Origin of the sequence: Dyella sp. (assembly GCF_051954575.1) — a bacterium.
In the GTDB taxonomy this organism is placed as follows: domain Bacteria; phylum Pseudomonadota; class Gammaproteobacteria; order Xanthomonadales; family Rhodanobacteraceae; genus Dyella_B.
The window spans coordinates 1-45,333 of record NZ_JBQCHP010000181.1; the positions used below are offsets into that span (position 1 = coordinate 1).

Here is a 45,333-nt window from a genome sequence, read left to right on the forward strand (position 1 = left end):
AGCCGTCAATGGCACGGTAGAAATCGGCGGTCCCGACAAGGCACCGCTGGCGGACTGGGTACAGCGCTTCCTTGCTGCCACAGGCGACCCGCGCAAGGTTGTTGCCGATCCAAAGGCGGCGTATTTCGGCGCCGTGCTGGAGGCGGACACCTTGCTGCCGGGCGACGGTGCGCGGTTGGGCGCGCAGAACTTCCAGACGTGGTTCGCGCGCCGCGGTGCAGGGGCGTGAGGATCATTTGCCACGATTTTTCCTCCAAGGCGGCTCCATGGCACAAGGACGTGAAAACCGGCTGGGGCTACGATTGGCAAGGAGGATGACGCTGCCTGCATACCCCCTGCTCCACCTCCTCTCAACCAAGCCTGCCACCGATACCGCGGGTAACGCCCATGATGGAAGCACGGTCAAGGCCAGTGCGTTTTCTGAAAGTGCTTCTATCTTTGGCCTCGATCGCTATCTTGGGGCTTGTTGGTCTATGGTTCGCCGGCTCGCTTCTGATTGCTCCAGCCCAAACTATCGTAGGAACACCGCCTTCTGATCTCTCAGCGCAAGCTGTCGTTTTCTCCGATGCAGCCGGTGAGCCGATCCACGGCTGGCTCATCGACGGCGCGAAGGGACAGGGCGTCGTTCTATTACTACACGGCGTTCGTGCGGATCGGCGAGCCATGATCAATCGCGCCAGGTTTCTGCATGCGGCGGGCTACGCAGTTTTGCTGATCGACTTCCAAGGGTCAGGTGAGAGTCCCGGCAACGCTATTACGTTCGGCTACCGCGAAGCGGCCGACGTAAAGGCATCGCTGCAATACCTTCATCAGCGACTTCCAGGTGAGCGCGTCGGAATCATCGGCACCTCCATGGGTGGCGCCGCGACGATTCTTGCCGAACCTGAGGTAGACGCCGATGCAGTCGTACTGGAACAGGTCTATCCCACGATCCGGCAGGCAACCGAAGACAGGCTGGCCATCCATTTGGGACCCATGGGACCGTGGCTCGCCCCCATCCTGCTGGCGACCCTACACGCCCATCTGGACATCTACCCCGATCAGCTGCGGCCGATCGATCACATCGCACATTTGACGATGTCCAAGCTGTTGATCGTGGGCGACCGCGACAGGGATACGACCATTGCCGAGTCTTACGCGATGTTTCATGCGGCAACAGGACCCAAAGAGTTGTGGGTGGTGCATGGCGCCAGGCACGTGGATCTCTATGGCTATGTCGGCGCCGACTATCAGGTGCGCGTGCTTGATTTTTTTGATACTTGGCTGCGTAGGAAGTAACCCAGTCTTTGGCGAGACAAGGGTTGCTGCATGACGTACTACATTCGATGCCGGAACCTAGTCGCCGCGTCCAACGTGGTAAGAAATCTGGCTGGCGAGGCCGACAGGTCTCGCGCGATCTGGTCGGAGGCGGAACGCTGGGCAGGCGTGAATGTCCTGGCAATGCGATCGAGGTCTTTCGAGCCAAGCCTGTCTTGGACGTAAAGCCCCTGGTGATCGACGGCGACGGTCAGCAACGCATGGGCTATGACCGGGTCCATGGGCACGCCTTTCCCCCGCTCATACATCAGGGCAAGACCAATTTGTCCGGCGATGTCACCTTGTGCGGCAGCCTTGCGATACCAATCGACTGCGGCGTTTATATTCGTGGGAACGCCGTAACCATTTTCATAAAGCCAGCCCAGGCTAGCCTGGGCGCGGGGAATATTGTTGAATGCCGCTTTTTCCCACCATTGGCGCGCCGTCAGGTAATCCTTCTTGACGCCGTCGCCCTTGGCGTAAGCCTCGGCCAGGTTGTTTTGCGCCAGCGCGTTTCCTCCGGCCGCCGCTTTTTGCCACCACATCAGGGCAAGTTCGGTGCTTTGCGGGACACCGTTACCTATTTTGTAGAGCTGTCCCAATCGATATTGAGCTTCGGGAAAGCCTTGATCGGCAGCGCGACGGAACCACTCGACCGCGCTTGGCGCGTCTCGCGCAACGCCGGCACCGTTTTCGTAGCGAACGCCCAGGTAGTTTTGCGCGGTGGGATCACCCTGCTCGGCAGCGCGTCGCAGTGCATCGATATCCATAAGGAACGGATCGGTTTGCGGCTGCGTTGAAGGCATCGTTGACGGCAGGTAGTGGACAGGCGGAGGAGCAGTCTGCGTGCCTGGGTCGTAGCTTGGTGTCGTAGAGGGGATATGCCCAGCGACGGCGCCCAAGATGGCGATGATCGGCCAAATGTAGAGAAAGCCAGAGCCTGTCCCGCGAGTAGCGCGCTGCGAGCGCCTGGGCAAGGCCGGCGGGGCTTCCGGGGCCGCCTTGCTTTCGCGATAACTGGCGAGCAGTGTAGGGTTGCCTATGAGCTTTTGTCGCCACCAATCGAACGCTTCTGCACTGTAGCGTTCGCCCAACTCATGCTTGAACGCTTCAAAGCGCTCCAGCAGCCGATTGGCCTTGATGACCTCCCAGGGTTGAACGCTTAACCCAGATTGCCCTTGTGTGGCTGTGTAGGTGCGCATGGCCCAATGCAGGTCCTCGTGGGGAGGAGGCATGCTTGCCTCCAGCACGTGGCGCAAAGACTGATGGCGCACCATGCGCTGGACCAGATCAGGTCGCTGCGTAAGATGCCGGTTGGAGGTCTCCCACCCGAACAGGTCGCATGCGGCATCCAGCATCGATATGTCTACGGGACCTGCGAATATCCGCCCAAGCAGGGCCTGCTCGAACTCGGCCTTGGCATCCAGCGAGGTGAGGCGCGGATCGGTCGCGTACTTGCCAAGCAAGCTTGATATCGAAATCACGTTCGGTTTGCGCGCTTCGGCCAGGAATTCGTCCAGCACGGCCTTGGCCGATGTGCGTGCGCTCTCGACGGGTCGTGCAGGCAATGGGTGCCTAGCAGGCTGAGATATCCGGTCGTCTACTGTGAAAGGCGCTATATGCGTGGGCGACGGTGGAGCGAAAGGGGCAGGTGCCGTAGTGGCAGGCTCGGCATGTCGACCGGGCTGGTCCGTTGGCTGCTGTGTCGCTTGTTCGACCGCAGGTGTTGCCGCTTCCCGTTGCTTGGCCCACTGCAAGGCGAATTCATAGGCGTGCCGAATGCGCTGGAAACGGTCGGCCTCGGTGGCTTGATCACATTGCTTGATCGCCTTGGCGTACGCCTTGCGCACGGTACTGACATCCGCTTGCTTGTCGATGCCGAGCGTTTCAAATACCCACTGCACGCGCTTCTCCTTATAAGCAACGTATCAAGCGTCCAGAAACGGGTTTTGCTCCAGCCGATCCAGCCAGGCTTGAAACTTTTCCCGTGCCGAGGCGATCTCGTGCGGATCCTGCTTGGCAAGAACCGCGTCGAACTGCGAAATGGCACGGGAAATAGCCTCGCGGTAGTCACCCAAGGCTTCTTCGTACATCCGGTTGGCGCGTGCGAGTAGCGCATTGTTTCGCGCATCTTCTCGGGGGTGCAGTTTCAAGCCGGCCAGCGCCGTCAACCGCGTGGCGATTTCTTCCTTGGTCAATACGCCGGAGTGTTCTTCGATAATGATGCTCCCTTTGACAGCCGTACCATGCACGGTCGCTTCCACTTCCAGCAATCCGTTGACATCGTACGTAAAGCGCACATTGGCGCCGGCTTTTCCCGCAGGTTGCCCGGATGGCATGGGAACGGAGAAGGTGCCCAGTGGAATGTTGTCTTTGACCATACGGGCTTCGCCTTGGTACACCTCGATCGAAAGCTGCGTCTGACTGTCGTGGACGGTAACGATGTCCTTGCTGCGGCTTGCCGGCACGATCGTGTTGCGCTCGATGATTGGCAGGAAAAAGCCATCGATGATTCCACCGGTACCGTTCATGGTCTGGGCAGTCTTGATGCCGAGCGTGTATGGGCACACGTCGGTCATGACAATTTCCTCAAGCGCCGCGTCGTCCATCTTTAGCCCGGCCTGCACCGCCACGCCCAGTGCTACCACTTCATCCGGATTGAGTGTGCTGGCAGGAAAGCGCCCGAACATGCGCGTGACGAGTTTGCGCACGATCGGCATGCGGGTGGCGCCGCCAGCCAGCACGATTTCGTAGAGGTCGGATGCTCGGATACGCGCGTCACGCAGCGCTCGCTCGACGGGTAGACGCAGACGCTGCAGAAGCGGATCGCATAAGGCTGCAAGGCGTTCCTCATCAATGTCGTAAGTGAGATCGCGGCGGCCCAATGACAGCGAGATCTCGACAGACGACTCCGTGGATAGCTTGCGCTTGAGGCGTTCAGCTGCATCGCGCAGGCGTTGCAGGTCATTCAATGTGAGGTCATTCGGCCTAATTTTCGCTCTGGCCAGGATATCCTCCGCCAATGCGTCCACGAAATCTTCTCCGCCGAGAAAATTGTCGCCCGCACTGGCACGCACTTCCATAACGCCCTCGAAAATTTCCAGGATAGATACATCGAAGGTGCCGCCGCCAAGATCGAATACGAGAAACTTGCGCTGGCTGCCCGCATCGCGCACACCGTAGGCCAGTGCCGCCGCGGTCGGTTCGTTGACCATTCTTTCCACACGCAAGCCCGCCAACTCGCCTGCAGCGCGCGTGGCCTTGCGTTGGGCATCGCTGAAATAGGCGGGGACGCTGATGATGGCTTCGTGCACCGGCTCACCCAGGAATGCCTCGGCGTCTGCTTTGAGCGAACGCAGCACGAAGGAGGACAACTCCTCCGGTCGAAACTTTTGCTCGCCCAACTCCACTTCACGCGCCGAGCCCATATAGCGCTTGAAATTTGCCGTCGTCAGCCTGGGATGCGTTTGCAGGCGGTCTTTGGCGGCTTGGCCGATCAGCAGTTCGCCCGCGTCTGAAAACCCTACGCATGAGGGCGTCAGCGTGTGTCCCAATGCGTTGGGTATGAGGAGCGGCGCGCCGTCCTTCCAAAGGGCGACGAGACTGTTCGTCGTCCCTAAATCGATGCCGATGATCAAGAAATCCCCCCGTCCGGTCTATCGTCGTTCGTCCCTGCGGTCCTGATGCCAGTGGACCTGGGTGAAAGTCTAGCCGTGTTTCCGGGCATTGGTTAAGTGCCGGGCAGGCAGGCCAGGACCCGTCGCCGCTGCATGCGCTTGACCACCGTACCGCTGATTTCTTCTACAGCTTTGTGACAGGGCGGCCAACGATCCGGCTGGCTTCCAGGGCCGCAGGGTAACCCGCATAATGATCTTTCACGCCATTTCAGGGAACGGGGAATGTTCAAGCGTCTGATGGAACGTCTTTCTGGCAAGGCCGCCCCATCGCCGGTGGCAACGCCGGCTCCGCCTCAGCTCAAGGATCCGCGCGACAATGAACTGATCAAGTTTTATGACGGTTACGGTCGGGAAATACAGATTACGCGCGCCCAATGGCGCGACAAGGTGTTACTGCCGAACCTGAAATCGAATTGGGACGTGCCCGACGCCTTGTACAACCTGATCCTCAGTGGCATGAAGGACGGGGAGGCGGCGGAACTCGTCGACGCGGGGAAGCATCTGTGCGAGATCGATCCGCAGGTCGAACGCAGTCACGTCACCTACGGCATCGTCCTGATGAAGTTGGAACGTTTCGAAGAGGCCGAAGCCGTATTTCGCTTGGCGATTTCCAGCGTCGGTGAGACAGGTGTACTACTCGCCAACTTGGCCAAGATCGAGTCTCAGCGTGGCGAGCATATCAAGGCGGAGGCCATGCTATGGCAGGCGCTGAAGTTGGACCCCAATCTCGACAACGGATTGATGTGGTGGGCCATGACTCATAAGGATCGCGAAGGCGAGGAGGGCTATGTCAATGCACTCCTGCGTGTCACAGCGCTTTCGGATAGTTGGCGCGCCCAACTGTATCTGGCCCGGCATTACCTTCAGAAAGGCGAGCTCGGCATCGCGCGTGCCATTTACGAAGAGGTGCTCGCCGGAAGCAAGTTCGGCAGTGACGCACTGGTCACGATATCGGGTGACCTGGGCAACAGCGGACAGGTGCCGCTGATGATTGAGCTAGTTGCGCCGGTGCTCGATCTTCAGAAACACGATGCACGAGCTGGCTTGAATCTGTTGCAGGCATATCTGCAACTGCGCCATCACGTAGAGGGCGAAGCGCTGCTATCGAAGCTCTACGCGCTCAACATGGCACCCTACAAGCAACATCTCGATCACTGCGCGCAGGAGTTCCAGCGCATCAGGGACGAAACTTATGCACCGGCCCCGGTGGACGAAAAAAAGCTCGAGGTCGTGACGGTTCCCTTTGACGTGCCGATCTGGCGATACGGATTGCGCGATCCGTCATGGCTGTTGCGTAATAAGGATCCGGGTGCCAAGAAAATCGTATTCCTTACCCTTGGTGCGCGCATCCATGGCGAAGGTGTGCAGACACAACGCGAGAACGTCGTGGGACGTCTCAGTCGTACGCTCCCCTTGTATCTTGCCGAATCGGTGCATGTCTGGACGGATCATCAGTGCTTGACCATGATCCCGGTTGTTCGCGGCGGCGGCCCTGTGTTGTATGGCGCGCCTGATGACGACACACAAACGATCAAATCGTTCGAGGGCACGGGTGACTTTATCGTGCTGGGTTCCATCGAGGAGCGAGAAGAGCGTTGGCATGTGATCTTGCGCGTATGGTCGGTGGAAGCGGCCGATTGGATCTCACGCGAAGAGTTCAACGCATCCCTGACGGAACTGGGGCGCGAAGTGCTGTTACTGGAACAGCGCATGCTGTCGGCCCTGGGCGGTGCCCGTTCGACTCCACTTGATGCGGGTTATGAGCGTCCACCGGAAAATCTCCTTGACCCTTACCTCACGGGGTTAGGGCAAAGCTTGATGCTGTCGCTGGTCGCCAACCGGCTTGTACCCAAGGAAACCCTGTGGGGCGAACGGAACCTGATCGAGTGGTGGCTTCGTATGGCGCTAAGCTGGCCGAATGCGCATGTTCCTCCGATGGCCTACCTGGCAGCCATTTCGAATGCCGGGGCATATGGTTCCAAGCTGCTTGAGGAGTTCAGGGGGCGCACCCATGAGTTGATGAAAGACAACGGGAGGATGAACAGCCCTGCGTCCAAGCTTGCCCCTGTCGTCTGGAAGGCGTTCGGGATGACGGAAGAATTGGAAAAGGCTGCGCTTGCGTGTGTCGAAGAGGGGCGGAGTGACGAGTATCGACAGTGGCTGGATCGACTCGTCCATCATCCAGGGCTGCCGGTGCAGGAAAATGGAGCGGAGGTTGGTTAATGCCTCGGAGACTGGATCTGCTATCGGGCAAGTGAACCTGCTGCCGATTCCAGGACAATCCGTAAGCCATGAGTGAGCGTAGATTGGATTCCCATCGCACGGTCATCGCCTCCCTCATCTTACTCATCCTGCTTACGCTGGCCGCCTTCTATGCGCCGCGCTTCACCTATCCCACCGTAGTCCCCAAGGTCGTGCCGCCGGTGCGGCCGATCATGCCTGCCGTGCAGCTCTGGCTGAGCACGGCGGATCGCCGACTGGAGCTGCAACGGCAGCCCGATATCGACATGACCCCGCGCGGTACATCGCCTGCCGACGTGGTGATCGATCTTAAGAAGACGTTCCAGACCATGGTCGGTTTCGGCGCGGCGATGACGGACTCGTCGGCGTGGTTGCTGCAGAACAAGCTGAACTTTTTCCAGCGCAGGGCCCTGTTGCGCGAGCTATATGGTCCGCCGCCCAATCTCGGCTTCAACATGATGCGCCTGACCGTTGGCGCGTCGGATTTCTCGCTGAAGCCCTATACATTCGATGACGTTCCCTTCGGCCAGACCGATCCGCAGCTGCAGCATTTCAATATCACGCCCACGCTGCACGACCTGATACCGACAGTGCGCCAGGTGCTGGCGATCAATCCGGGATTGCGCATCGTCGCATCGTCATGGAGTGCGCCGGCGTGGATGAAGACCAGCGAAAACCTTATTGGTGGGGAATTGCTGCCGCAATACGAAAGCACGTATGCGGACTATCTTGTGAAGTTTCTCGATACCTATGAAAGTAACGGCATCCCCATCTTCGCCTTGACCCTGCAGAACGAACCCGGCTTCGTACCCGTGACATATCCCGGAATGGAAATGCCCGCGGCCACACGGGCGCGCGTGATCGCGCAATATCTCGGCCCAAAGCTGGCAGAGCGCAACCCGAAGACGCAGATTCTGGAATGGGATCACAACTGGAGCCAGGCCGATCAAACGCTGAGCGTGCTGGCGAATCCCGATGCCGCGCGCTATATCGATGGCGTCGCCTGGCATTGCTACGAAGGCAGCCAATATGCGCAAGGCCGCGTCCATCGTGCGTTTCCGAAAAAGGACGCCTACATCACCGAATGTTCCGGCGGCGATTGGGAGTCTGCCATCAACGGCGAGCTGCTCTGGTTCACACGGGAGCTGCTGGTGACCGGCATCAGGCAATGGGCGCGCGGCGTCATCTACTGGAATTTGGTGCTCGACGAGCAGCATGGCCCGCATTTCGGTGGATGCGCGCTCTGCAAGGGCGTGGTCACCATCGACTCGCATACAGGCGAGGTGACCCGCAACGACGAATACTACGCGTTCGCCCACTTCAGCAAATTCGTCTTGCCGGGCGCCGTTCGCGTGGAATCCACCATGACCGACGACAAGGGCCTTGCCAACGTGGCATTCCAGAATGCTTCCGATGGATCGGTCGTGTTGGTGATGGTGAACAGCAACGTGAAGCCGTTTCCAGTCTCGGTCGCGCAGGGCCAGACCCGTTTTGAATACACGATGCCGCCGGAAAGCGTGGCGACCTTTGTGTGGAACGCGGACCAGGCTAATACGTGGGCGCGGCGTGTGCTTCGCTGGTTGGAGCGTGCTCGGTAAAAAGCGCCGGGCGGTCTGCTGCGCCAGGCAATGACTTTCCCGCCTCCCAAATCCAACGCAACGTACGGTGGATGGTCTGGATCGACTTGCGTTTCATGGACACGCACGTGTCGCCTTGCGCGCCGCAATATCACCCCATTTTGCTCTCGTCTATACAGCTTGCCGACTACGCTCGCTCACATAGTCAGCCGAGCGCGTGCCTGATATGCACCAACCGCGTCGGCCCGGACCATTTCGACGCAACCGCGGCTAGCGAACCAGCGGCTGAGGTTAGCCGGCTATGAGAGAGTTCCAGTGGACGAGTGCGCCATACATGCAGCGAGCCCTGTTTCGAGCACCGCCGCGTTCGGCCGGTTGAAGGTCCAGATCAACACTTCTCCCTATTTGAGCGAGATCGATTTCTCGCCCTTCGACAGGCTGCAAGGCAGCCAACTTTCCTTGGACTTGGTGTCGCTTGCCGATCTGCTGCGGACTTCGTTCGTCTATCCGCCCCATTCCATTTATCGGGAGGTGAAGCTGGCGGGAACGGGCTTCGACCCGACGCAGGACCTGCACGACCATCCGTCGTATCACTATCCGTTTCAATCGGCGATGGCATCTTCGCGCCCGCCGCCCAAGACGATCGGCGAAAACGAGCTGCTCAAGCAATACCACCGCCTGCTGAGCCATGCGGTCGCCAACGCCACGGCAAGTATGCGCGCGCCGTGGTTGTTCCAAAGCGGTGGCAAGGATTCCACCGCATTGGCTATCGCGTTGGCCGAGGCCCGCCCCGATACATGTTGCTATACCTATCTGGGCGGCAACGAAGAAAACGAAGTCCCATCGGCGCGCCTCGTCGCCAGCAAGCTTGGCCTGCGGCATGAAGCGTTGGTATGCGATCCAGCGCGCGCTTACGATCGCTACCTGGCCATACTCCCGCGGTTGCCGCTGCTTACGGCCGATTTCGCCGTGCTCTCCTATGCCGACCTGGCAATGGAAGTTCGCGCGCAGGGTGGCGACGGCATCATCGACGGTATCGGCGCGGATGAATATTGCGGCGCGCCCCTGCACGCCAGAGAACGCCTGCTTGGACTGTTGGCGCGCGGCATACCTTTGCCCAGCGCGCTATACACATCAGGCGTGGTGAGTCACAGCTTCAAGCTTTGCTTCGCGCTGTCGACACTGCAGATGCATGCATTCGAGCGCTACTTCCCAGGCTCGCGTTTCAGCGATGCAGAAGTCGACGGCTTGCTGGGCCGCGAGCTTTCGGCCGGCTCACGGCGGCGCCTTGCTCTGTTCCGTCCAGATATCGACGCCGCACAATCCAAAGAGGCCGTGCGGCGTATCGCGCTCACCATCGTGGAATCGGGCCAGCTGGCCAAAGGCATGTACATCGCCAAGGCCATGTCACTTCGGCTGGCCTATCCCTATTGCTACGAGCCGTTGCGCGACTGGGTGTTCCACTGCGTTCCGGACGATCATCTGATCGGGCCCGGCGGCGTGAACAAGGTGCTGATGCGCAATTACATCGCGCAGCACTTCAAGCAACTACCCTACGTGCAGTCCAAGGGCTGCTTTCGCTTCGATCTGTGCGGCCTGGCCAGCCGGCGCTTCGATCAGGTTCGCGACTTTGCCGAGCAGGCTCGCGATGTAATGCCTGGTGCACCAGCATGGCTGGACAAGCATCGAGCGGTGTTGGGCAACAAGTACTTCGCGTCGAAGTTCTATCTGCTTGCTGTCGTGCTTCCGTGGCTGCTTGGTCGGACGCGAGGTGCAAAGTCGCAGGCTGAGTAATGTCCAAACTTGATGCCTGCCGTGATCGACACTCCCTCCCCTGCGCCAGTAGGGGAGGGCTGGGGTGGGGTTGCCTGGGCTTTAGCGCGCAGCCGAATGGCTTGAATATTTGTCGAGTAAAACGTGTATGGCCTGCGGCCTTGTGCGGTTGTGCCGCTCGCTGCGCTCGCACCCCATCCTAACCCTCCCCAGCAAACAGGGGAGGGGATACATGCTCGCAAGCGTCGAGATACGCGCTTAAGTTGGTGCCATTGCGGTTAGCCCGGCACCAGCATTGATCGCATGCTTCCTTGACCAGGGCGCCACCAGCCGTACATTTGCTTGGTAGACTCACCCCAACTGCACGCACGGGGGAGTGCGCATGTATAGCCGTATCTTGGGGTTCATCCTTTGTGGCTTGTTGGTATCCAGCGCGCATGCATCGGATATCTATAAGTGCGCAAGCAAGGACGGGGCTGCCTCGTACAGGGATACCCCCTGCCCTGGGCAGCGAGCCGATCTTCTCCATAAAGACACCGATGCCGAGGCAGCCAAGGCCAAGCAGGAGCGTGTCGCCAACGCCATCGACGGGATGCTTCAAAGTGGCCGTCTGGAAGAAGCCAGATCCTTCGCTGCCGCAAACGGTGTTATTCCCCTCTTCCAGGAGCGTGTTCAAGCCAGTGCCAGGCGTGAGCAAGAAAAGCGCCAGCAGGAAATGACCCACGATGCCGAGGTTCGGCGTGAGGAAGAAGCGGCCGCGCAAGCACGCCATCAACAAGCGATGGACGAATACCACGCGAAATTAGTGAAGGCCGACGCTGAGGAAGAAACGTTTCGCAAGGAACACTGGAGCGAGATAAAGCAGCAACACCTTCCCGAGGTGTTGCAGAGCCAGTCCTCGAAAACCTACAACGCCGCCAGGGGCCAGTGGTGCTCAGTCGGCCAGGACGGTTCCACGGTGTGTCAATGAGCAAAGTGGGCCTTAGCGCAGGAAAAATGGCGTGCGAGGAAAACCTTGCCATATCGCAGGGCATGAGAAAAAAGATGGCTTTGCGAATGCCTGCTTCCGCTACCCAGCGCAGACATCGCGATGGCACCTTATTCTTCGGCCCAAGCCGTATTGAGATATGCTCCTGACCGCACTGCGTGCGGCAGGGAATACCAACAATTGATGCGACGACTGGTTGGGATAGTAAAGAGAGACTGCATGAAACGAATCATCACACGGATGGCGCCCTTTCTCGTGGTCGTCCTGCTAGTGGGATGCGCGACAAATCACGCGTCGGCGGTTGACCCGATGGCCAAAAGGGTTGCATCGCTTGTCGACGCGACCACACAAAAATCGAGTGAGGAGAGAGCATTCGCTCAACTCGAGTCGCTCGGAAAAGACGCGGTTCCATATCTGGTGGGGCATTTGGGCGATATGCGTGAACTTCCGGTCAAGCAACTCAGCCTCGTCAATAAAGCCCCGGATGCTTTTGAGGGAGTCAGGCACTACGGCCCCGAGGTTGTCCATGATGGTTTGTCAGCAGTGCTGAACCAGATCACCGGAAAAAGCTTCGAATTTGTTTACAACGGCTCGAACCCGGCAGAGCGAGAGTCGGACCGCAGGCAATGGCAGAATTGGTGCGTTGAAGCGTACCCAGAGAAGGCTTCGGTTTGCTATGGCGGTTGAACGAAGGCCTGTTGGGACTTTGGTCGTCGATGTGGCGCTTTTGGAAAAGAGTCCACTTTCGACCCGAGAAGGACATCACCGAACATAGTTGAAAGGAATAGAGATGGCGATCTCAATTGCTTGGGGCGGTATTGCATTGGCGCTTCTTACTGGCGCATTTCTATTGTTTTTACAAATACGGACGTACAAGCGCACTGGGCACAAGTCATTGGTGGTGGCGGCGATCGCTCAAGTCTTCGGCCTAGCGTATGGAGCATTGCAGGTAGCGCCGCACGTGCTATCACAAAGCATCTCTACTCGCTGGACACTGTTTTATATCGCCAACGCGTGCTTGTTGGTCGAATGTGCTGTCGGCGCCCTTGGTGCCATCCTGATTTTTCGTGCATTTGAGCAAGCATTGAAGCTGACGGACGACATGCCGCCTACATTTATAAACTCGGCTGACAAAGCAACGGGTCATTGATCAGTGGATGTCCGCTTCCAAAGCGGACGTTACCGATACGTCTGAAATGCGCCAATGACCATTTCGATCGTCACCGCAAGGCCATACGACAGGGCAAAAGCAATCTAATTCAATCACTTAGTCTTCCCGGTCAAATTATGGTTTTCAGGCGCGGCCAGATTATGCTTTCCGCCATATATGCGCTGAGAAGCTTAAATGGTGGGCCCACCAGCTCTCACATTCATTGATTAACTTATTGATTCAAATGTAATACATGCAGGAAAATCGTGCTCAGTATCCCGCTCGGTATCCATAAAAAATGCGTCGATGAAGTCCGGACGCAACAAGCGGACGGAGACCGACTAGAATGCAAGTCAGGACGATGCGAGGGATCAGGGGGCGGCTTGGAGCAGCAAACTCTAAATACCACAGAGGAAGTCTTTGACTTTCTCATCTCTCCTTTTGATTTGGGGCGAAAGCGGCTCTATCGCGGCGTCTCCAGCGTTGGCCACAGACTCATCCCGTCCTTAGGTCGAGTTGCAGCGTTGCAAGCGTTGGGTGAAGAGGAACGCGCTATCCGGGAGCAAGACCTGATGGATGAATTCCGAAAGCATGCTCGCCCATACTTCGAGAGTGGTGTGCCAGATGAATGGGAGTTGCTAGCAATTGCGCAACACCACGGGTTGCCCACCCGGTTGCTTGACTGGAGTCGAAATCCACTTGTTGCCGCTTACTTTGCAGTGGAGTCACAGAGCGAGTTCGATTGTTGTATTTATACGCACACCATCAATCGTTTTACATCTATAGATGCTGTGCTCGATCCCTATAGCATAGATACCACCATGACTGTAGAGATGCCTCATGTAACTAGACGTATCACTGCACAAAGTGGGGTCTTTACAGTAAGTGAAGATCCGTTCTTGGCGTTGGATGATGGTGAGGAAAGTGGGTTGGAAATTGGTAAATATGTGATCCCACACTTTCTTAAGTGGGAGGTGTTACTTCGACTTCATCAGCTCGGTGTGAATCGTGCGACGCTTTTTCCAAGCGCAGAAGGTATTGCTCAATACCTCAAGTGGGAATTAGAAAATTCGGGAGATGCCCATGCGCATTAATTCACATCAACATTACTTCGCTGTGATGAAGGGAAAAATGGGCGAGCTTCAGGCTGCCGGTGACCTAGCAGAGGACGTATTGGGAAGAACCACGTTCGTTTGGGAGCTTCCGCCGCAGCCCTTCAACCATGAAACGCGTGCATTCGGGAAAACCGTTGATAGTCACATTGAGGCTTTTTCCAAGCGGTTGCATGACGCGCTTCCGAATGAACGGAGTTGTTTCGTTGACTGTAGGTTTTTAAAAGATGCTGCGCCTCTGGAAAACGGAGAAACTCCACTGCACGCGGTTCTTAGGATGTGTGCCGACTTAGGAGCTAATCCGAGTATTGGAGATGCTCCTACAGACGCTGAAATCCAAGTAGTGCGGACGCACCTTAACCAGGGCGAAGGGGAGATTCTGCTAAGGCTTTCAGCAAGAACATTCGCAAGAATTGGCTTCACTGAAAAGCTTGATGAGCTCCTGAATAGTATTGGTGCTCGGCCCAATCAATGTCATTTGTTCTTCGACTTCGAGCAGTTATCCGCAGAGGTGGATTCAACTCCCCAAACGTTTGCTGCGTACAGCGCGATTGCCGGTTTGAGAGATATTGATGAGTGGCTCAGTGTGAGCGTTGTTGGGGCCAGTACCCCAAAGGCTTTGCCGCCGGCAGAGCAATGCCCCAAATTGCTTCCTCGCCTTGAATGGAACATTTGGCGTGAAGTCGTGTCGGGCCTTGGACAGAATCGGCGAATACCGAGTTTTGGTGACTATGGTGTGTCGAGCTACCACATTGAAGAACTAGATCCACGCCTTATTACCGTAAGTGCAAATATTCGCTACACGGCAGCAGACGGGATGTGGGCGTTTAAAGGTAAGAGCTTGCGCCGCCATTCATTTGAACAATTTCGCGTCCTCAGTCAACAGATCGTGCAACATGCAGCTTTCTGTGGGCCTGATTTCAGTTGGGGGGATAAGTACATCTTGGAATGTGCAAATGGCCTAGGGAGAACTGGCAACACGACAACATGGAGACGTGTCGGAACGAACCATCATGTTGCGTTCGTTGCGCGGCAGATCGCGGGTCAGGCGTAGCTAAGCGCGCCATTCTGTTCGCGCTTTAAGGACCCTTCGCACCTCAGATTTCAGTTTCTTCAGCGGAAGCTCGGCCGCCAAAGCATCCCAAAGCCAACTTCGAGGTTTCGATGTTGGCACATGCCCTTTCCGATGGGCGCTCAGCACTTCGATAGCTTCGTCCTTCCATAGGAGTTGGGCAATAGCATAAGGATGTTGGGCTGTGTTGGGCTGAGCAGGGCGAAGCTTCTTTAACTTCGTTTTATGGTCAGCTGTTTGACTGACCTCTATGACACCCCATAAATCCGGGATGATTTTAAGACTCGCGTCATTGTGAGATGCGTCGACCACTAAGGTCATCTCATCAAAGACACGATCATAGAGTTCCGCCTGCCGCGGAAGACGGACTAAGGTGTCGTTTTTGCTCTTAAGTTCGTAACCTGAAAGCTTGCCGTTCACTACGGCGATATCGACCCTTGCCTCTCCAAGGCAGACGGCCAGTTCGTCAATAACAATGCTTCGGACATCGCTTAAATACTTGCGAAGGGGGCCGGAGCGTACAGCGTCACGTACGTCAATTTCGCGCATACACACCACCTCGCTCTACGGCAGAGAGCTTAGCTACTAAGAGCATCGCCGAATACCGGTACCGACGCAACAAACCTCTAAGAATATATGAGAAGTCGGGCTTCGGGTATGGCTTGAGGAGGGTACCCGGCAGGGGCGGCCGGGCAGCCCGCCACGTGGGCAGGCGTTTTGCTGAGGAGAGGCAGCTAGCCGACGAGGCGCAATTTCGGCCTGCGACTCTGTGAGAGCAGTTGGTCGTAAGTCTGACTCAAAATCTTCTTGCCGTATTCCTGCATAAAGCGGTCGAAACCGCCCTCACGGCTAGTCAAGTGCAAGATCGCCGCGGTACCCGTGAGGATCGCATACCTTGGAGCCCGTTGGCCTAACTTCTATACACAAACCGTTTGTATCAGCGACGCGATACACGTTTGTGCGAAGCTTTAATGATCGCACCTTGACATCTGTAAACATGTGAGTCAGCCAACTGTGAGTCAGGCAAGAAAGGTTGTCATCATTGACTCACATCATGACTCACTTTTTTTGCTGGATGCTACTGGACGACACAACACAGAGACGGACTTAAAATCCCCTCAAATGAGGCTTTTTTAAATTTATCTGGACTTCTCTGGACATCGCTGGATGTCTAAGTGGTGGGCCCACCAGGATTCGAACCTGGAACCAAGGGATTCGCGTATTCCAAAGGTTTCCCTCTGGCGCGGACTATCTCTTCACCCTCCGCGTTTCACAACGTGCGGGTGGGGTGCGGGACGCTCGAGCCTGTTATGAAGGGCGCTGTAGCCCTCAGGTAGTCTCTGCACCTTCCGGCGGTGTACCGCCGGCTTGGCTCAGGGTTGCCGCCGATCCGCTGGCGCGTCGCTGCGGGTTCCCTGAATTCATCCCGTTCCCGTTCGCGCATTACTGCGCGACGGCACCTTTCGATGAGTCCCCTGCTCTAACCGTTGAGCTATAGGCCCTATCTCGGCGGGCATGATACCAGCATGGCCGGTGGAAGCGCAGGTGCATGTTTGACGCGGGAAAGCGCCTGCGCGGCGCTGTGGCGTGCTTCGATATCTTAACGTTGGCGGGCTTACATTATTTGTCCCATTCTTTCGCGGAGGTGGGTCATGAGCACTGCAACGGTTGCCAAGCGTCTGGTTGCCCTGTGTCGCGAGGGCAAGTACGAGGAGGCGCAGCGTGAGCTCTATGCCAAGGATGCGATCAGCATCGAGCCGCAGGAAATGGCTAACGGTCCTCTGGGTAACGTAAAGGGCCTGAAGGCAATTCTCGAGAAGGGGCATCACTTTCAGGAAAACGTGGAGAAGATCCACACGAGCGAGGTGAGCGAGCCGGTGATTGCCGATGGCTGGTTCAGCGTGGCGATGCATCTGGATGCGACGATGAAGGAGCGCGGGCGGCAGGATATGCGCGAAATTTGCGTGTATCACGTTAGGAACGACAAGATCGTGCAGGAGCAGTTTTTCTACGATTTGCATTGATGCTTCCGGGCGGAGACGTCGGCGATCGGCGGATGTTGTACGAGCTTGGCGCGCGGTTGGAATTTGTCGCGAGGTTGGTTGGCCACACTCTTGCCCTTCCCTGTGTGCAGGGGAGGGGGTAGATGGCGGCGGCCGGGGCGTCGTAGGTTGGGGTGCGAACCCCAGCGATTTGGGCTTGATCGGGATGGTGGTGTTGGGGTTTGCACCCCAACCTACAGGTGGTTTCTGGCTAGGTTGGCCCCCTCACCCCGGCCCTCTCTCCGGAGGGGAGAGGGCGTAAAGAAAAAAAGCCCCGCGAGTGCGGGGCTTTTGTTGTGCAGCGATGGCGTGTGCTGCTTAGTCGATATCGAGGAACGAGCGCAGCTGTTCCGAGCGGCTGGGGTGGCGCAGCTTGCGCAGGGCCTTGGCTTCGATCTGGCGGATGCGTTCGCGGGTGACGTCGAACTGCTTGCCGACTTCTTCCAGGGTGTGGTCGGTGTTCATGTCGATGCCGAAGCGCATGCGCAGCACCTTCGCCTCCCGCGGGGTGAGGCCGGCGAGCACGTCGCGCACGGTTTCCACCAGGCCGGTTTCGGTGGCCGAATCGATCGGCGAGCTGGCGTTGGTGTCTTCGATGAAGTCGCCCAAGTGCGAATCTTCGTCGTCGCCGATGGGGGTTTCCATCGAGATCGGTTCCTTCGCGATCTTCAGCACCTTGCGGATCTTGTCCTCGGGCATGTCCATTTCCTTGGACAGCTCTTCCGGCGTCGGTTCGCGACCGAACTGCTGCAGCATCTGGCGCGAGATGCGGTTGAGCTTGTTGATCGTTTCGATCATGTGCACCGGAATACGGATGGTGCGGGCCTGGTCCGCGATGGAGCGCGTGATGGCCTGGCGAATCCACCACGTGGCATAGGTGGAGAATTTGTAGCCGCGGCGGTATTCGAACTTGTCCACCGCCTTCATCAGGCCGATGTTGCCTTCCTGGATGAGATCCAGGAACTGCAGGCCGCGGTTGGTGTATTTCTTGGCGATGGAGATCACCAAGCGCAGGTTGGCCTCCACCATTTCCTTCTTGGCGCGGCGTGCCTTGGCCTCGCCCACCGACATGCTGCGGTTGATTTCCTTGATGTCGGTCAGCGGCAGGAACAGTTTCTTCTCGATGTCCAGCAGCTTCTGTTGCTCGGCGTCGATCTGTTCGCGGTAGTGCTTGATGTTCGGCGACCACTTCTGGCGCTTGCGGCCGAGCTCTTCGGCCCAGCCGAGGTTGCCCTCGTTGCTGGGGAAGGCCTTGAGGAATTCGGCCTTGGGCATTTTCACGTGCTTGACGAACACGTCCATCAGCACGCGCTCGTGATGGCGGATGTGGCCCACCACTTCGCGCAGGCGGCGCACGAAGCTGTCGATCAGCGCGGAGGGAAGCTTGAGCTTCAGGAACTCCTCGGCCATCTGGTCGCGCAGCTTGGTGACCTTCTTGTCATTGATGTCGGTGGCTTTGACCGAGGCCTTCTGGAACTTGCCGTAGTAGTCGCGCAGCAGTTCCATGCGGCGCTTCACTTCTTCCGGATCGGGGCCGCTCGGGCCGGCTTCTTCGTCTTCACCGTCGCCGGCGGCTTCTTCGTCTTCGTCTTCGTCCACCTCGGCGTCGCTTTCGGCGGCGGCCAGTTCAGCCTCGGCCAGGGCGGCGTCGGCGGCCTGCTCCAGGTCGGCGAAGCCGGCGAGGATTTCGCTGAGGCGGCGCTTGCCGTCCAGGTGCTGGTCGTATTCTTCCAGCAGCATTTCGATGGTCAGCGGGAAGCTGGCCAGCGCGGTCTGCACCTGGGTGAGGCCTTCTTCGATGCGCTTGGCGATGGCGATTTCGCCTTCGCGGGTGAGCAGTTCGACCGTACCCATTTCGCGCATGTACATGCGCACGGGATCGGTGGTGCGGCCTACTTCGGAATCGACGGCCGAGAGCAGCGCAACGGCTTCTTCGGCGGCAGTTTCGTCATCGGTGGCCACGCCAGGGGCGTTGTCGGCGAGCGGATCGGCGTCGGGGGCGGCATCGTGCACGTCGATGCCCACGCCCTTGAGCACTGCCATGATGTCTTCGATCTGCTCCGGATCGACGATGTCGTCGGGAAGGTGATCGTTGATTTCGGCGTAAGTCAGATAGCCCTGCTCCAAGCCTTTGGAGATAAGCGCTTTGATTTCCGACTGTTGCTCGTGGGCTTTGTTGTTCATACCGTCCGCCGCGGGATAGGAACCAATCAGTATAGCGATGTGCTGCTTTTTTGACCAGTTTTCAAGTGAAAAATTCGCTGTCATCGGCACGCAAAAATCGCGCCAAATCGCGGGTTTCGAGGGGAATGACAGCGTTCGTGGGCTTGCTCATCGGCCAGGCCATCTAACGCACCTCGAGCCAGAAGGTGACAGGGCCATCGTTGACCAGATGTACCTGCATATGGGCACCGAAGCGCCCGATTTCCACCCCCGCATGCGCCGCGCGCGCCAGTTCCACCAGCCGTTCGAACCAGATTCGGCCATGCTCGGGCGAGGCCGCGCTGGTGAAGCTCGGGCGCATGCCGGAACGGGTGTCGGCGGCGAGCGTGAACTGGCTGACCAGCAGCAGGCCGCCGCCGGTGTCGGTGAGGGAACGGTTCATCTTGCCGGCGTCGTCGGCGAACACGCGGTAGCCCAGCAGCCGCTCCAGCATGCGCTTGGCCTGCGCTTGGCCGTCTTCGGGCTGCACTGCGACCAGCGCCAGCAGGCCGGGGCCGATGGCGCCTACGGTTTCGTTGTCGACGTCGACGCGGGCAGAGAGCACGCGCTGGATAAGGGCGATCATGGGATGGACGTGCGGTAGAAGAGGTGCGCGTAACTCTGCAGGGCGGTAGGTGTGCGGTAAAGAGGCGAAGTGCGTGTGGCCACAGCGTTTGGCGCAATGCCGGCGGAAGGTGCGAGCCGATGGTGTAAGTCAACGGCAGGCAAGGCGGATGCTTGAGGAGCGCGTGCTCGCTACTGGCCGCGCGCCGCTTTACCCTTACGCGTTCGCCCGTTGCCCGCCCGTCATCCATGCGCCCTGACATTTACCTCGTCTACCTGCTGCTGCGCTTGTTCGGCCTGCTGCCGCTGCGTTGGTTGCAGGGGTTGGGTGCGGTGCTTGGGCGGTTGGCGCTAGGCCGTGGTGGCAAGACGGTGCACTACACGGCGGTCAACCTGGAGATCGCAAGACCGGGATTGGACGAGGCAGGCCGCGCCGCGCTGTTGCGAGATGCGATGGTGGAAAGCGGCAAATCGATCACCGAGGTGGTGAAGATCTGGGGCTCCGGCGCCGAACGCGCACTCGCCCTGGTGAAGGAAGTGCGCGGTGAGGCGCTGTTCGATGCGGCGCTGGCGTCCGAAAAAGGCCTGATCATTGCAGCGCCGCACCTGGGATGTTGGGAGCTGCTCAATTACTGGCTGTGCAGCAGGACGCAGATAGCGATTCTGTATCGCCCGCCGCGCATCGCCGCCGTGGAGGCGATGCTGCGCAAGGTGCGTGGAAAACTCGCGCCGGAGCAGGTGCGTGCGGAAGGTGCCGGCGTGCGCACGCTCTACAAGCGGCTGGCGGCGGGTGGCACCGTGGGAATCTTGCCCGACCAAAAGCCGCGCGAAGGGGAAGGAGAATTTGCGCCTTTGTTCGGGCGTGAGACCAACACCATGGTCTTGCTGCCACGCCTGGCAGCGCGCACCGGGGCAACAGTGCTATTTGCTTTCGCCGAACGGTTGCCGCGCGGCGAGGGCTATCGCATCCATTTCCTGCCCGCGCCGGAAGGCCTGGACGATGCAGATTTGACGCGTGCATGCGCAGCGCTCAATCGTGGGGTGGAGCAGTGCGTGAATCTTGCCTTCGCGCAATACCAGTGGCATTACAGGCGCTATTCGGCGGATAACCGGCCGAGCCCGTATTGAGTAGGTTGGGGTGCAAACCCTGACGTATCCCCACGTTTTTGCTTTTTGATGCCCGAAGAATCAGTAGGTTGTGTTCTTTCTAATCGACAAAAAATATAGCGTCGTCATTCCGGCGAAAGCCGGAATCCAGTTTGAATACGTCGTGCGCAGCACACAAAACCATTTATGGGTGTGCTTCGCACGCCATTTTTGACTGGATTCCGGCTTTCGCCGGAATGACGACTCGCTCTGAAACGAGATCGGTGTAGACCTTGGTTTCCCGCGAAATCACGCTCAAAAACGTGGGGATATATCGGGGTGTGCAAATCCCAACGCCGCCATGCGCGAACACTAGTTGGGGTTCACCCCAACGGTTCGATTCTGCGCAAGAACACGGCCATCTCTTTCTCCGCCTGCTTGTCGCCGCGTCGTTGCGCCACGGCAATGCCCTGCCGCCACGCTTCGGCGGCGCCGGCTTCATCCTGCGCAGCCAGGCACGCCTTGCCGAGCAGTTTCCACGCGGCGGAATAGTCAGGGTCGAACGTTACCGCCTGGCGCAACGCCTCGATCGCTTCGGCGTGATTCCCTGCATTGAGCAAGGTGTTGCCCAGCGAGAACCGCAGCAGCGCACCATCGCGCGGACCACCGCATTGTGCGCGCAGGCTTTCGATCAGCGAGGGGCTCACGACTGCGGTTGGTAGGGAAGGTTGGTAGGTGCGGGGAAAACGCGCGGCGGCTCGGCGGGCTCCGGCGGCGCGTGGCCGGCGCGCAGCGCAGCCACGGTTGGCGCCGACCACACCACCACCCACGACGAGCGGAACGGCTGCGCCAGCAGGGCGTAACGCGAGGCGGAGGGGTCGAGGTTGTCCGGGTGGGTGATGATCAGGCCGTCTGGGTGATCCTTGGCAAACGCCTGCAAGGCCGCACCGTCGTGCAATTCCGCAATCGGCCTGGACAGCCGGCCGGCGAAATGAAACTGGCCTTCGTAGTTGCCCTCGTAGGCGACCGGATGCTGATCGGCCTGCGCGGCGGAAATCAATGCAACGGTGGGGCTGAGGTCGTATTTGTGCCACAGCGTCAGCGTGAACAAGGCATTGAGCGCGAGCGCGCCCAGCAATCCGGCCACCGCCACGCGACGCATTTCGCCGCGGCCACGCACCAGCAGCAGGCCGCCGAGCAACAGGAACGCCATGCTGAAGGTGCGGCTGTACGGCGCCGCGCCTTCGATCCATTCGTTGTGGAAGGCGTGGCTGGGCGCCAGGTATGGCAGCGCGAACAGCAGGCCCGCGAACAGGATGCTGCCCACGCCGAGCAGCCAGCTGCCCAGCCAGTAGTTCTCGGCCAGCGCGGCATGGCGCTCGCGCAACACGGCAATGGCGCCGGCCAGCAGCAGCATCCAGCCGCCGAACTCCGGCAACAGGTAGTACCACTGCTTGCCGCTGATCACCGAAAACAGCAGGAACGACGGCAACAGCCAGCACAGCGCGAAACGCAGCCCGCCTTCCAGCGGCTTGCGCAGCGTGCCGATCGCCACCCATGCGCGCGGCCAGGCGGTGAACGGAAATAACAGCATTGGCAGCCACACCAGGTACCAGCCGAACCAGTGCGGATGGCTCTGCAGCGATTGCGCCTGCTGCGTGCCGTTGACTACGCGCCCGGCGGTCTGGGTGAAGAACAGGCGGTGCCGATAGGCCTCGCCGCCGGCATAGCCCGCGGGAATGGCCCAGGCCAACAACAAGGCAAAACCGAACAGCACGGCCAGTGCGCCGCGTCCGTACCAGCGCGCGCCATGTTCGCGCGCCCAGTCGTTCCACAGTGGGCCGAGCAGCCACGGAAACAGGATATGCAACAGCATCACCGGCCCCTTGGCGAGCAGGCCGGCGCCGATCAGCAAGCCGAACAGGAACCAGCGCGGCTCGGCGCGGCGCAGCGTGGGCGTAAGGCACAGCAGCGCGCCAAGTACGCAGTTGGCCAGCAGCACTTCGTACATGATCTGCAGGCCGAACAGGAACGCATAGGCCAAGGCCAGCAGCATCCACGGCGCTGCCTTCGCCACCCACGGCCGGTTGGGAAACAACCGGCGCGCAAGCACCGACAGCTGCACCAACTGCACGCCGCCGAAGATCACCTCCAGCACGCGCGGCCATACGTCGTTCACGCCGAACACGAACCAGCCGGCATGGATCAGCCAGAACAGCAGCGGCACCTTTTCGCTATACGGCTCGCCGTTGATATGCGGCACCAGCCAAGCGTGCTCGCGCCACATTTCCCAGGCCACGGCCAGCGTGCGCGTGGAAAACAGCGGCATCGGCCCGTGCGAGAAGATCGCCACCAGCGCCGCTGCGGTCCATAGCGGCAACCAGGGCCACAGGCTGCGCAGGACTTCGGAGCGGCGGTAGGTAGTGGCAGTGGGCACGGTCGGCGCTTTGCTTGAAGGTGATGGGATTCTAGCCGGTTCGGCTTCCTTGGCCCTTATACACAATCTCGCGCAGATGTCCCGTAGGTTGGGTTACCCCCGGATCAAGTCCGGGGTAACCCAACCTACGGGGATGATCAGGCCGGACCCCAATAGCCGATGCGCTTGCGCAGCTTCAGCTTGCGCCACCAGTTCTTCGGCTTGGGTTTGCGATTGCGTCCGCCCGCGGCGATGAAGGCGTCGATCGCATCCAGCACGCGTTCGCTGGAGCGGCCGTCGTGGTACGGATGGATCGCCTCGCCGAAATCCTTGATCGCCTGCATCAGTTCCGGTGGACGCGACAGCGCGCGTTCGATCGCCGGCTCGAATTGCGCGGCGTCGTCGATGTCGATCAGCTGCGGACCCGGCGCGCGATTCTTGAACGTCACCACCGGCTTGCCGGTGAGCAGGAATTCGCTCAGCGCCGACGACGTATCCGAGCACATCATGTCGACCTGCGGGAACAGCTCCAGGATGTTGTCGTTCTCGGCAAATGTAAGGTGCTCGTTCTGCAGCGCCTTGTATTTCGCAACTGTTTCCGGGCTCATCTTGGGATGGAACGTGACGATCCAGCGCCAACGGCCGTCGCGCGAAAGGCGCTTCACTTCCTCGTACAGGGTTTCGGCCGCGCTCCACGAGGGCGAGAACGTGGAGTGGTAGAGAATCACCGGCGGCGTGCGCACTGGCGGCAGCGGTCCGGCGATTTCCTTCAGGAACGGATCGAGCTTGGGCCAGCCGGTTTCGGTGACGGTGAAATGCCCCAGCTTCTGCGCCAGCGCGCCGAACTGCGCGGTATCGCGCGGGCCGGTGGTGCAGTACAGGTCGAAGAAGCCGCGGATATAGACATGCCTGGGTTTGCCCGCGTTGAAGCCGTGGAACACTTCCACTTTCACGCCCGGAAAGAAATGCGGCAGATGGTTGCCGGGCGTGATCACCGCGATCGGTTTCCATTGGCGCACTTCCCGCACGCCGAGCAGGCGCTCGCCCTCGACCAGGTCTTCCGCGCCGGGGCCGTCGAAGAACCACGCGGTTTCGTCGCCGCGCGCGCGGATCGCTTCCTGCAGCGGGCGCAGGATGGCCAGCGCATAGCGTTCCGATCCGTACAGCAGGTAATGCTTGGCCATGTTTAGGGCTCTTAATGATCCAGGCCGCTGCGGGTAAGTGCTGCCGCGGCGGTGTCGCGGGAAGCGGGGTTCAGGCGCATTTCGTAATAGCGCATGCGTTTGTAGGCGGCGTAGCTGGCGGCGGTCTGCGCAATCGCGTAGCCGCGCCAGCCGTCGAGAAAGCCCAGCCGCAGCAGGTAATCCTTGAAGAACGCCAGCGCGAACACGAACGGCGTCTGCCACATGCGCGCGGGCTTGTTCTTGTCCAGCCAGTCGCGGCATTTCAGCTCGGCGTACAGCAGCACCTTCAGCTGCTTCTCCACCAGGCTGGGATTGTTGTCGTGCAGGAACGGCGCCTTGAACGTGACCGGACCGCCATTGAACTGCAGCGATTCGTGCACGCGCACATCGCTCCAGCGGGCGCGGTCGCGATGATAGAGGCGCGCCATCTTCTCGCCCATCGCCGGGCGGTACCAGCGCATCGGCTTGCCCATATAGATGAGGTGCCGGCGCAGGATCGCCGCCGCCGTGTCGCCCGCCATCAACGCGGGCAGGCGGCGCTCAAGTTCCTCGACGAGCTCCGGGGTGAGGTATTCATCCGCATCCAGCGCGAGAATCCAGGGATGGCTGCACTGTGTGGCGGCGAAGTTGCGCTGCGGGCCGAAGCCCAGCCACTCCTGCTGCACCACGCGTGCGCCATGCGCACGGGCGATGGCCACGGTGTCGTCGGTGCTGCCGCTGTCCACCACCAGCTTCTCGGCGGCGAACGGCACGCTGTCCAGGCAGCGCGCGATCTTTTGCGACTCGTTGCGGGTGATGACCACCAGGGTGATCGGTAGCAAAGAGGACGTCATATGGTTTGCGGACGACTCGACCAGCTTGCGCTTTTTACTGCGGACATGAACGCCGAGCACCCCCACGCCATCCACTTGATCGCATGCTTGCGTCGGCCCAGCAAGCCATACAGCGGCACCACGATGAGGGCACTCAGCACGGTCTTGGCCAGATACCAGCGCGCCGCCCACAGCCCCTGGTAGCGGCGGATGGCCCAATGCCGGGAGCGTGCGTAGTGAAAATGCTTGGTGAACCGTATCCGCAGCGTCGCCTTGGACGATCCGCCGCCGATGTGCCGCGCGTTGGCGCCGGGCTCGAACAGGCAGGCGTAACCTTGCCGCTGAAGCCGCAGGCACAGGTCGTCGTCTTCGTAATACAGGAAAAAGTATTCGTCGAAGCCGCCGACCTGGCGGAATTTCCCGGTGTCGATAAGCAGGCAGCAGCCATGCAGCCATTTTGCGCAGCACGTGCCATCCGGGACGCGATAGGGCTTGCTGGGCGGATATTCGTAAAAGGCCGGCCGAAAACACATCTGCGGCACGTTGCCCTTGCGCCAGCTCTGCGGGGCGACGATGGCGGTATTGGGATACCGCTCTAGCGTGTCTTTCAGCTTGAGCACATCGGCAGGCTCGATATCCGAATCGGGATTGAGCAGCAGCGCCAATGGCGTATGCACCTCGCGCATGGCCTGATTGTTCGCCCTGGCGAACCCGGCATTGCTGTCGCGTGCGATCAGCTTCGCGTGCGGCAGGCGCTCGCGCAGCGCCTCGATGGTGCCGTCGCCGCTGCCATTGTCGATCACGATCACATGCGGAAAATGCCGCAAGGTTTCACACAAGCCGTCGACCAGGGCGCGGCTGTGGTACGTCACGCATATCACAGTGACCTGGTCCAATTCGGAGGTGCTCATGCAGCGGACTCCGAAGGCACGCGGGATATCTGCTTTTGACGTGGCAGCAAGGGCATGGAGGCGAGAAGGAGAATGAATAAGTGCCGATGGGAAAAATCCGCCCACAGGCAGTTGCCCAGGCCGGCGGTTATATAGACCAGGAAAATGCACACGTAAATATCGCGCTCCGGGGGAGCAAGCCGCAGCATATGGCGCAGCAAGGCAGCCAACAGCAGCAGGTAGATCAGAAGGCCGAGCAGGCCCTCCTCAGAAGCGATAAGCAGCATTTCCTGGTGCGGATGGCCCTCCATGAAGGCGCTCGAGTCAGGCATATGTTCGACGGCACGTTGATAGTTCGGTAGCCATTGACCGTATCCGTGTCCAAGCCAGGGGGCCGTTTCGATAATCCGCACGGTGCGCCGCCACAGTTCCAGCCGAATGCCGGCCGACGTCGGCTGCCTGGACTTGCTGTATAGCGAAATTTCCTGCGAGACGGAAACCACCAAGCGTTCCTGGATCGGCGAGAGCTCCCAGATCGCGACGCAGGCCACCAGGGCCGCCACGCCAATGGCGGCCAGATGTCGGCGCTTCAGCCGGGAGCGGCGCAGCAGGCGGTACACCCAGTAAGCCAGCAGCGGAATCAACGCGATGTAGCTCGTGCGGCTTTCAATGAGCAGGGTTACGTTGATGAAGGCCAGCAACGCGAGCAGGGCGAAGCCCAGCTTTGCCTGCCTGGAAACTGACGTGACGCTTTTGGCCAGCGCAATGCTGCCCAGGATGAGCGTGGCGATGCCTTGCTGGGTGTACTCCTTGAATACGGTATTGCGCATGTCCGGAACGCTGCTCACCACCCCGCGCTCCGGAATCAAGCCGACGGCCATGCCATAGGAAATGAACAGTACCAGCAGCATGGCCAGGAAAAACGCTATCAGGGCGCGCCTCCACCATTGCCCGGTCTGCAGCAGCGAGGCGAAAAACAAGGGATAGAGAAATGCCCAGAACGCGGTGCCGAGATTGGGCAGCCGACCTTGCTGTAAATACCATGCGTGCAGGAAGCTCAGGCCCAGCACGCCCCACCACAGCAGAGCGCCGCGAGCTATCGGGCTTTGCCAGGCCGTCAACCAGCGTTGCTTGAGATCGCTGCCAAGCAGCGAACACAGCACGGCCAGGCCGATGGCGACATTGGTGGCCGGCTTGTTGATGGGCACCACGAACAGGCTGGCCACGGCGCACCACTGACCAGCGAGCAGGATCAGATGGCGTATACGAAACGGTTCGCTGGTCGAGTTGGCCATGAAAACTGCAGGGAAAGGGAGCTGGGGCGCCTGTGTGAAGCCATCCGGTTCGATGGCTTGATGGGGATTGGCGGACGGCATCTTAACCCAAGGCCCGTGTAGCCATTTATCGGCAGCAAGCCTTTTTCGTCCTCTGTTTATGGAACTTCTTCGTCCGCTACCGAGCCGGGTACGCACCCTGCGATCACCGCATCGGCCTTGAACAGCCACCAGTCGCGCCGGTTTGCGTGACCGACATTGATGGCCTTGCTGCGATTCACGCAGTCACCCATCGCCGTTTCCTGAACGAACAGCCAGCGCCTAGCGGGGGCGGCTGCCTGCCACTGCACGCCACGCGTGAATTGTTGCGACGACGGCGCAGTAAAACCGAAATCCATCGCATGCCGATCCAGCATCAACATGTTCTGCTCTTTCCAGTCGACCAGGCCGATCTCGTCCTGCGCGCCGAGATGCGCGGCGACACGGTTCATCAATCCGACCGACGAACTGCTGTCATTGAGCAGCGGATACGCCCATGCGCCCCATACTATCCACAGCGCCAGCATGCCGCCCGCGATCGCATAGTGCGCACGACGCAAGCGGAAGATCGCCAGCGCCAGCCACTGCGCGGCGCCGATCACGATGCACATCCACCACAGGCTGTCGGCGGGACCTTCGAAGCCGCGGTCGTAGGCCAGCCGGGTGGCGAAGGCAGGATGCGCGCTGAGCGCATAGATGCCTACGCCGAGCATGCATCCGCCGATCAGCAGCAGGAACAGTGCCCCGAGCGCGCGCAGCCAGCGCTTGGCGAGCATCTCCTCCAGATAAGGCGCAGTGATCAGAGCGAGCATCGGTACGATCGGCAGGATGTATACGTCGCGCTTGCCGCCCGATGCACTGAAAAACAGCAACACCAGCACGATCCAGCCCAGCGGCAGCAGGATGCGTGCATCCTTCGTCTTGAGCGACCGCCACCAGCGCGGCAGCGTGCCGGGATAGGTGAGCGACAGCGGCAGCCAGTTGTAGACCATCAATGGCAAATAGAAGAGCGGCCCGTGCAGGTGGTGCCAGGCGTTCGCATAGCGATGCGCCGTCTGCTTGAGCAGGATGTTGCCGACGTATGCGCCATAGACCGGATCGCCGGCATGGGACCGCGCGGCCAGCAGCATCGGCACCAGCCACAGCGCAATGGCCGCCAGCGCGGCGACCAGGCCCAGCGACCAGCGCCACCACGTAGCGTTATCGATCGCGGCAAGGCCGTTCCAGCGGCGAACGGCAGCCCACGCATACGGCAGCAACATCAGCAGGGCGAGAAAGCCCACGCCTTTGGTGATCACGCCCAGGCCGGCGCAGAAGCAGCCGAACCAGTACAGCCGCCAGTTCGGTCCGCACAGCAGATGCCGCAGCAAACCCCAGTTGGCCGCGGTGATGAAGAACACCACCAGTGGATCGATCTGCGCGCGCTTGGCCTGGAACACGAACTGGATGCACATCAGCGCAGCCATCGCCGCGTAACGGCCGACCTTGCGGTTCCACAGCCGCGCGCCGAGATCGTAGATAAACCACAGCGTGCCCAGCGCACCAAGGAACGAGGGCAGCATAAACGCGACGCGCCAGTTGCGCACCAGTTCGAAGCTGGTCGCTTCCAGCCACATCAGCATTGGCGGCTTGTCTGCGTAGAGCTCCACGCCGCGATGAGGGAACAGCCAGTCGCCACTTTCCACCATCTGCTTGGCGGCGAGCGTGTAGCGCGGTTCGTCGGAAGGCCAGGGATCGCGCAGGCCGATGCCGATGCCGAGGATCAGGATGGCGAAGATGGCCAACAGCCAGAATTGACGGCGCTCGAACGATGACTCCCTCTCCCCTGCGGGGAGAAGGTTAGGATGAGGGGTCGCGCTTGCCATAGATCCCATTACTGACGTGACTCTAGAAGGCTCGTTGATAAGGTTGAGCTTGTCGCGAGGCTGGCCCCCACCCCAGCCCTCTCCCCGGAGGGGAGAGGGAGCAAAGCAGCCGCGAGAGTGAAGGCTTACGCGCGCTCAAGCACGGCATAGTACATGCCGTCGAGGTCATCATCGCCTGGCAGGATCTGCCAGCCGACGGCGGCAGCTTGTCCTGCAGGCAGTTGCACGGCGATGACGCGCGCATCCTCGCGGCCGGCGAGAAAACCTCCGAGCACCGCCTCGTTCTCGGCACGCAGCAGCGAGCAGGTCACATAGATAAGCCGCCCGCCCCGCGCCAGCAACGGCCACAAGGCATCGAGAATGCGCCGCTGTTGCGCCACCAGTGCATCGATATCGCTGGCGCGCCGATGCAAACGTACATCCGGGCGACGGCGCAGCACGCCGGTAGCCGAGCAGGGCGCATCGATCAGGATGCGATCGAACGGTTGGCCATCCCACCATGTGGCAGGATCGCCCGCGTCGCCGATGCGCAGGTCCGCCTTCAGGCCAAGCCGTTCCAGGTTCTGGCGGATGCGTGCGGCGCGCGCGGCATCGAACTCCACCGCGGTCAGCGCGATATCCGCGCGTTCCAGCAAGTGACAAGCCTTGCCGCCCGGTGCGGCACAGGCGTCGAGCGCGCGCTGGCCGTCGTGCAGGTCGAGCAGATCGGCCGATACCTGCGCGGCGCCATCCTGCACGGCGAACAAGCCTTGCGCGAAACCTGGCATGCGCGTGACGTCGCTGCTGTGCGGCAGCACGATGCCATCGCTGAGCCAGGCATGTGCAGCGGCGCTGTAGCCAGCGGTACGCAGTTGCTCGACCAGCGCGTCGCGCGATACGCGCCGGCGATTCGCGCGCAGCATCAAGGGCGGTTCGCGATTGCAGTCGGCAAGCACGGCGTCGGCCTGCGCTGGCCAATCGGTTGCGATGGCGCTCACCAGCCAGGGCGGCATGGCGTAGCGCGACGATGATTGCGCGTCCAGTTCGGCCAGCAACGTGACGCGCTCGCGTTGCCAGCGACGCAGCACGGCGTTCACCAGTCCGGCCAGGCGTGGGCGATTCAAGGCGCGCACGGCTTCGACGGTGGCGGCGACGGCGGCGTAATCCTGCAGTTGGAGAATGTCCAGCTGCACCAGACCGAGCACGAGCAACGCGTGCACTTCCGGTTCCTTGCGGCGCAGCGGTTTGTCGAGCAGGCGATCGAGCGCAGCGTCGAAACGGAGCCACCAGCGCGCGCCATCGTTCAATAGTGCAGTCAACAAGGCGCGATCGCGCGGATCGCGCAGTTTCGGCGCGCGCTGATCCATCGCTTCGCGCAGTGACACACCGCGCAGCGCAATATCCGCCAGTGCCTGCGCGGCAAGGGCACGCGTATCGGTCATCGTGCGCTGCGCAGTTCGGGGCGGGCGTTGAGATAGTCGGCGGCGGCGATGCGTTTGCCGCCGGCACGCTGCAGGGCGGTGATGCGCAGCATGCCTTCGCCACATGCGATGTCGATGCCATCGCGCTGCGCGGCAATCACTTTGCCGGGCGCTGCATTGTGATGCTGATCGATGGCCTGCGCGGCCCAGATGCGCACGTTCTCGCCGGCCACGTCGCCTTCGGCCACCGGCCAGGGGTCGAAGGCGCGCACCTGGCGTTCCAGCGCGATGGCGGCGCGCGAAAAATCGAGCCGCGCCTCGGTTTTCTCAAGCTTGTGCGCATACACCACGCCATGTTCAGCTTGCGGTGTGGCGTGCAAGGTTTCGCCGGCGAGCGTGCGACGCAGACCTTCGGCGAGCACGTCGGCGCCGAGCAGGGAAAGGCGATCGTGCAGCGAGCCGCCAGTATCGTCACGCGTGATCGGCGTGCGTCGTTCGAGCAGCACCGGGCCGGTGTCGAGCCCGGCTTCCATCTGCATCAGATCGACGCCGGTCTGCGTATCGCCGGCGAGAATCGCCCGTTGGATGGGCGCCGCGCCCCGCCAGCGCGGTAGCAGACTGGCATGCACGTTCCAGCAGCCGCGCGATGGAATCGCCAGCACCTTGCGCGAAAGGATCAGGCCGTACGCGACCACCACCATCAGGTCGGGTCGGTACGCTTCCAATGTGGCGCGTGCCTCGGGCGATTTCAGCGTCTCGGGCTGCTCGACCGGAATGCCGGCAGTCAATGCCGCCTGTTTCACCGGGCTGGGCGTTAGCTTGCGTCCGCGGCCGGCGGGGCGGTCGGGCTGCGTATAGACGGCTACGACTTCCACGCCGCTGGCGCGGCAGGCTTCGAGGCAGGGGACGGAGAATTCGGGGGTGCCCGCAAAAACGATGCGGAGCGGCACTGACTCATTCCGTGTAGGTGGCATGGGTGCTGTCTGTTCGTAGATCACAGGGGCGCTGGCGAAGGCAGACTGGCTGTCTGTCGAGACAGCGAGCCGAAGAGATACGGACAGACAGTGCCGATGACGCCTGCGCGGAATGGGTCAGTGCCGCTCCCTGTCACGCGCTCGCGGCCTGCTTGCGCTGCTTTTCCAGTCGCTTGAGCAGGATCGAGCGCTTCAGCGGCGACAGGTAATCGACGAATACCTTGCCGGCCAGGTGATCCATCTCGTGCTGGATGCACACGGCCAGCGGGCCTTCCACTTCCAGCTCGAAAGTTTTGCCTTCGACATCCTGCGCGCGCACCTTCACCTTCAACGCGCGGGTGACGTCGGCGAAGATGCCGGGGAAGGAGAGACAGCCTTCCTGGTAGACCTGTGAGCCGTCTTTTTCCAGGATTTCCGGATTGATCAGCGCCAGCGGCTGGTCGCGCTCCTCGCTCATGTCCGCCACCAGCACGCGCTTGTGCACGTTTACCTGGGTGGCGGCCAGGCCTACGCCATTGGCGGCGTACATCGTCTCGAACATGTCATCGACGAATTGCTTTAATGCGGCGTCGAACTCGGTGACCGGCGCGGCCTTGGTGCGCAGGCGCGGGTCGGGAAACTCAAGGATGGTCATGACAGACATTGCGTATACCTCAGACGCCGGAAATGCGGGCGAATTGGTAAAAAGCCACCCCGGCCGCGGTCTAGAATGTGGATATTGTACGTGCTTCAACGTGCTGTCGGCGCACGAATTTGCCAACTAACACGTGTTGCTTGGGTTAACGGTTCGGCTACACTCGCCCAAGCGCAGGGGGAGGGGGGATTCCCGTTTATGATCAGAAAGTCCATCGGGCTGTTGGCCGGCATGCTGGTCACCGTAGCCGTCTATGCGGCCGGCACGCAGCTTCGCGCCGATCACCCCGACAGCTACACGGTACGTCGCGGCGATACGCTGTGGAGCATCTCCGCGCGCTTCCTGTCCAAGCCCTGGCTGTGGCCGGAAATCTGGCAGGCCAACCCGCAAGTACGCAATCCGCATCTCATCTATCCGGGCGACGTGCTGGATCTGTCGTTCGTCAACGGCGGCCCGTCGCTGCGGCTGGAGCCGGCGGTGCATCACGAAGGCGAAGCCATTCCGGCGGTGCCGCTCGATCAGCTCAAGCCTTTCCTGAAAGACTCGCGCGTGGTCGATCCGGACAAGGTCAAGCATGCACCGTACGTGATGGGCTTCGAGGAAGCCGCCCTTGCCGGCACCCCGGGCCGGAATATCTACGTACGCAACCTCGATGCGCAGCCCGGTCAGCGTTGGGCGATCGTGCGCCCCACCCACGTGTTCCGCACCTACGGCGGCGACGAGGCCCAGCAGAGTGACGAGATGGCGGCCAACGTCGCCGACGCCGACGTCGCCACCCAGGAAACGCCGTGGAATGAGGAATGGGCGACCGATCTGGGCAACGTCACGCCCAACCACGCCTTCCGCGGCAAGACGCTGGCGATGGAAGTGGCCGTGATCGGCGAGGCCGAAGTGCTGCGCGGCGGCGACCCGGCCACGCTGCTGCTGCTGAACTCGATCATGGAGATCCGTGCCGGCGATCGCTTGATGCCGATCGATGGCAATCCGTACGACCCGTACTACTACCCGCATCCGCCCAAGAGCCTGCCCGAAAACGGCCGCGTGATCGCCTACGCGCAGGAGCGCCTGAACCAGGTCGGCCCGTACGACGTGGTGGTGCTGTCGGTCGGTTCGAAGGACGGCGTCGACAACGGCATGACCTTCTCGCTGTGGCAGCCGGGCGAGAAAGTGCCCGACGACGTCGAGCACAGCAGCTGGACCCGCGGCGACCACCCGTTCGTGAAGCTGCCGGACGAATACGTCGGCCACGTGATGATCTTCCGCACCTTCGACCGCGTCAGCTATGGCCTGGTGATGGATGGCTTGAAGCCAGTGCGGAAGGGCGCGCAGATCCGCATGCCGGAATAACGCGCAAGCTTCCCGACAAAGCTCACACGACGGCGCGGTCTATCCGCGCCGTCGTCGTTTACGCCCTCGCGTAGACTCCCGCCATGAACGAGCAAGCAGAACTGCGCGACTGGTTGATCGCCCTGCGCACGCCAGGGCTGGGGCCGGGCGGATTGCGTGAGCGCCTGGCCGCATCGGACGGGCGCATCGGCCAGGTGGTGAAGCAACTGCAGCGCCAGGCCACTTCGCTGGAGGCAGGCGCGCAAGCCTGGCTGCAGCAACCCGACGAAGCGCGCATCGCCGCCGACCTGGCCTGGCTGCGCCAGCCCGGACACTGTCTGCTGCGCTGTACCGAGGCGGATTTCCCGCCACAGCTGGAAACCATCCCACAGCCGCCTGCCGCGCTGTTCATCGCGGGTGACGCCAGCCTATTGCTGCGCCCGCAGGTGGCGATTGTGGGCGCGCGCAGCGCCAGCATGGCGGGCAGGAATACCGCACGCGCGTTCGCGCACCACCTGGCGCTGGCCGGATTCGTCGTCACCAGCGGCCTGGCCGACGGCATCGACGGCGCGGCGCATGAGGCGGCGCTGGAAGCCGGCCAGCCCACCATCGCGGTGATCGGCACCGGGCCGGACCTGGTCTATCCGCGCAAGCATCGCGCGCTTTCCGCGCGTGCGGCGGCGCAGGGCGCGCTGGTGAGCGAGTTCCCGCCGGGTACCGCGGCGCGGGCGGATCACTTTCCTCGGCGCAACCGCATCATCGCCGGGCTGTCGCTGGGCACCCTGGTGATCGAGGCAGGGCTGCAATCGGGTTCGCTGATTACCGCGCGGCTGGCCGGGGAACAGGGGCGGGAGGTGTTCGCCGTGCCCGGTTCCATCCATAATCCGCTCGCCCGCGGCTGCCACCGCCTGATCCGGGATGGTGCGCGGCTGGTCGAAAGCGCTTCGGAAGTTGCAGAAACCCTGGTTCCCGCGGCGCGGGCGCTCGGGGCTGAACTGGCCCTGCGCCTGCAGGAGCCGTCCGCCGAACCCATCCGGCGAAGCTCCGGCGGCTGGCGCGACGATCCGCAATACCAGCGGCTGATGGACGTGCTCGGGCACGACCCCATCGCCCTGGATGAGCTCTCGGCGCGCACCGGGCAGAGCGCGGGCGAGCTGTCCTCGATGCTGCTGATGCTGGAGCTGGAGTGCTGTGTGGAAGGCTTGCCGGGCGGGCGCTACCAACGGTTGCCAGGCATGTGAGCCGGATCGCGGAAAGGCGCGCTAGACCTCGATTTCACGCGCGCCAGCTTGACAGTCGTTAAGCCGGCGTGCTTCCAACTATAAATAGACGGCTGTTCAGGAATGGCCGCGCATGGACTTCTGGAACCCCAAGCCACATGGCAAAAAACCTGCTCATCGTCGAATCGCCGGCCAAGGCCAAGACGATCAACAAATACCTCGGCAAGGATTTCCAAGTCCTGGCCTCCTACGGCCACGTGCGCGACCTGCTGCCGAAAGAGGGCGCGGTCGATACCGAGCACGACTTCGCCATGCGGTACGAGGTGATCGAGCGCAACGAGAAACACGTCGACGCCATCGCCAAGGCCGCCAAGGTGGCCGACGACATCTATCTGGCGACCGACTTGGATCGCGAGGGTGAGGCGATCAGCTGGCACATCAGCGAGATCCTCAAGGAGCGCGGCCTTGCCGACGGCAAGAAGCTGCACCGCGTGGTGTTCTCCGAGATCACGCCGCGCGAAATCAAGGCCGCGGTGGCCGCGCCGCGCAAACTCTCGCTCGACATGGTGGACGCCCAGCAGGCGCGCCGCGCGCTGGATTACCTGGTGGGCTTCAATCTGTCGCCGGTGTTGTGGCGCAAGGTGCAGCGCGGCCTGTCCGCCGGCCGCGTGCAAAGCCCGGCGCTGCGCATGATCGTGGAGCGCGAGGAAGAAATCGAAGCCTTCGTGGCGCGCGAGTACTGGACCGTCGAGGCCCAGCTCAAGCACGCCGAGGGCGATTTCAGCGCGCGCCTCACCAAGCTCCACGGCAAGAAGTTCGAACAGTTCGACCTCACCAACGAGGCCGACGCGATGGCCGCGCGCGCGGCGCTGAAGGATGCCGCGCACGGCCAGCTCACCGTCAGCGAAGTGGGCAGCAAGGAACGCAAGCGCCGTCCGGCGCCGCCGTTCACCACCTCCACCTTGCAGCAGGAAGCCGCGCGCAAGCTCGGCTTCGGCACCACCCGCACGATGAAGATCGCGCAGGGCCTGTACGAAGGCGTCAGCCTCGGCAGCGAAGGCAACGTCGGCCTGATCACCTACATGCGTACCGACTCCACCGCGTTGTCGGGCGAGGCGGTGGACGAACTGCGCCAGCTCATCGCGCGCGACTTCGGCGGCAAGGCGCTGCCGGACCACGCGCAGGTGTATCGCACCAAATCCAAGAATGCGCAGGAGGCGCACGAGGCGATCCGCCCGACCTCGGCCATGCGCACGCCGCGCGAGGTCGCCGCGTTCCTCAACGACGACCAGCGCAAGCTGTACGAGCTGATCTGGAAGCGCACCGTGGCCTGCCAGATGATCCACGCCACCTTGAACACGGTGTCGGTGGATTTCGACCTCAAGCACGTCAAGGGTGGCGATGCCGCGTTCCGCGCCACCGGCACCACCGTGGTCGATCCGGGCTTCCTGGCGGTGTACGAGGAAGGCCGCGATCAAAAGAGCGCCGAGGACGACGACGAAGGCCGCCGCCTGCCGCGCCTGAGCAAGGGCGAGCAGGTGCCGCTGAAGGACATCCTGGCCGACCAGCACTTCACCGAACCGCCGCCGCGCTACTCCGAAGCGAGCCTGGTGAAGGCGCTGGAGGAATACGGCATCGGCCGTCCGTCCACCTACGCCAGCATCATCCAGGTGCTGCAGAACCGCGAATACGTGTTGCTCGACAACCGCCGCTTCCGCCCCACCGACGTCGGCCGCGCGGTGAGCAAGTTCCTCACCCAGCATTTCACCCAGTACGTCGATTACGACTTCACCGCCAAGCTGGAAGACGAGCTCGACGCAGTGAGCCGCGGCGAAGAAGCCTGGGTGCCGCTGATGAAACGCTTCTGGGAACCGTTCAAACAGCAAGTCGAAGAAAAAACCGAATCGGTCGACCGCAGCGAAGCCACCGGCGCGCGCGAACTGGGCACCGATCCGAAGAGCGGCAAGCCGATCTCCGTGCGCCTGGGCCGCTACGGGCCGTATGCGCAGATCGGCGACAAGGACACCGACGAAAAGCTGCAATTCGCCAGCCTGCGCCCCGGCCAGAGCATGCACACCATCACGCTGGAAGAGGCGTTGGAACTGTTCAAGCTGCCGCGCAAGCTCGGCCAGGCGGAAAACGGTGACGAGGTCAGCGTCGGCGTCGGCCGCTTCGGTCCATTCGTGAAGCAAGGCAGCACCTATGCCTCGCTCAAGCCGGAAGACGATCCGTACACCATCGAGCTGCCGCGCGCGCTGCAGATCGTGCAGGAAAAACTGGAACTGCTCGCCAACCGCGTGATCCAGGATTTCGGCAACGGCGTACAGGTGCTCAATGGCCGATATGGCCCGTACATCACCGATGGCGACAAGAACGCGCGCATTCCCAAGGATCAGGATCCCAAGGAACTGACCGAAGCCAAATGCCTGGAACTGCTCGCTGCCGCGCCGGCCAAGAAGGGCGGTCGCTTCGGCCGCAAGTCGGCGGCCAAGGGTGCGCCGGCGAAGAAGGCTGCGGCGAAAAAGACCGCGACCAAGAAGGCTGCGGCCAAGAAGGCGCCGGCAAAGAAAACCGCAGCAAAGAAAACGGCCGCCAAGAAAGCGCCGGCGAAGAAAGCGGCAAGCAAGAAGGCCGAGGCCTGATCTTCGCGCGGTGCTTTTTTGGCAATAACGTGAAGTCTACGCTTGCCGCAATCTGCCCCCTCCCCTGCGAAGTAGGGGAGGGCTAGGGTGGGGTCACGCAACCTGGCGTTGAACTCAAGCTGCGCGGCAAGCGCATGCAACCCCACCCCAACCCTCCCCTGCACGCAGGGGAGGGAGCAACTGTTCGCGTAGACACGATTCGGGGAAGAAAGCCACCGTATGCCTACACGTTTCGCTCTTACCGAAGTACAAGCCGCGGCGGACCTTTTACGCAAAGGCGCCGTCATCGCCTACCCCACCGAAGCGGTCTTCGGCCTCGGCTGCGACCCGCATGACCACGCCGCCTTCGCGCGCATCTTCGAACTGAAGCAGCGTCCGGCCACGCAAGGCGTGCTGCTGATCGCCGCCGATTTCGCACAGATCACCCACTACGTGGACATGGCCAAGGTGCCTCCGGGCGTGCTGGCGCAGGTCAGGGCGAGTTGGCCGGGGCCGTACACCTGGGTGTTTCCACGCAGTGCCGAGGTGCCCGACTGGGTGGCCGGCGCGCACGCGGGCATCGCGCTGCGGGTCACCGCGCATGGTCCGGCCGCCGCGCTGTGCCGCGCCTTCGGCGGCGCCCTGGTATCGACCAGCGCCAATCCCCACGGCCAGCCGCCTGCGCGCGACTTGGCCACGCTCGAGGCCTATTTCGGCGCTGCGCTGGACGGGGTGATCGATGCGCCGCTGGGCGGCGCCGCCTCGCCCACCACCATCCGGGATGCATTGACAGGCGCTATCATCCGAACCTGAATCCCGCGGAACAGGCCTGGGGCGCGGTGGGCGCCGATTCAGCCGCCAACCTGAGGATGAGGGGCAAATTCCAGACGCCGGCGCACCGACCGACTTGGCCGGCCTGGGATTGGCATGGTCAGCAACCAGGAGCCTGTGCGTGGCGATCGTCTACGACACCTATCAACGCGACGAAGCGGAACGCCTGCTGCCGCTGTTGAAGATGGATGATCCGCATCGCATCGTGGCGATGCACGACGGGCAGGCGATCAGCGCCGCGCAATTCGTCGCGCACGTGCAGCGCGTCGCCGCGCAGTTGCCGGAAGGCCCGGCGGCGGTGAATCTGTGCGAAGACCGTTACGCTTTCCTGGTCGCCTTCTGCGCCATCGCGCTGCGCGGCCAGGCCAACCTGTTGCCGCCCTCGCGCGCGCCGCAGGCGGTGGACGAGGTGATGGCGGCGCATCCGGGCTGCCATGCCGTGGGCGATTGCCCCTTGCATCCGGCGCCGCAGCGTTTCCACGTGCTGCCGCCCCTGCCCGTGCACGAGACGGTTTCAGCTGACCTCGCATGGCCGGCCATGCCAGCACTGCAGACCGTGGCGGTGGGCTACACCTCCGGCTCCACCGGCTCGCCGCGTCCGAATGCCAAGACCTGGCGCAGCCTGCATGCCAGCACCGCCGGCAACCTGCGCATGCTGCACCAGGTGGTCGGTGAGCGCTTTTCGGTAGTGGCGACCGTGCCGCCGCAACATATCTACGGCGTGGAAATGTCGATCCTGCTGCCGTTGCTGGGCGACGTGCAGGTGCATTCGGGCCGCCCGTTCTTTCCGGCCGACATCGCCGTGGCGCTGGAAAGCATGCCGGCGCCGCGCGTGCTGGTGACCACGCCGGTGCATCTGCGCGCGCTGGTGGCCTCGGGCGTCACGCTGCCGCCGCTGGCCGCGATGCTCTCGGCCACCGCGCCGATGCCACCCGAACTGGCGGCGCAGGCCGAGCAAGCGTTCGATGCGCCCTTGCTCGAGGTTTTCGGCTCCACCGAAACCTGCGCCTTCGCCTCGCGCCGCGTTACCGTGGACAGCCGCTGGTCGCTCTATCACGGCGTGCACCTGCACCCGCAACCGGACGGCACGCAGATCGAAGCTCCACAGCTCGATGCGCCCACCGTGCTGGCCGACATCGTCACCCTGCACGGTGAAGGCCGTAGCTTCGAACTGTGCGGGCGCCATGCCGACCTGCTCGAGATCGCCGGCAAGCGCGCGTCGCTGGGCGACCTCACGCGCCGCCTGCTGAACATCCCCGGCGTGGACGACGGCGTGGTGTTCCAACTGGACGACGCCGACGCCATTGGCGTGCGGCGCATCGCGGCGCTGGTGGTGGCGCCCGGGCTGGACGAACACGCCATCCTGGATACGCTGCGCGCCGCCATCGACCCCGTGTTCCTGCCACGCCCGCTACGCCTGGTCGATCGCCTGCCGCGCAACGAAACCGGCAAATTGCCGCGCGCGGCCTTGCTGGACTTGCTACACACCTGACCCTCGCCGACCCCGTAGGCTGGGATGACAATCCCAGCTGTCCCGTCTTGCTGGGTGCCGGGATTGCCATCCCAGCCTACAATGCGCGTTCTTGTGTGGTTTTTAAGCAGTTGGAGCAGGCATGAAGGTTCTGGTGATCGGCAACGGCGGGCGCGAGCACGCGCTGGCGTGGAAACTCAAGCAATCGCGCCGCGTCAGCGAAGTGATCGTGGCGCCCGGCAATGCCGGCACGGCGCGCGAGCACGGCGTACACAACGCCGATGTGGCGGTGACCGACATCGAGGGCCTGCTCAAACTCGCCAAGGCCGAAAAAATAGAGCTGACCGTGGTCGGCCCCGAAGTGCCGCTGGTGGCCGGTGTGGTCGACAAGTTCCGCGCGGCGGGCCTGCGCATTTTCGGGCCGCGCGCGATCGCCGCGCAGTTGGAAGGCTCCAAGGCCTTCGCCAAAGATTTCCTGCTACGCCACAACATTCCGACCGCACGCTATGCGGTGTTCACCGAACTCAACAAAGCATTGGCTTACGTGCGCGAACACGGTGCGCCGATCGTGATCAAGGCCGATGGCCTGGCGGCGGGCAAGGGTGTCGTGGTGGCGCTGACGCTGGGCGACGCCGAACTCGCCTTGCACGATATGCTCGGCGCGCATGCCTTCGGCGATGCATCCTCGCGCGTGGTGATCGAGGAATTCCTCGACGGCGAGGAAGCCAGCTACATCGTGATGAGCGACGGCTCCCTCGCGCTGCCGATGGCCAGCAGCCAGGACCACAAGCGCCGCGACGACAACGACCTCGGTCCCAACACCGGCGGCATGGGCGCCTATTCGCCCGCGCCGGTGGTCACGCCCGAAGTGGAAAAACGCATCCTCAAGGAAGTCATCGAGCCGACCCTGCGCGGCATGGCCGCCGAAGGCGCGCCGTTCATCGGCTTCCTCTACGCCGGCCTGATGATCGACAAGCACGGCGCACCGAAAGTGATCGAATTCAACGTACGCTTCGGCGATCCCGAAACGCAGCCGATCATGCTGCGCCTGAAATCCGACCTGGTCGACCTGATCGAATCGGCGCTGGACGGCAATTTGCACCACACACACGTGCAATGGGACGTGCGTCCCTCCATCGGCGTGGTGATGGCGGCGCGTGGCTATCCGGCCAAGGTGCAAAGCGGTGACGTGATCGAAGGATTGGATACGGAATTCGGCGCAGACGTGAAAGTGTTCCACGCTGGCACCAAGCTCGACGCGCACGGCCATGCCGTTACCGCGGGCGGCCGGGTGTTGACCGTCTGCGCACTGGGCAAGGACATCGCGGCGGCGCGTGAACATGCCTACGAGGCGATCAGGAAGATTCACTTCGATGGTGCGTTCTGCCGCAAGGACATTGCGCATCGCGCACTGCACCGCTGACGTAGGTTGGGGTGCAAACCCCAACGCACGGACATGGCAAGGTTGGGGTTTGCACCCTGATATATCCCCATGTTTTTTAGGTGGCGCCCCCAACAAAATCAAAGAGTAATCGGCACCCAGATCTTTCTGGCCGTCATTCCCGCGAAAGCGCCTCCGCTTTCGCGGGAATGACGGCATCTGGGCACGTGTGCGCGTAAACGAAAAACGCGAGGATATATCAGGGTTTGCACCCCAACCTACGTGAAGGTCACGCTCCCGATCCAATTTCGCTTGCGCCTGGCCAGGCGATCGTCCGTGTTCTCGCCCTCGACGGTCGAGGATGCATGTTTCAGCAGTGCGCGATCCACGTTCTCGAACGTGTTCACGTTCACCACGGCATAGAGCTTTCCGTCGATCGCGCTGGTGACCAAGGGCACCACGCCGCATTGCGTGCAAATATGGAAATCGGCCGTTTCCGTGTCGAACGCGTAGCGCGATACCAGCGTCGGATCTTTCACCCGCACGCTCAACGAGCCAGCTGGATACGACGTCCACACGCCGCCATGCTTGCTGCAGAACGTGCAGGTGCAGGCGCGCGCCGGAATTTCTTCAGGATCCGGCGACCAGTCGAGGGTGAAGCTGAGGTTTCCGCAGTGGCAGCTTCCGGCGATCAGCATGGTCTGTTCGTTAATGGCATGTTCCGCGCGCGAGCATACGTCATGCACGCGTGCGGCGCTTGCGCAGCAGCCACACGTACACCGATAGATTCACGATCAGCACCGCCGCGCCTAGGGCGAACTGGATGTTGCGGGTCAGGCCGTCCGGGTAGATCGTGGCGGTGAGGTAATGGCCGATGCAATCGCCTTCGTAGGCGGCCTTTCCGGCACGCATGCGAAAATCGTTTTCGATGGAGGTCAACGGGCAGATCGTCCCGCTCGCCTCGACGAACACGCCCCACGCCGCCGCGGGCAACTGCAACCACGGAATCCAGCGCCACTTCAGCGCAAGCAGCGCGCCCAGGCAGACAAACAGAATGAAGGCCAGATGCAAGGCAAGCACGGCGTCGGCAAGAAACAGGTACACGGGGGAGGGTAGTCGCTCGTGACGGAAGCGGCTTTCACGCTACGCTAGTGGCGTTCCGTTTGCCAAGGATCCGCATGAGCCAGTTCGCCTTGCTAGGCAGTCGTCGTTTTGCCCCGTTTTTCTGGACCCAGGCGCTGGGTGCGTTCAACGACAGCGCATTCCGCAATGCGATGGTGATGCTGGCGGCCTTCCAGATGGGCTTGTCGGATCGCGACGTAGGCCTTTACACGAACCTGGCGCCGGCGCTTTTCATCCTGCCGTTCTTCCTGTTTTCCGCCACCGCCGGGCAGCTGGCGGAGAAGTTCGAGAAGGCGCGCATCATTCGCTACGTCAAGCTATTCGAGATTGCCGCAATGGTGCTGGCGGCCTACGGTTTTCTTACCCATCACCTGCCGTTGTTGCTGATCGTGTTGTTCATGATGGGCATCCACTCGACCGTGTTCGGGCCGATCAAGTACGCGATCCTGCCGCAGGCGTTGCAGCCCAGCGAACTGGTGGGCGGCAACGGGTTGGTGGAGATGGGTACGCAGCTGGCGATCCTGATTGGCATGACCACGGGCAACATGCTGATGCTGATCGCCGGCGTCGGGCCGCATCTGTCGGCGGCATTGACGATCGGCATTGCGGTGATCGGCTATTTCGCCAGCCGGGTAATTCCGCCGGCGCCGGCGACCGCGCCGGAGCTCACGTTCAACTGGAATCCCTTCAGCGAAACCGTACGGGTGCTGCGTATTACGCGCGAGGATCGCGCTGTATTCAACGCCGTGCTGGGCATCTCCTGGTTCTGGTTTTTCGGCACCGTGCTGGTGGCCCAGTTGCCGCTGTATACGCGCGTCAACCTGGGTGGCGATGCCACGGTGAACACGTTGGTGCTCACCCTGTTCTCGATCGGCACCGGCGTGGGTTCGCTGATGTGCGAAAAGATGTCCGGCAAGCGCGTGGAAATCGGTTTGGTGCCGCTGGGCGCATTCGGTCTGACGGCGTTCGGTGTGGATCTGTTCCTGGCGCGCTCCGGCGCGGCGGCCGCGCGCGGACTGGATTGGCTTAGCTTTCTGCATGCGGCGGGAAGCTGGCGCATCGTGCTGGATCTCACCTTGATCGGTGTGTTCGCCGGTTTCTATGTGGTGCCGCTGTTTGCCTTCGTGCAATCGCGTGCACCGCGCGATCGCCTGTCGCGCGTGATCGCCGGCAACAACATTCTCAACGCGCTGCTGATCGTGATTGCGTCCTGCTTCGGGCTGTTGCTGGAACGGCTGGGATTGAGCGCAGCACAGATCTTCTTGATCGCGGCGTTGCTCAACGTGCTAGTGGCGGCATACATCTTCACGCTGGTGCCCGAATTCCTGATGCGCTTCATCACCTGGGTACTGGTGAACACGCTCTACCGCATTCGCGTGGATGGCATGCGCAACCTGCCGGAAGAGGGGCCGGCCTTGCTGGTCTGCAACCATGTGAGCTTCATGGATCCGCTGATCCTGATGGCGAACCTGCGCCGCCCCGCGCGGTTCGTGATGTATTACAAGATCTTCAACGTGCCGCTGCTGCACTTCGTGTTCAGGACGGCGAAGGCAATTCCAATTGCAGGACAGAAGGAAGATCCCGCCGTACTGCAGCGCGCGTTCGACGAGGTGGACGCGGCGCTGGCCGATGGCGAGCTGGTGTGCATTTTTCCGGAAGGCGGTCTGACCAAGGACGGCAACATTGCGCCGTTCCGCACCGGCGTGGAGAAAATCCTTGCCCGGCGTCCGGTGCCGGTTGTGCCGATGGCCTTGCGTGGCTTGTGGGGCAGCGTGTGGAGCAGGCGCGATTCCATGCTGGGACGCGCGCGCCTGCCGCGGCGTTTTCGTGCACGCGTTGAGCTGGTGGTGGATGCCCCGCGGCCGCCGGAAGAAGTGAATGCGGGAATATTGGAAGCGCGTGTGCAGAGCTTGCGCGGGGATATGGCGTGACGGTAGGTTGGGGTGCAAACCCCAACGTCGCGGTGCGGATTGAGATAACGATGTTGGGGTTTGCACCCCAACCTACTAGTGCAGCCAGCTGCCGATCACCATCAGCGCCACCACGCTCAACCACGCCAGCAAGGTGCGCAGCAGTGCATCGCGCAGGCGGCGCAGTTCGTGCAACGCATCGCTGCGTTCCTCGATGTAGCCATCGCCGCCTTCGATATCCGTCAGTACGTCCGCGCGAGCGGCGGCGCCGAGAAAATCCGGATTGGACAGATACCAGCTGTTCGGCGCGGCTTGCTGATGCCAGCGGCGCCACGCGCCGATCACCGCATCCCAATGACCTACCAGCGCCAGCGTGAACACCATCAACTGCGCGGGCAGCCAATCCAGGGCGTTGGCGAGATAACGCGCATTGCGACGGGCACCGGCGTCCAGCGCCAGCGATGTGTCATGACCGAGTTGCCGCGCCAGGCGATAGAGCAGGGCGCCCACCGGGCCGAGCACGAAGAACCAGAACAGCACGCCGAAGCGGCGGCGCAGCGCGGCGTAGGCGGTGGCTTCGCCGAGATCCGCCGTGCGCCAGGCCACCGCTTCGCCGTCGTCCGACAACGCTTGCGCCGCAACTTCGCGACCGGCCTGGTCGGGCGCCTTGAGGATGGCTTCCAGATCCGCTTCGAAGGCATGCGGGCCGAACGAGAACAGCAGCACGACCAACGCGAATACGAGCAACAGCAGATCCGCCAACGGCGAGCGGTGCAACAGCCACATCACCAGCGCGCACAGCACCACCGGTACGGCCACCGACAGCACCACGCGTCCTGCGCCGGAGGTGTCGGCCAGTTGATGAACCCAGCGCCGGAACCCGGCATCGCCGCGCCAACAGGCAAGTTGCGGTTGCAGGTGCAGCAGTCCAAGAGCGATGAGCGCGGCAAGCAGGCGGATGGCCATGACAACGTGACTCGATTGACTGGTTGCGATTGTATGCGAACCGTGCGGCCGTCTCGCCTATCGGAATGCACGTGTCCACGTAATCGCATGGACTCGCCCCCGCTCCGATAAGGCCTCTGGGGCCAGCGGAGGAGAGTAAAACTCTTCACCGTCCTGTAATGAGCGAGGGCGAGTCATGACCAAGCGTACTCCTGTTGTCGAAGCGAACGAATTGGCG

Annotated in this window: 36 protein-coding genes and 1 pseudogene; 19 read left to right on the top strand and 18 right to left on the bottom strand. The window is 61.7% G+C overall.

Annotated features, from left to right (window positions below):
• Both ACTHNE_RS21025 and ACTHNE_RS21030 read left to right on the top strand, forming a co-directional pair.
• A pseudogene (locus tag ACTHNE_RS21025) lies at positions 1-229 on the top strand (NmrA family transcriptional regulator); the annotation flags it as partial.
• 158 nt (positions 230-387) lie between these two features.
• Positions 388-1,278 carry an alpha/beta hydrolase gene (locus ACTHNE_RS21030; protein ID WP_440270241.1) on the top strand — a complete coding sequence of 297 codons (891 nt, stop codon included), beginning with the start codon at positions 388-390 and terminating at the stop codon, positions 1,276-1,278.
• Between the two features lie 38 nt (positions 1,279-1,316).
• Here ACTHNE_RS21030 and ACTHNE_RS21035 read toward each other — a convergent pair whose 3' ends face one another.
• Together ACTHNE_RS21035 and ACTHNE_RS21040 are read right to left on the bottom strand one after the other, a co-directional pair.
• Positions 1,317-3,200 (bottom strand): hypothetical protein, encoded by a 1,884-nt coding sequence (locus ACTHNE_RS21035; protein ID WP_324946170.1) that lies wholly within the window; start codon positions 3,198-3,200, stop codon positions 1,317-1,319.
• Between the two features lie 24 nt (positions 3,201-3,224).
• Positions 3,225-4,934, bottom strand: coding sequence for an Hsp70 family protein (locus tag ACTHNE_RS21040; protein WP_324946166.1), 1,710 nt, complete (start codon positions 4,932-4,934; stop codon positions 3,225-3,227).
• A gap of 261 nt (positions 4,935-5,195) precedes the next feature.
• Here ACTHNE_RS21040 and ACTHNE_RS21045 point away from each other — a divergent pair, with 261 nt between their 5' ends.
• The 8 genes from ACTHNE_RS21045 to ACTHNE_RS21080 all read left to right on the top strand — a co-directional run bounded on the left by ACTHNE_RS21045 (position 5,196) and on the right by ACTHNE_RS21080 (position 14,868).
• Positions 5,196-7,196 (top strand): tetratricopeptide repeat protein, encoded by a 2,001-nt coding sequence (locus ACTHNE_RS21045; protein WP_440270242.1) that lies wholly within the window; start codon positions 5,196-5,198, stop codon positions 7,194-7,196.
• Between the two features lie 68 nt (positions 7,197-7,264).
• Entirely contained in the window at positions 7,265-8,812 is a 1,548-nt protein-coding gene (locus tag ACTHNE_RS21050; RefSeq protein ID WP_440270243.1) for a glycoside hydrolase family 30 protein, read from the top strand.
• 384 nt (positions 8,813-9,196) lie between these two features.
• A complete protein-coding gene (locus ACTHNE_RS21055) occupies positions 9,197-10,585 on the top strand; it encodes an asparagine synthase-related protein (RefSeq protein ID WP_440270244.1) in 1,389 nt (462 codons plus the stop codon).
• 361 nt (positions 10,586-10,946) lie between these two features.
• Positions 10,947-11,534 carry a hypothetical protein gene (locus ACTHNE_RS21060; RefSeq protein WP_440270245.1) on the top strand — a complete coding sequence of 196 codons (588 nt, stop codon included), beginning with the start codon at positions 10,947-10,949 and terminating at the stop codon, positions 11,532-11,534.
• A gap of 237 nt (positions 11,535-11,771) precedes the next feature.
• Positions 11,772-12,239: a hypothetical protein gene (locus ACTHNE_RS21065; protein WP_440270246.1), complete on the top strand. Its 468-nt coding sequence runs from the start codon at positions 11,772-11,774 to the stop codon at positions 12,237-12,239.
• A 103-nt stretch (positions 12,240-12,342) separates the two neighbouring features.
• Positions 12,343-12,702, top strand: coding sequence for a hypothetical protein (locus tag ACTHNE_RS21070; protein ID WP_440270247.1), 360 nt, complete (start codon positions 12,343-12,345; stop codon positions 12,700-12,702).
• Positions 12,703-13,085: 383 nt separating this feature from the next.
• Positions 13,086-13,796 carry an FRG domain-containing protein gene (locus ACTHNE_RS21075; protein WP_440270248.1) on the top strand — a complete coding sequence of 237 codons (711 nt, stop codon included), beginning with the start codon at positions 13,086-13,088 and terminating at the stop codon, positions 13,794-13,796.
• On the top strand, positions 13,786-14,868 hold the full coding sequence (locus ACTHNE_RS21080; protein ID WP_440270249.1) for a beta family protein: 1,083 nt from the start codon (positions 13,786-13,788) through the stop codon (positions 14,866-14,868). Before ACTHNE_RS21075 ends, ACTHNE_RS21080 begins: the two co-directional genes overlap by 11 nt.
• Here the strand turns inward: ACTHNE_RS21080 and ACTHNE_RS21085 are convergent, their stop codons facing one another.
• A complete protein-coding gene (locus ACTHNE_RS21085) occupies positions 14,869-15,435 on the bottom strand; it encodes a sce7726 family protein (protein ID WP_440270250.1) in 567 nt (188 codons plus the stop codon). It abuts the gene before it with no gap.
• 1,103 nt (positions 15,436-16,538) lie between these two features.
• On the opposite strand from ACTHNE_RS21085, the gene ACTHNE_RS21090 reads away from it, so the two are divergent.
• The gene (locus ACTHNE_RS21090) at positions 16,539-16,910 is read left to right on the top strand and encodes a nuclear transport factor 2 family protein (protein ID WP_324946292.1); all 372 of its coding nucleotides are present in this window, start codon (positions 16,539-16,541) and stop codon (positions 16,908-16,910) included.
• Between the two features lie 336 nt (positions 16,911-17,246).
• Here the strand turns inward: ACTHNE_RS21090 and rpoD are convergent, their stop codons facing one another.
• Both rpoD and dtd read right to left on the bottom strand, forming a co-directional pair.
• Entirely contained in the window at positions 17,247-19,112 is a 1,866-nt protein-coding gene (rpoD, locus tag ACTHNE_RS21095) for an RNA polymerase sigma factor RpoD (protein WP_440270251.1), read from the bottom strand.
• A 163-nt stretch (positions 19,113-19,275) separates the two neighbouring features.
• Positions 19,276-19,716, bottom strand: a complete 441-nt coding sequence (gene dtd / locus ACTHNE_RS21100) for a D-aminoacyl-tRNA deacylase (RefSeq protein ID WP_440270252.1) — start codon at positions 19,714-19,716, stop codon at positions 19,276-19,278.
• A gap of 227 nt (positions 19,717-19,943) precedes the next feature.
• On the opposite strand from dtd, the gene ACTHNE_RS21105 reads away from it, so the two are divergent.
• Complete coding sequence (locus tag ACTHNE_RS21105; RefSeq protein ID WP_440270253.1) at positions 19,944-20,822, top strand: LpxL/LpxP family acyltransferase; 879 nt, start codon at positions 19,944-19,946, stop codon at positions 20,820-20,822.
• Between the two features lie 341 nt (positions 20,823-21,163).
• Here ACTHNE_RS21105 and ACTHNE_RS21110 read toward each other — a convergent pair whose 3' ends face one another.
• The 10 genes from ACTHNE_RS21110 to def form a co-directional block, all read right to left on the bottom strand.
• A complete protein-coding gene (locus tag ACTHNE_RS21110) occupies positions 21,164-21,487 on the bottom strand; it encodes a tetratricopeptide repeat protein (RefSeq protein WP_440270254.1) in 324 nt (107 codons plus the stop codon).
• Positions 21,484-23,217 carry an ArnT family glycosyltransferase gene (locus ACTHNE_RS21115; RefSeq protein WP_440270255.1) on the bottom strand — a complete coding sequence of 578 codons (1,734 nt, stop codon included), beginning with the start codon at positions 23,215-23,217 and terminating at the stop codon, positions 21,484-21,486. The genes ACTHNE_RS21110 and ACTHNE_RS21115 overlap by 4 nt, the downstream gene beginning before the upstream one ends.
• Before the next feature lie 137 nt (positions 23,218-23,354).
• On the bottom strand, positions 23,355-24,380 hold the full coding sequence (locus ACTHNE_RS21120; RefSeq protein WP_440270256.1) for a CDP-glycerol glycerophosphotransferase family protein: 1,026 nt from the start codon (positions 24,378-24,380) through the stop codon (positions 23,355-23,357).
• 11 nt (positions 24,381-24,391) lie between these two features.
• Positions 24,392-25,213, bottom strand: a complete 822-nt coding sequence (locus ACTHNE_RS21125) for a glycosyltransferase family 2 protein (protein WP_440270257.1) — start codon at positions 25,211-25,213, stop codon at positions 24,392-24,394.
• Positions 25,210-26,103, bottom strand: coding sequence for a glycosyltransferase family 2 protein (locus ACTHNE_RS21130; protein WP_324938935.1), 894 nt, complete (start codon positions 26,101-26,103; stop codon positions 25,210-25,212). The genes ACTHNE_RS21125 and ACTHNE_RS21130 overlap by 4 nt, the downstream gene beginning before the upstream one ends.
• Complete coding sequence (locus ACTHNE_RS21135) at positions 26,100-27,377, bottom strand: O-antigen ligase family protein (protein ID WP_440270258.1); 1,278 nt, start codon at positions 27,375-27,377, stop codon at positions 26,100-26,102. Before ACTHNE_RS21135 ends, ACTHNE_RS21130 begins: the two co-directional genes overlap by 4 nt.
• Positions 27,378-27,514: 137 nt before the next feature.
• The gene (locus tag ACTHNE_RS21140) at positions 27,515-29,260 is read right to left on the bottom strand and encodes an ArnT family glycosyltransferase (RefSeq protein WP_440270259.1); all 1,746 of its coding nucleotides are present in this window, start codon (positions 29,258-29,260) and stop codon (positions 27,515-27,517) included.
• A 125-nt stretch (positions 29,261-29,385) separates the two neighbouring features.
• On the bottom strand, positions 29,386-30,681 hold the full coding sequence (gene rsmB, locus ACTHNE_RS21145) for a 16S rRNA (cytosine(967)-C(5))-methyltransferase RsmB (protein ID WP_440270260.1): 1,296 nt from the start codon (positions 30,679-30,681) through the stop codon (positions 29,386-29,388).
• Complete coding sequence (gene fmt, locus ACTHNE_RS21150) at positions 30,678-31,634, bottom strand: methionyl-tRNA formyltransferase (protein WP_414649702.1); 957 nt, start codon at positions 31,632-31,634, stop codon at positions 30,678-30,680. Before fmt ends, rsmB begins: the two co-directional genes overlap by 4 nt.
• Before the next feature lie 133 nt (positions 31,635-31,767).
• The gene (gene def / locus ACTHNE_RS21155; protein WP_324938917.1) at positions 31,768-32,277 is read right to left on the bottom strand and encodes a peptide deformylase; all 510 of its coding nucleotides are present in this window, start codon (positions 32,275-32,277) and stop codon (positions 31,768-31,770) included.
• 189 nt (positions 32,278-32,466) lie between these two features.
• Between def and ACTHNE_RS21160 the strand changes: the two genes are divergently transcribed.
• The 6 genes from ACTHNE_RS21160 (at position 32,467) to purD (ending at position 41,160) form a co-directional block, all read left to right on the top strand.
• Complete coding sequence (locus tag ACTHNE_RS21160) at positions 32,467-33,615, top strand: LysM peptidoglycan-binding domain-containing protein (RefSeq protein ID WP_324938914.1); 1,149 nt, start codon at positions 32,467-32,469, stop codon at positions 33,613-33,615.
• Positions 33,616-33,698: 83 nt separating this feature from the next.
• On the top strand, positions 33,699-34,835 hold the full coding sequence (dprA, locus tag ACTHNE_RS21165) for a DNA-processing protein DprA (protein ID WP_324938910.1): 1,137 nt from the start codon (positions 33,699-33,701) through the stop codon (positions 34,833-34,835).
• Between the two features lie 137 nt (positions 34,836-34,972).
• On the top strand, positions 34,973-37,456 hold the full coding sequence (locus tag ACTHNE_RS21170) for a DNA topoisomerase I (protein ID WP_440270261.1): 2,484 nt from the start codon (positions 34,973-34,975) through the stop codon (positions 37,454-37,456).
• A 219-nt stretch (positions 37,457-37,675) separates the two neighbouring features.
• Complete coding sequence (locus ACTHNE_RS21175; RefSeq protein ID WP_324942443.1) at positions 37,676-38,248, top strand: L-threonylcarbamoyladenylate synthase; 573 nt, start codon at positions 37,676-37,678, stop codon at positions 38,246-38,248.
• Positions 38,249-38,387: 139 nt separating this feature from the next.
• Positions 38,388-39,758: an AMP-binding protein gene (locus ACTHNE_RS21180; protein ID WP_440270262.1), complete on the top strand. Its 1,371-nt coding sequence runs from the start codon at positions 38,388-38,390 to the stop codon at positions 39,756-39,758.
• A gap of 121 nt (positions 39,759-39,879) precedes the next feature.
• Entirely contained in the window at positions 39,880-41,160 is a 1,281-nt protein-coding gene (purD, locus tag ACTHNE_RS21185; protein WP_440270263.1) for a phosphoribosylamine--glycine ligase, read from the top strand.
• A gap of 236 nt (positions 41,161-41,396) precedes the next feature.
• Here the strand turns inward: purD and ACTHNE_RS21190 are convergent, their stop codons facing one another.
• Entirely contained in the window at positions 41,397-41,816 is a 420-nt protein-coding gene (locus tag ACTHNE_RS21190) for a GFA family protein (RefSeq protein WP_324942452.1), read from the bottom strand.
• Positions 41,817-41,856: 40 nt separating this feature from the next.
• Positions 41,857-42,222, bottom strand: coding sequence for a DUF2784 domain-containing protein (locus ACTHNE_RS21195; protein WP_324942455.1), 366 nt, complete (start codon positions 42,220-42,222; stop codon positions 41,857-41,859).
• Positions 42,223-42,296: 74 nt separating this feature from the next.
• On the opposite strand from ACTHNE_RS21195, the gene ACTHNE_RS21200 reads away from it, so the two are divergent.
• Positions 42,297-44,171: an MFS transporter gene (locus tag ACTHNE_RS21200; protein WP_440270264.1), complete on the top strand. Its 1,875-nt coding sequence runs from the start codon at positions 42,297-42,299 to the stop codon at positions 44,169-44,171.
• 75 nt (positions 44,172-44,246) lie between these two features.
• Here ACTHNE_RS21200 and ampE read toward each other — a convergent pair whose 3' ends face one another.
• Positions 44,247-45,116 (bottom strand): regulatory signaling modulator protein AmpE, encoded by an 870-nt coding sequence (ampE, locus tag ACTHNE_RS21205; RefSeq protein ID WP_324944981.1) that lies wholly within the window; start codon positions 45,114-45,116, stop codon positions 44,247-44,249.
• Positions 45,117-45,333 lie beyond the last annotated feature (217 nt).

What these genes read in the sequence shown, in the direction of transcription:
- fmt (WP_414649702.1), bottom strand. Translation starts at nt 31,634, where the DNA reads ATGCCACCTACACGGAATGAGTCAGTGCCGCTCCGCATCGTTTTTGCG.
- ampE (WP_324944981.1), bottom strand. Translation starts at nt 45,116, where the DNA reads ATGGCCATCCGCCTGCTTGCCGCGCTCATCGCTCTTGGACTGCTGCAC.
- ACTHNE_RS21135 (WP_440270258.1), bottom strand. Translation starts at nt 27,377, where the DNA reads ATGGCCAACTCGACCAGCGAACCGTTTCGTATACGCCATCTGATCCTG.
- ACTHNE_RS21045 (WP_440270242.1), top strand. Translation starts at nt 5,196, where the DNA reads ATGTTCAAGCGTCTGATGGAACGTCTTTCTGGCAAGGCCGCCCCATCG.
- dprA (WP_324938910.1), top strand. Translation starts at nt 33,699, where the DNA reads ATGAACGAGCAAGCAGAACTGCGCGACTGGTTGATCGCCCTGCGCACG.
- rpoD (WP_440270251.1), bottom strand. Translation starts at nt 19,112, where the DNA reads ATGAACAACAAAGCCCACGAGCAACAGTCGGAAATCAAAGCGCTTATC.
- ACTHNE_RS21080 (WP_440270249.1), top strand. Translation starts at nt 13,786, where the DNA reads ATGCGCATTAATTCACATCAACATTACTTCGCTGTGATGAAGGGAAAA.
- ACTHNE_RS21030 (WP_440270241.1), top strand. Translation starts at nt 388, where the DNA reads ATGATGGAAGCACGGTCAAGGCCAGTGCGTTTTCTGAAAGTGCTTCTA.
- ACTHNE_RS21160 (WP_324938914.1), top strand. Translation starts at nt 32,467, where the DNA reads ATGATCAGAAAGTCCATCGGGCTGTTGGCCGGCATGCTGGTCACCGTA.
- ACTHNE_RS21140 (WP_440270259.1), bottom strand. Translation starts at nt 29,260, where the DNA reads ATGGCAAGCGCGACCCCTCATCCTAACCTTCTCCCCGCAGGGGAGAGG.
- purD (WP_440270263.1), top strand. Translation starts at nt 39,880, where the DNA reads ATGAAGGTTCTGGTGATCGGCAACGGCGGGCGCGAGCACGCGCTGGCG.
- ACTHNE_RS21200 (WP_440270264.1), top strand. Translation starts at nt 42,297, where the DNA reads ATGAGCCAGTTCGCCTTGCTAGGCAGTCGTCGTTTTGCCCCGTTTTTC.
- dtd (WP_440270252.1), bottom strand. Translation starts at nt 19,716, where the DNA reads ATGATCGCCCTTATCCAGCGCGTGCTCTCTGCCCGCGTCGACGTCGAC.
- ACTHNE_RS21060 (WP_440270245.1), top strand. Translation starts at nt 10,947, where the DNA reads ATGTATAGCCGTATCTTGGGGTTCATCCTTTGTGGCTTGTTGGTATCC.
- ACTHNE_RS21130 (WP_324938935.1), bottom strand. Translation starts at nt 26,103, where the DNA reads ATGAGCACCTCCGAATTGGACCAGGTCACTGTGATATGCGTGACGTAC.
- def (WP_324938917.1), bottom strand. Translation starts at nt 32,277, where the DNA reads ATGTCTGTCATGACCATCCTTGAGTTTCCCGACCCGCGCCTGCGCACC.
- ACTHNE_RS21175 (WP_324942443.1), top strand. Translation starts at nt 37,676, where the DNA reads ATGCCTACACGTTTCGCTCTTACCGAAGTACAAGCCGCGGCGGACCTT.
- rsmB (WP_440270260.1), bottom strand. Translation starts at nt 30,681, where the DNA reads ATGACCGATACGCGTGCCCTTGCCGCGCAGGCACTGGCGGATATTGCG.
- ACTHNE_RS21085 (WP_440270250.1), bottom strand. Translation starts at nt 15,435, where the DNA reads ATGCGCGAAATTGACGTACGTGACGCTGTACGCTCCGGCCCCCTTCGC.
- ACTHNE_RS21065 (WP_440270246.1), top strand. Translation starts at nt 11,772, where the DNA reads ATGAAACGAATCATCACACGGATGGCGCCCTTTCTCGTGGTCGTCCTG.
- ACTHNE_RS21170 (WP_440270261.1), top strand. Translation starts at nt 34,973, where the DNA reads ATGGCAAAAAACCTGCTCATCGTCGAATCGCCGGCCAAGGCCAAGACG.
- ACTHNE_RS21120 (WP_440270256.1), bottom strand. Translation starts at nt 24,380, where the DNA reads ATGGCCAAGCATTACCTGCTGTACGGATCGGAACGCTATGCGCTGGCC.
- ACTHNE_RS21090 (WP_324946292.1), top strand. Translation starts at nt 16,539, where the DNA reads ATGAGCACTGCAACGGTTGCCAAGCGTCTGGTTGCCCTGTGTCGCGAG.
- ACTHNE_RS21125 (WP_440270257.1), bottom strand. Translation starts at nt 25,213, where the DNA reads ATGACGTCCTCTTTGCTACCGATCACCCTGGTGGTCATCACCCGCAAC.
- ACTHNE_RS21070 (WP_440270247.1), top strand. Translation starts at nt 12,343, where the DNA reads ATGGCGATCTCAATTGCTTGGGGCGGTATTGCATTGGCGCTTCTTACT.
- ACTHNE_RS21050 (WP_440270243.1), top strand. Translation starts at nt 7,265, where the DNA reads ATGAGTGAGCGTAGATTGGATTCCCATCGCACGGTCATCGCCTCCCTC.
- ACTHNE_RS21105 (WP_440270253.1), top strand. Translation starts at nt 19,944, where the DNA reads ATGCGCCCTGACATTTACCTCGTCTACCTGCTGCTGCGCTTGTTCGGC.
- ACTHNE_RS21190 (WP_324942452.1), bottom strand. Translation starts at nt 41,816, where the DNA reads ATGCTGATCGCCGGAAGCTGCCACTGCGGAAACCTCAGCTTCACCCTC.